This is a genomic window from Thioalkalivibrio sp. ALJ2 (genome assembly GCF_000378325.1).
Classification (GTDB): Bacteria; Pseudomonadota; Gammaproteobacteria; order Ectothiorhodospirales; family Ectothiorhodospiraceae; genus Thioalkalivibrio.
This window is the reverse complement of sequence record NZ_KB899557.1, coordinates 225575-282280: the sequence shown is the minus strand read 5'-3', so window position 1 is coordinate 282280 and position 56706 is coordinate 225575. Positions and strand designations below refer to the sequence as shown.

Annotated in this window: 51 protein-coding genes, 1 other RNA gene and 1 pseudogene (1 of these 53 running past the window's edge); 20 read left to right on the top strand and 33 right to left on the bottom strand. The window is 68.5% G+C overall.

The features are described 5' to 3' along the window. The 17 genes from ftsA to rsmI all read right to left on the bottom strand — a co-directional run. Nucleotides 1-545, bottom strand: partial view of a cell division protein FtsA gene (gene ftsA, locus F468_RS0110440; RefSeq protein ID WP_018174839.1) — the beginning only. 691 nt of this gene lie to the left of the window's left edge; only the first 545 of its 1236 coding nucleotides appear in the window; its start codon is at nt 543-545; the stop codon falls past the left edge of the window. 23 nt (nt 546-568) lie between these two features. Beyond that, nucleotides 569-1291 carry a cell division protein FtsQ/DivIB gene (locus tag F468_RS0110435; protein ID WP_018993160.1) on the bottom strand — a complete coding sequence of 241 codons (723 nt, stop codon included), beginning with the start codon at nt 1289-1291 and terminating at the stop codon, nt 569-571. Between the two features lie 59 nt (nt 1292-1350). Beyond that, nucleotides 1351-2292, bottom strand: a complete 942-nt coding sequence (locus F468_RS0110430; protein ID WP_018138010.1) for a D-alanine--D-alanine ligase — start codon at nt 2290-2292, stop codon at nt 1351-1353. After that, nucleotides 2289-3248: a UDP-N-acetylmuramate dehydrogenase gene (murB, locus tag F468_RS0110425; protein ID WP_018995103.1), complete on the bottom strand. Its 960-nt coding sequence runs from the start codon at nt 3246-3248 to the stop codon at nt 2289-2291. The genes F468_RS0110430 and murB overlap by 4 nt, the downstream gene beginning before the upstream one ends. Next, complete coding sequence (murC, locus tag F468_RS0110420; protein WP_018995102.1) at nt 3245-4681, bottom strand: UDP-N-acetylmuramate--L-alanine ligase; 1437 nt, start codon at nt 4679-4681, stop codon at nt 3245-3247. Before murC ends, murB begins: the two co-directional genes overlap by 4 nt. Continuing rightward, a complete protein-coding gene (gene murG, locus F468_RS0110415; protein ID WP_018995101.1) occupies nt 4678-5778 on the bottom strand; it encodes an undecaprenyldiphospho-muramoylpentapeptide beta-N-acetylglucosaminyltransferase in 1101 nt (366 codons plus the stop codon). Before murG ends, murC begins: the two co-directional genes overlap by 4 nt. Beyond that, nucleotides 5775-6977 (bottom strand): putative lipid II flippase FtsW, encoded by a 1203-nt coding sequence (gene ftsW, locus F468_RS0110410; RefSeq protein ID WP_018138006.1) that lies wholly within the window; start codon nt 6975-6977, stop codon nt 5775-5777. Before ftsW ends, murG begins: the two co-directional genes overlap by 4 nt. Beyond that, entirely contained in the window at nt 6974-8320 is a 1347-nt protein-coding gene (murD, locus tag F468_RS0110405) for a UDP-N-acetylmuramoyl-L-alanine--D-glutamate ligase (protein WP_018993163.1), read from the bottom strand. Before murD ends, ftsW begins: the two co-directional genes overlap by 4 nt. A gap of 4 nt (nt 8321-8324) precedes the next feature. Next, nucleotides 8325-9407: a phospho-N-acetylmuramoyl-pentapeptide-transferase gene (gene mraY / locus F468_RS0110400; protein WP_018174844.1), complete on the bottom strand. Its 1083-nt coding sequence runs from the start codon at nt 9405-9407 to the stop codon at nt 8325-8327. Next, nucleotides 9388-10761, bottom strand: coding sequence for a UDP-N-acetylmuramoyl-tripeptide--D-alanyl-D-alanine ligase (murF, locus tag F468_RS0110395; RefSeq protein ID WP_018995100.1), 1374 nt, complete (start codon nt 10759-10761; stop codon nt 9388-9390). Before murF ends, mraY begins: the two co-directional genes overlap by 20 nt. Then, nucleotides 10758-12275 (bottom strand): UDP-N-acetylmuramoyl-L-alanyl-D-glutamate--2,6-diaminopimelate ligase, encoded by a 1518-nt coding sequence (locus F468_RS0110390; protein WP_018995099.1) that lies wholly within the window; start codon nt 12273-12275, stop codon nt 10758-10760. Before F468_RS0110390 ends, murF begins: the two co-directional genes overlap by 4 nt. Continuing rightward, entirely contained in the window at nt 12272-13987 is a 1716-nt protein-coding gene (locus F468_RS0110385; RefSeq protein ID WP_018995098.1) for a penicillin-binding protein 2, read from the bottom strand. The genes F468_RS0110390 and F468_RS0110385 overlap by 4 nt, the downstream gene beginning before the upstream one ends. After that, nucleotides 13975-14259, bottom strand: a complete 285-nt coding sequence (gene ftsL / locus F468_RS0110380; protein ID WP_018138000.1) for a cell division protein FtsL — start codon at nt 14257-14259, stop codon at nt 13975-13977. The genes F468_RS0110385 and ftsL overlap by 13 nt, the downstream gene beginning before the upstream one ends. Continuing rightward, the gene (gene rsmH / locus F468_RS0110375) at nt 14259-15188 is read right to left on the bottom strand and encodes a 16S rRNA (cytosine(1402)-N(4))-methyltransferase RsmH (protein ID WP_038038537.1); all 930 of its coding nucleotides are present in this window, start codon (nt 15186-15188) and stop codon (nt 14259-14261) included. Before rsmH ends, ftsL begins: the two co-directional genes overlap by 1 nt. Before the next feature lie 2 nt (nt 15189-15190). Further along, a complete protein-coding gene (gene mraZ / locus F468_RS0110370) occupies nt 15191-15631 on the bottom strand; it encodes a division/cell wall cluster transcriptional repressor MraZ (RefSeq protein ID WP_018174848.1) in 441 nt (146 codons plus the stop codon). A gap of 292 nt (nt 15632-15923) precedes the next feature. Beyond that, an RNA gene (gene rnpB, locus F468_RS13915) (RNase P RNA component class A) lies at nt 15924-16270 on the bottom strand. A gap of 48 nt (nt 16271-16318) precedes the next feature. Beyond that, the gene (gene rsmI, locus F468_RS0110365) at nt 16319-17155 is read right to left on the bottom strand and encodes a 16S rRNA (cytidine(1402)-2'-O)-methyltransferase (protein WP_018995097.1); all 837 of its coding nucleotides are present in this window, start codon (nt 17153-17155) and stop codon (nt 16319-16321) included. A gap of 80 nt (nt 17156-17235) precedes the next feature. Here rsmI and F468_RS0110360 point away from each other — a divergent pair, with 80 nt between their 5' ends. Genes F468_RS0110360 through F468_RS0110350 form a run of 3 tightly spaced genes read left to right on the top strand, consistent with a single transcriptional unit; the run spans nt 17236 to nt 20852 of the window. After that, nucleotides 17236-19101, top strand: coding sequence for a penicillin-binding protein activator (locus F468_RS0110360; protein WP_018995096.1), 1866 nt, complete (start codon nt 17236-17238; stop codon nt 19099-19101). 3 nt (nt 19102-19104) lie between these two features. Then, nucleotides 19105-19461 carry a YraN family protein gene (locus F468_RS0110355; protein ID WP_018137995.1) on the top strand — a complete coding sequence of 119 codons (357 nt, stop codon included), beginning with the start codon at nt 19105-19107 and terminating at the stop codon, nt 19459-19461. Next, nucleotides 19458-20852: an FAD-binding oxidoreductase gene (locus tag F468_RS0110350; RefSeq protein WP_018995095.1), complete on the top strand. Its 1395-nt coding sequence runs from the start codon at nt 19458-19460 to the stop codon at nt 20850-20852. The genes F468_RS0110355 and F468_RS0110350 overlap by 4 nt, the downstream gene beginning before the upstream one ends. On the opposite strand, the gene F468_RS0110345 is transcribed toward F468_RS0110350, so the two are convergent. From F468_RS0110345 to F468_RS0110320, 6 genes are all read right to left on the bottom strand, one after another. Then, nucleotides 20845-21279 carry a ClpXP protease specificity-enhancing factor gene (locus tag F468_RS0110345; protein WP_018137993.1) on the bottom strand — a complete coding sequence of 145 codons (435 nt, stop codon included), beginning with the start codon at nt 21277-21279 and terminating at the stop codon, nt 20845-20847. The genes F468_RS0110350 and F468_RS0110345 overlap by 8 nt on opposite strands. Continuing rightward, nucleotides 21276-21902, bottom strand: a complete 627-nt coding sequence (locus F468_RS0110340) for a glutathione S-transferase N-terminal domain-containing protein (RefSeq protein ID WP_018137992.1) — start codon at nt 21900-21902, stop codon at nt 21276-21278. The genes F468_RS0110345 and F468_RS0110340 overlap by 4 nt, the downstream gene beginning before the upstream one ends. Nucleotides 21903-22007: 105 nt before the next feature. Further along, nucleotides 22008-22751 carry a cytochrome c1 gene (locus F468_RS0110335; RefSeq protein ID WP_018993169.1) on the bottom strand — a complete coding sequence of 248 codons (744 nt, stop codon included), beginning with the start codon at nt 22749-22751 and terminating at the stop codon, nt 22008-22010. Further along, nucleotides 22751-24160 carry a cytochrome b N-terminal domain-containing protein gene (locus F468_RS0110330; protein ID WP_018995094.1) on the bottom strand — a complete coding sequence of 470 codons (1410 nt, stop codon included), beginning with the start codon at nt 24158-24160 and terminating at the stop codon, nt 22751-22753. Before F468_RS0110330 ends, F468_RS0110335 begins: the two co-directional genes overlap by 1 nt. Further along, nucleotides 24160-24762: a ubiquinol-cytochrome c reductase iron-sulfur subunit gene (gene petA / locus F468_RS0110325; protein ID WP_026182186.1), complete on the bottom strand. Its 603-nt coding sequence runs from the start codon at nt 24760-24762 to the stop codon at nt 24160-24162. Before petA ends, F468_RS0110330 begins: the two co-directional genes overlap by 1 nt. Before the next feature lie 331 nt (nt 24763-25093). Then, nucleotides 25094-25843, bottom strand: coding sequence for a Nif3-like dinuclear metal center hexameric protein (locus tag F468_RS0110320; protein WP_026296527.1), 750 nt, complete (start codon nt 25841-25843; stop codon nt 25094-25096). 67 nt (nt 25844-25910) lie between these two features. Here F468_RS0110320 and F468_RS0110315 point away from each other — a divergent pair, with 67 nt between their 5' ends. After that, nucleotides 25911-27029, top strand: a complete 1119-nt coding sequence (locus F468_RS0110315; RefSeq protein ID WP_018993133.1) for a S1C family serine protease — start codon at nt 25911-25913, stop codon at nt 27027-27029. Between the two features lie 43 nt (nt 27030-27072). Here the strand turns inward: F468_RS0110315 and F468_RS0110310 are convergent, their stop codons facing one another. From F468_RS0110310 to pepN, 6 genes are all read right to left on the bottom strand, one after another. Beyond that, on the bottom strand, nt 27073-27981 hold the full coding sequence (locus tag F468_RS0110310; protein ID WP_018995092.1) for a copper resistance D family protein: 909 nt from the start codon (nt 27979-27981) through the stop codon (nt 27073-27075). A 3-nt stretch (nt 27982-27984) separates the two neighbouring features. Next, nucleotides 27985-28353 (bottom strand): copper resistance CopC family protein, encoded by a 369-nt coding sequence (locus F468_RS0110305; RefSeq protein ID WP_018995091.1) that lies wholly within the window; start codon nt 28351-28353, stop codon nt 27985-27987. Nucleotides 28354-28461: 108 nt separating this feature from the next. Then, entirely contained in the window at nt 28462-29868 is a 1407-nt protein-coding gene (locus tag F468_RS0110300) for a multicopper oxidase family protein (RefSeq protein WP_018995090.1), read from the bottom strand. Beyond that, entirely contained in the window at nt 29868-31448 is a 1581-nt protein-coding gene (locus F468_RS0110295; RefSeq protein ID WP_018995089.1) for a TolC family protein, read from the bottom strand. The genes F468_RS0110300 and F468_RS0110295 overlap by 1 nt, the downstream gene beginning before the upstream one ends. 144 nt (nt 31449-31592) lie before the next feature. Further along, entirely contained in the window at nt 31593-32033 is a 441-nt protein-coding gene (locus F468_RS0110290; RefSeq protein WP_051080575.1) for a hypothetical protein, read from the bottom strand. 263 nt (nt 32034-32296) lie between these two features. Beyond that, nucleotides 32297-34933 carry an aminopeptidase N gene (gene pepN, locus F468_RS0110285; RefSeq protein WP_018995088.1) on the bottom strand — a complete coding sequence of 879 codons (2637 nt, stop codon included), beginning with the start codon at nt 34931-34933 and terminating at the stop codon, nt 32297-32299. Between the two features lie 313 nt (nt 34934-35246). Here pepN and F468_RS0110280 point away from each other — a divergent pair, with 313 nt between their 5' ends. Together F468_RS0110280 and F468_RS0110275 are read left to right on the top strand one after the other, a co-directional pair. Beyond that, nucleotides 35247-36068 (top strand): TatD family hydrolase, encoded by an 822-nt coding sequence (locus tag F468_RS0110280; RefSeq protein ID WP_018993176.1) that lies wholly within the window; start codon nt 35247-35249, stop codon nt 36066-36068. Next, nucleotides 36061-36828, top strand: a complete 768-nt coding sequence (locus F468_RS0110275) for an SDR family oxidoreductase (RefSeq protein ID WP_018995087.1) — start codon at nt 36061-36063, stop codon at nt 36826-36828. Before F468_RS0110280 ends, F468_RS0110275 begins: the two co-directional genes overlap by 8 nt. Nucleotides 36829-36854: 26 nt before the next feature. On the opposite strand, the gene F468_RS0110270 is transcribed toward F468_RS0110275, so the two are convergent. Further along, on the bottom strand, nt 36855-39494 hold the full coding sequence (locus F468_RS0110270) for a PEP/pyruvate-binding domain-containing protein (protein ID WP_018995086.1): 2640 nt from the start codon (nt 39492-39494) through the stop codon (nt 36855-36857). A gap of 152 nt (nt 39495-39646) precedes the next feature. Here F468_RS0110270 and F468_RS0110265 point away from each other — a divergent pair, with 152 nt between their 5' ends. Then, the gene (locus tag F468_RS0110265) at nt 39647-40192 is read left to right on the top strand and encodes a glycine cleavage system protein R (protein ID WP_018138970.1); all 546 of its coding nucleotides are present in this window, start codon (nt 39647-39649) and stop codon (nt 40190-40192) included. A 186-nt stretch (nt 40193-40378) separates the two neighbouring features. On the opposite strand, the gene F468_RS0110260 is transcribed toward F468_RS0110265, so the two are convergent. The 3 genes from F468_RS0110260 to F468_RS0110250 all read right to left on the bottom strand — a co-directional run bounded on the left by F468_RS0110260 (nt 40379) and on the right by F468_RS0110250 (nt 43792). Then, nucleotides 40379-41863, bottom strand: a complete 1485-nt coding sequence (locus F468_RS0110260) for a RimK family protein (protein ID WP_018995085.1) — start codon at nt 41861-41863, stop codon at nt 40379-40381. Next, nucleotides 41856-43025, bottom strand: a complete 1170-nt coding sequence (locus F468_RS0110255) for a GNAT family N-acetyltransferase/peptidase C39 family protein (protein ID WP_018138968.1) — start codon at nt 43023-43025, stop codon at nt 41856-41858. The genes F468_RS0110260 and F468_RS0110255 overlap by 8 nt, the downstream gene beginning before the upstream one ends. A 98-nt stretch (nt 43026-43123) precedes the next feature. Continuing rightward, nucleotides 43124-43792, bottom strand: coding sequence for a haloacid dehalogenase type II (locus tag F468_RS0110250; protein WP_018138967.1), 669 nt, complete (start codon nt 43790-43792; stop codon nt 43124-43126). Nucleotides 43793-43909: 117 nt separating this feature from the next. Here F468_RS0110250 and F468_RS0110245 point away from each other — a divergent pair, with 117 nt between their 5' ends. The 13 genes and pseudogenes from F468_RS0110245 to F468_RS13760 all read left to right on the top strand — a co-directional run bounded on the left by F468_RS0110245 (nt 43910) and on the right by F468_RS13760 (nt 56649). Next, nucleotides 43910-44134 carry an addiction module protein gene (locus F468_RS0110245; protein ID WP_018995084.1) on the top strand — a complete coding sequence of 75 codons (225 nt, stop codon included), beginning with the start codon at nt 43910-43912 and terminating at the stop codon, nt 44132-44134. Next, entirely contained in the window at nt 44131-44430 is a 300-nt protein-coding gene (locus tag F468_RS0110240) for a type II toxin-antitoxin system RelE/ParE family toxin (protein ID WP_018995083.1), read from the top strand. Before F468_RS0110245 ends, F468_RS0110240 begins: the two co-directional genes overlap by 4 nt. A gap of 112 nt (nt 44431-44542) precedes the next feature. Further along, nucleotides 44543-44863, top strand: a complete 321-nt coding sequence (locus F468_RS0110235; RefSeq protein WP_017925236.1) for a BolA family transcriptional regulator — start codon at nt 44543-44545, stop codon at nt 44861-44863. A 10-nt stretch (nt 44864-44873) separates the two neighbouring features. After that, nucleotides 44874-46079: an alkaline phosphatase family protein gene (locus F468_RS0110230; protein ID WP_018995082.1), complete on the top strand. Its 1206-nt coding sequence runs from the start codon at nt 44874-44876 to the stop codon at nt 46077-46079. A 65-nt stretch (nt 46080-46144) separates the two neighbouring features. Continuing rightward, nucleotides 46145-46447: a hypothetical protein gene (locus F468_RS0110225; RefSeq protein WP_018865618.1), complete on the top strand. Its 303-nt coding sequence runs from the start codon at nt 46145-46147 to the stop codon at nt 46445-46447. 18 nt (nt 46448-46465) lie between these two features. Beyond that, nucleotides 46466-50995: a DEAD/DEAH box helicase gene (locus F468_RS0110220; RefSeq protein WP_018995081.1), complete on the top strand. Its 4530-nt coding sequence runs from the start codon at nt 46466-46468 to the stop codon at nt 50993-50995. Nucleotides 50996-51280: 285 nt separating this feature from the next. Further along, a complete protein-coding gene (aroQ, locus tag F468_RS0110215) occupies nt 51281-51724 on the top strand; it encodes a type II 3-dehydroquinate dehydratase (protein WP_018993186.1) in 444 nt (147 codons plus the stop codon). A 7-nt stretch (nt 51725-51731) separates the two neighbouring features. Next, nucleotides 51732-52184, top strand: coding sequence for an acetyl-CoA carboxylase biotin carboxyl carrier protein (gene accB, locus F468_RS0110210; RefSeq protein ID WP_018138960.1), 453 nt, complete (start codon nt 51732-51734; stop codon nt 52182-52184). Between the two features lie 34 nt (nt 52185-52218). After that, complete coding sequence (gene accC / locus F468_RS0110205; protein WP_018138959.1) at nt 52219-53565, top strand: acetyl-CoA carboxylase biotin carboxylase subunit; 1347 nt, start codon at nt 52219-52221, stop codon at nt 53563-53565. Continuing rightward, nucleotides 53565-54446, top strand: a complete 882-nt coding sequence (gene prmA / locus F468_RS0110200; RefSeq protein ID WP_018138958.1) for a 50S ribosomal protein L11 methyltransferase — start codon at nt 53565-53567, stop codon at nt 54444-54446. Before accC ends, prmA begins: the two co-directional genes overlap by 1 nt. Before the next feature lie 51 nt (nt 54447-54497). Next, complete coding sequence (locus F468_RS0110195; protein ID WP_018138957.1) at nt 54498-55235, top strand: hypothetical protein; 738 nt, start codon at nt 54498-54500, stop codon at nt 55233-55235. A gap of 60 nt (nt 55236-55295) precedes the next feature. After that, nucleotides 55296-56288 (top strand): tRNA dihydrouridine synthase DusB, encoded by a 993-nt coding sequence (gene dusB / locus F468_RS0110190; protein ID WP_018995080.1) that lies wholly within the window; start codon nt 55296-55298, stop codon nt 56286-56288. Between the two features lie 2 nt (nt 56289-56290). Then, nucleotides 56291-56649, top strand: a pseudogene (locus F468_RS13760) (helix-turn-helix domain-containing protein). Nucleotides 56650-56706: the final 57 nt, after the last annotated feature.

Below are 56706 nucleotides of genomic sequence, written 5' to 3'. Positions count from 1 at the left end.
CGCAGGCCGCAGCGTTCCACGCACTTGACGATATTCTGTGCCGCCGAGACCGCGCCGGTGACCAGGTGCACCTTGGCCTCCAGGCGTACCCCGGACATCCCGATCGGCTCGCGGATGCCCTCCTGCTCGTCGATGATGTATTCCTGCGGCAGCACATGGAGGATGCGCTGATCGGCCGGGATCGCGATCGCGCGGGCAGCATCGATCACCCGGTCGACGTCGCCGGCGACCACCTCTCCGTCCTTGATCGCGACCACGCCGGTGGAGTTGTAGCTCTTGATGTGAGAGCCGGCGATCCCGGTGTAGACCGAATGGATCTCGCAGCCGGCCATCAGCTCGGCCTCCTCGACCGCGCGCTGGATCGACTGGACGGTGGACTCGATGTTCACGACCACGCCCTTCTTCAGCCCGCGCGACGGGGAGGAGCCGATGCCAATGATCTCGATCTCGCCCTCGTCGGTCAGCTCGCCGACGATCGCCTCGATCTTCGAGGTGCCGACATCCAGGCCGACGATCAGTCCGGGTTCCGACTTCTTTGCCATCATCTTTCTGCGTCCTGTCGTTCGTGTCATCGGGCGTTGCCGCCGTTGTTGTCCGCTTCTTCGGCCCAGGCCACAGCCAGACCGTGCGGATAGCGCAGATCCACTCGCGCAATCGGGGCGTCCTCGCGCGCCCTCAGGGCCGGCGCCGCGCGTACCAGCTGGCCCAGCCGGTTCAGATTCACGTCGCGGCCCATCAGGACCTCGGCCCCGTCGGACAGGTGTATGGTCCAGTCATGCCGCTTGCCCTCGTGCACGCCCACCACCTCGAAACCGGCGTCGGCCAGGCGCGCGGAGACCTCCAGGTAGCGGTGCATCAACACCACCTGACGGCCGTCCTCGCCGGCCAGTGCCGGCAGGAAATCCCATTCGGCGAGATCCACCGGCCCGAACAGGCGCCCATGGCGGTCGACCAGGTGGTCGTCGCCCCACTGGGCCACCGGGACCGGCTCGGTCACGTGGATCTCCAGGGTGTCCGGCCAGCGCCGACGCAGTTGTACGCTGTCCACCCAGGGCATCGCCTGCAGCTCCCCGCGCAGCACCTCGAGGTCCGTACCCACGAAACCCGGTGCATGCGCCCGTACCCGCTCGAGAATCACGTCCGTGTCGGCGTGACGCGGCTCGCCGGTAATCTGGATGGAGCCGATCGGCAGATGCTGATCCGGGTCGAAGTGCAGCCACAGGCTGAAGCCCAGCACCAGAGCCCCGGCCAGTCCCATGCCGGCGAGCAGGCGTAGCCCCGGCCCCGTCATGGCCTGCAGCCGCGACGGCCCTGCCGGCCGCCGCGCGGGTCGCGTTGTACGTCGCGCGTTCAACGCAGCCCTCCGCATTCAAAGCTGGAATCGAGGATGCGCAGGCACAGCTCGTCGAAGTCGATGCCCGCCTGCGCGGCGGCCTTCGGCACCAGCGAGTGGTCGGTCATGCCGGGGATGGTGTTGACCTCGATCAGGAAGTTCTCGCCGTGTTCGTCCTGCAGGATGTCCACCCGGCCCCAACCGCAGCCCTCGAGGGCAGCAAAGGCGGCGATGGCCAGCGACTGCAGCTCCAGCTGCGCACTGCGCGACAGGTCCGGGGGCGGGCACAGGTAGCCGGTATCGTCCGCCTCGTACTTCGCGTGGTAGTCGTAGAAACCGCTCGCCGCGCGAATCTCGATCACCGGCAGGGGCTCGTTGCCGAGCACCGCAACCGTGTACTCGCGTCCGGTGATCCACTGTTCGGCGAACACCTGGCCCGGCTGCACGCGCGCCGCATCAAAGGCGGCCGGCAGGTCTTCAGCACGATCGACCCGGGTGATGCCCAGGCTGGAGCCACCGCGCGCGGGTTTGACGATCAGCGGCAGGCCGAGGGCATCCGCCACCGCCTCCGGATCGAAGCCCGGTGTCAGCAGGCGATACGGCGCACTCGGGAGGTTCGTGCCCGCCCAGAGGCGCTTGCAGGCCAGCTTGTCCATACCCAGCGCCGAACCGAGGACCCCAGTCCCGGTATACGGCATGCCGGCCATGTCCATACAGCCCTGCAACGTCCCGTCCTCGCCGCACTCGCCATGCAGTGCGATGAACACCCGGTCGTAGCCCTCCAGCGCCATGCACCGCGCCGTCTCGCGGGTAAGGTCAACGGCATGGGCATCGACGCCCTGGCGGCGCAGCGCCGCCAGTACAGCGTTGCCACTCTTGAGCGAGATGTCCCGCTCGCCGGACCAGCCGCCCATCAGGACCGCCACGCGCCCGTATTCTTCCGGTTTGCGCCTGCTCATTGCCTTCCCTCGATTGTCTCGTCCATGGGGCGCGGTCGACCCAGCAGCCGCACCTCGGGCTCCAGGCACACACCAAAGCGCCGCTCCACCTCGCTTTGGGCGTGGTGCAGCAGCCACTCGATGTCGGCGGCCTGCGCCGCGCCATCGTGGGTAATGAAATTCGCGTGCTTGGGGGAGATCTCCGCGCCACCGTGGCGCAGCCCCTTCAGTCCCGCCGCCTCGATCAGGCGCGCAGCGTGATAACCAGGCGGATTGCGGAACACCGATCCGCACGACGGCAGACCCAGCGGCTGCGTGCGCGAGCGCTCACGCAGCAGCTCCTTGATGCGCGCCGTGCCGGTGGCCGGATCGCCCGGTTCCAGCTGCAGCACGCAGCCGGTAAACCACTCTTCCGGACCCTCGACGCTGCGATAGCCGATGCGGTACTCGCCCGGCTCACGCTGGTGCTCCTGTCCGTCGGCATCCACGGTGGACACCGACTCGACCAGCGGCCAGATCTCGCCGCCCCAGGCCCCCGCGTTCATGCGCAAGGCACCGCCCAGGGTGCCCGGGATGCCGGCCAGAAATTCACCGCCCACAAGTCCCTGGCGCGCACAGAAACGGGCGGCCTGGGCGCAGGCGAGCCCTGCCCCGAGCCGCACGCGGTTGCCCTCCAGGCGCTCGCGCTCGTTGAGCACCCCGGACAGGTGGACCACCAGCCCTTCGATGCCGCCGTCGCGGATCAGCACGTTGCTGCCCAGCCCCAGGAAGGTGACCGGCATCGCGGGGGCATGACGGGCGTGATCCGCCAGCGCCGCCACCAGGTCGGCCCGGTCCACCGGCCGGAACAGCCAGTCAGCCGGACCGCCCACACGCCAGGAGGTCAGGCCCGCCAGCGGGGCATCGGGCCGTACCTCGCCCCGAGGGGCGTGGGCAAACGGGCCGTTCACCGGTTCCACCACGCGCGCCGCCATCATGTCGCACTCCCGGGGCGTTTCTTCGCCCCCAGCTGGTCCGGCAGCAGGCTCGCCAGCCGGCCAATATCGCCGGCCCCCTGGGTGATCACGACATCGTTCGGCTTCAGCATCCCGGACAGGACCTCGGCGACGTCGGCCGCATGCTCGACGAACACCGGCTCAACCTGCCCGCGCAGGCGGATCGCCCGCGCGAGGCTACGGCCATCGGCGCTGGGGATCGGCTCCTCGCCGGCGGGATAGACCTCCAGCAGGATCAGCACATCGGTCTCGGACAGGGCCTCGGCGAAGTCCTCGAACAGGTCGCGGGTACGGGTGTACCGGTGCGGCTGGAACACGGTTATGCGCCGCCGATCGGGCCAGGCGTCGCGCGCCGCGGCCTGGGTCGCCTCGATCTCGCGCGGGTGATGGCCGTAGTCGTCGACCAGGGTCAGCGGGCCCTGCGCGGTCTCGAGCTCCTGCACCTGGAAGCGCCGCCCGATCCCCTCGAAGCGCTCGAGCGCCGCCTGGATCGCCGCAGGGGCAACCTCCAGTTCGTGCGCGACGGCCGCCGCCGCCAGGGCGTTGAGCACGTTGTGCCGCCCGGGCAGGTTCAGGGTGACCGGGAACGCGGTCTGCCCCGGCAGCTTCAGGTCGAAGAACATGCGCACGCCTTCCTGGCGCACGTTCAGGGCGCGCACATCGGCTTCCGCCTCGATGCCGTAGGTCAGGCGCGGACGCTCCAGTTCGGGATAGAGATCGCGCACCTGCGGATCGTCCGCGCACAGCACGGCGATGCCGTAGAACGGCAGGTGGTGCAGGAACTCCAGGAAGGTCGCGCGCAGATTGCCGAAGTCGTTGCCATAGGTGCCGAGGTGGTCGGCATCGATATTGGTCACGATGCTGATCATCGGCTGCAGGTGCAGGAACGAGGCGTCGCTCTCGTCGGCCTCGGCCACCAGATAGTCGCCCGCCCCCAGATTCGAGTGACTGGCCGTGCTGTTCAGGCGCCCGCCGATCACGAAGGTGGGGTCCATACCGGCCTCGGCGAGCACGCTGGCCACCAGGCTGGTCGTGGTGGTCTTGCCGTGGGTACCGGCCACGGCAATGCCGTAGCGAAAGCGCATCAGCTCCGCGAGCATCTCCGCGCGGCGCACGATCGGAATCCCGCGGCGACGGGCCGCCTGCACCTCGGGGTTGGAGGGATCGATCGCGCTGGAGACGACCAGCACGTCGGCCTCGGCGACGTTCTCTTCGGTATGGGCGGGGGCCACCGGGATGCCCATGCCGGTCAGCCGCGCGACCATCGCCGACTGCCCGAGATCCGATCCGGAGACCTCGTAGCCCAGCTGATGCAGGACCTCGGCGATCCCGCTCATGCCGGAACCACCGATCCCGACACAATGAATACGACGGATGCGGCGCATCGCGTGACGTGGCAGGCGCGGGGTGTTCATGAGCTCTTCCTCCCGCGCCGGGCATGGGCCATCTCCAGGCAGGCCTCGGCCAGACGCTCGGCAGTGTCAGGGCAGGCCTGTTCGCGGGCCAGGCGGGCCCGCTCGCGCAGGGCCTCGCGCCCCAGCGGACGTACGATCTCGGCGACCCGCTCTGGCGTCAGATCGGTATCGGCCAGGCGCCAGGCCGCACCCGCCTCGACCAGAGCACGGGCATTGGCGGTCTGGTGATCATCAACCGCATGCGGATAGGGCACGAACAGGGCCGGGACACCGGCCGCCGCGACCTCGGCCACAGTCAGCGCCCCGGCCCGGCAAATCACCAGATCCGCCCAGCCATAGGCCTCGGCCATGTCTTCGATAAACGGGGTCACCTCGTATTCCAGCGCGGTCTCGGCATAGGCCGCGCGGGCCTCGTCCAACGTACGCTCCCCGGCCTGGTGGCGAATCACCATCGGCTGCGCGTCGCGGGCCTGCTCGAGCCCCGCCGGCACCATGCGGTTCAGCGAGCGCGCCCCAAGGCTGCCACCCAACACCAGCACCCGCAGCGGGCCCGAACGCTCGTCGAAGCGCTGCTCCGGCTCCGGCAACGCGGCGATCTCCGCACGGACCGGATTGCCCACCACGGTCACGGTGTGACGCTCCGGGAAGGCGTGATCGAAGCCCGCATAGACCCGGTCCGCGATACGCGCCAGCCAGCGGTTGGTCAGGCCGGCGACGGCGTTCTGCTCATGGATCGCCAGGGGGCGCCCCAACGCAGCGGCCATCAGGCCGCCGGGGCCGGCCGCAAATCCGCCAAAGCCGATCACCGCGGCCGGACGCAAGCGGGTAATCAGGGCCAGCGCCGCCCACAGCGAGATCCCGAGGCGCCAGGGCGCCAGCAGCAGTCCCGCCAACCCCTTGCCGCGCACGCCGCTGATCGGGAGGGTATGCAGCTCGATGCCCGCCGCAGGCACCAGACGCGTCTCGATCCCGCGCGCGCTGCCCAGCCAGAGGACCTCGACGCCACGGGCGCGCAGGGCGTCGGCGACCGCCAGCCCCGGGAAGACGTGTCCACCGGTACCGCCGGCCATGATCAGGATGCGCAGGGGATTGTTCATGCCCGCCCCCTCTTGCGCCGCGGCGCTGTCGACTGGCGCGGGGCCGGGATCTGCGCCTCGCGATAGACCCGCATCACCAAACCGATCGCCATCAGCGTGACGATCAATGAACTGCCGCCGTAGCTGAGAAATGGCAGCGTCATACCCTTGGTCGGCAGCAGCCCCATGTTCACCGCGAGATTGAGCGCACTCTGCAGCGCCAGCCAGATCGCGACACCAAAGGCCAGGTGCGAACCAAATGCATGCCCGGCACGCTCCGCCCAGAGCCCAATCTTCACGCAGCGCCAGACCACGACCGCAAACAGCGCGATCAGTGCGATCACACCGATAAAGCCAAACTCCTCGGCGAAGACCGCGAACAGGAAGTCGTTATGGGCCTCCGGCAGGTAGAACAGCTTCTGCACGCTGTTGCCCAGACCGGCACCGAACCAGCCGCCAGACCCGATCGCGATCAGCGACTGGGTCAGCTGGAACCCGGTCGCGAACGGGTCCTGCCAGGGGTCGAGGAATGCGGTCAGGCGCGCGACCCGGTAGGGCGCAGCCACTGCGACGAAGGCCATACCCACCGCGATGGTCGCGCCGAGCGCGGCGAACTGCCACAGCTTGGCGCCGGCCAGGAACAGCATGCCCATACCGATCGCCAGCATGATCGCCGCGCCACCAAAGTCGGGCTGCAGAAGCAGGAGTACTGTCCCGAAGCCCAGCACGACCAGCGGGCGGACAAAACCGCGCAGGTGCAACCGCAGGGTCGAGTAATGACGCACGATGTAGCCGGCCAGGTACATGACCACCAGCAGTTTCACCGGCTCGGCCACCTGGAGGTTGAACATGCCGATCGGGATCCAGCGGGTCGCGCCGTTCACGGTTCGGCCCACGCCCGGGAGCAGGACCGCAATCAACAGCACCATCACCAGGATCAGCAGCCAGGGACCGGCGCGCTCCCAGCGCTCCAGCGGGATCGCCCACATCACGGTCGCCAACGCCAGACCGATGGCGGCGAACAGGACCTGGCGCTGGAAGAAGTGCCAGGTGTTGCCATAGTAGCGCTCGCCCAGGTCCATCGAGGCCGAGGCGACCATGATCAGACCGAGCCCCAGCAGCAACGCGGCCGCGGCCAGCAGCGGCAGGTCCACGCTGTTGCGCAGTCCATCGAGCGAGTCGCGCGAGGGCAGTCCGAGGGGCAGCGATCCGGTACTCATGCCGCTCGCTCCCGCACGGCCCGCGCGAAGTCGTTGCCGCGGGCCTGATAGTTCTCGTACATGTCGAGGCTCGCGCAGCCCGGCGAGAGCAGCACGGTGTCTCCGGGCTGCGCCCAGGCCGCGGCCTGTGCCACGGCGGCGGTCATGTTGTCCACCCGCTGGACCGGCACCACCGAGGCCAGGGCCCGGGCAATCAGCGGAGCATCCTCGCCGAGCAGCACGACGCCCCGGACCTTGCCGGGCACGTAATCCGCCAGCGGCGAGAAATCCTGCCCCTTGCCCTGCCCACCGGCGATCAGCACCAGAGGCCCCGGCGTACCCCGTAGCGCGGCCAGGGTCGCGCCCACGTTGGTGCCCTTGGAGTCGTTGACGTAGTCGACCTCGGCCACCCGCGCGATCCACTGCGAACGGTGCGGCAGGCCCGCGAAGTCGGCCAGCGCAGCCAGCGCCTCGCTACGCGCCTGCGTTGATTCCAGCCACGGCCAGGCCAGCGCCAGCGCGGCCAGGGCATTGGCCCAGTTGTGCTGTCCGCGCAGACGCAGGCGCGCGGTGGACAGCAGGCGTTCCTCGCCACGCACCAGGTCCGGCTCGGCCGCGCCCGTCGTCACGCCGAAGTCGGTCGCGGCCAGCGGGGCATCCAGCCCGAACGAGACCACGCGCAGACCGGCCGGCAGGGGCAGCTCGCGCAGCCAGGGGTCATCGCGATTGAGCACACCGCGAGCGGCACGGTCGAGGATGCGGGCCTTGGCCTGGATGTACGCGGCCAGATCCGGGTAGCGATCCATATGGTCGGGCGAGATATTCAGGATCGCGGCGCCATCCGGCACCAGGTGCTCGCTGCGTTCGAGCTGGAAGCTGGACAGCTCCAGGACATAGACCTCCACCGCCGGGTCCAGGAGGTCCAGCGCCGGGGTGCCGAAGTTGCCGCCGATCGCGACCTTGCGACCTGCGGCTGTCAGGATCTCGCCCACCAGGGCGGTGACCGTGCTCTTGCCGTTGGAGCCGGTGATCGCAATGACCGGGGCCTGCGCCACTGCCGCAAACAGGTCAATGTCGCCGGTGATCGCCGCGCCAGCGACCCGGGCCTGTTCGACGGCCGGGTGTTCCAGCGGGACCCCCGGCGAGACGATCAGGCGGGCATAGCCGGAGGTATCAAGACCGTCCAGCGGTCCGGCCCAGGCCTCGGACAGCCACGCGGCGGCGGCCCCGGCCGCCAGGGCCGGTGGGTCGCGGCGCGTGTCGGTGATCGCAAAGGCCTCGCCGCGCGCACGCAGGAATCGGGCGACGGACTGCCCCGTCGCTCCGGTTCCCACGATCAGATTGTGCGGCTGTGGCTTCGACATGGCGTTAGCGGATCTTCAGGGTCGCAAGACCAATCAGGACGAATACAACGGTCAGGATCCAGAAGCGCACGATCACGCGCGGCTCCGGCCAGCCCTTGAGTTCGAAGTGGTGATGCAGCGGCGCCATGCGGAAGATGCGCCGCCCGGTGAGCTTGAACGAGGCGACCTGCAGCATCACCGACAGCGTCTCCAGCACGAAGATGCCGCCCATGATCAGGAGCACGATCTCCTGACGGGTCAGGATCGCCATCATGCCCAGCGCCGCGCCCAGGGCCAGAGCCCCGACATCGCCCATAAAAACCTGGGCGGGATAGGCGTTGAACCACAAAAAACCGAGCCCGGCCCCGACCAGCGCGGCGGCGAAGACGCCGACCTCGCCCACCCCCGGCACTGCGGGGATCTGCAGGTAATCCGCGAACACCGCGTGGCCAGCTGCATAGGCGAACACCCCGAGGGCCCCGGCCACCAGCACCGCCGGCATAATCGCCAGACCGTCCAGGCCATCAGTCAGGTTGACCGCGTTGGAGGACCCGACCACGACCAGCCAGACCAGCGGGATGAACAGCCAGCCAAGGTGCAGCTCGAAATCCTTGAAGATCGGGAGATAGAAGCTCGTCTCCACCGGGCTCTGCGCGGTGGCCATGATCACGCCGGCGGCGATCAGCGCGAACAGCGTCTGCCACAGGAGCTTGGCCTTGGCCGAGAGTCCCTTGCTGTTGCCGTAGCGCAGCTTCAGATAGTCGTCCCAGCCACCAACCGCACCAAAGGCCAGCGTGGTCAACAGCACGATCCAGACAAAGCGGTTGGTCAGGTCGCTCCACAGCAGCGTGGCGACTGCCACCGCCACCAGGATCAGCGCCCCACCCATGGTCGGCGTACCGGCCTTGCTCAGATGCGACTCCGGTCCGTCGTCACGAACCTGCTGGCCGACGTTGCCGACCGTCAGCCGACGGATCATCGCCGGGCCAATCAGCAGCGCGATCGCCAGTGCGGTGACCACGCCCAGGATCGCGCGCAGGGTCAGGTACTGAAAGACCGTGAAGCCGCTATAGAACTGCGCGAGATACTCAGTCAGCGCGTACAGCATTCGCAGCCCCCCGCGCCGATGGGGCCAGTTCCAGCCCCTCGATGATGCGTTCCATGTGCTGGCTGCGCGAGCCCTTGATCAGGACCGTGGTCTCGTCCTCCAGCAGTTCCTCCAGGCGCGTCCGCAGGGCGTCATGGTCGGCAAACCACTCGCCACCCTCGCCAAAGGCCTCGGCGCTGTCGCGCGCGGCCTCGCCCAGGGCCAGGCAGTAGTCCACACCCATCGCGCGGGCCAGCGCCCCGGTCTCCCGGTGCAGCGCCGGGGTCTCGGCACCCAGCTCGCCCATCGCACCCAGCACGAGGATGCGCCGGCCGGGCATCGCGGCCAGCACCTCGAGACCCGCGCGCAGCGAGTCGGGATTGGCGTTGTAGGTATCGTCCCAGAGGCGCGCGCCGCTGGCATGCCAGAGCTCCTGCAGACGACCCTGCACCGGCGTCCAGCGCGCCAGGCCGTTGGCGATCGCGTCGATCGCCACACCCACCGCATTCGCCGCGGCGGCCGCGGCGACCGCATTGGCGGCGACATGGCGTCCCGGGCTGGCCAGGCGCAGGTCGCGGCCGGCGCCCAGGATCGTCAGGCGCAGGCGGTCGGGGGCCTGCCACATGCCCTCGATCTCGCCACCGCCCTCCAGGGAGAAACGCTGGCAATGGTGGTGTTCGTTCAGCGACAGCCAGTAGTCGGCGAACGGGTCGTCCAGATTGATCACGGCCGTGCCGCCCTGGGAGGGCAGCCCCGAGTAGATCTCGGCCTTCGCGTGGGCCACGCCCTCGAGGCTGCCAAAGCCCTCCAGGTGGGCCCGCCCGGCATTGGTGATCATGGCGACCATCGGCTCGGTCCAGCGCGCCATGCGTCCGATCTCGCCGGCATGGTTGGCGCCCATCTCGATCACCGCGTAATCGGCGTCCTCGGGCATGGCCAGCAGGGTCAGCGGCACCCCAATCTCGTTATTCAGGTTGCCCTGGGTGGCATGCACGGAGCCCACGCCCTCGAGGATGCAGCGCAGCATCTCCTTGGTCGTGGTCTTGCCATTGGAGCCGGTCAGCGCAATCACACGCGCCCGGCTGCGGCGGCGCCAGTGCTGGGCCAGCCGACCCAGGGCCTCGCCGGTATCGGCCACCACCACCTGCGGATGCCGGACATCCAGCACGCGCTCCACCAGCAGCACGGCGGCCGGCAGATCGGCGGCGACATGCTCGTGGGCATCAAAGCGCGGGCCGCGCAGGGCCACGAACAGGCCCCCTTCGAGGGGTTGCCGGGTGTCGGTGAACACCCCCTCGAAGACCCGCTCACCGTCGCCGTTTTCCAGACGGCCGCGTACGGCGTCCGCCAGTTCCTGTCCGGTCATCCGGATCATTGGCTACCCCCCCCACTGTCTCCCGCGTTCGTCCGAGCGGCGAGCTGGCGCGCCAGCTCGCGATCACTGAACGGATAAAACTGCGCACCCACCTGCTGGGTGGTTTCGTGCCCCTTGCCCGCCAGCACGATGACGTCACCCGGGCCCGCCTCGGCCACGGCCGCGCGCACCGCCGCCTCCCGATCGCCCAGCTCGCGGCAGGCCTCGGGCCGACCGCAGCCAGCCAACACGGCGGCGCGGATCGCGGCCGGGTCTTCGGAACGCGGGTTGTCGTCGGTCACGATCACCTGATCGGCGCGCGCACTGGCGGCCCGCCCCATGGCCGGGCGCTTGGTGACATCGCGATCCCCGCCACAGCCAAAGACCACGATCAGTCGGCCGGCCGTGTGCGGGCGCAGGGCATCCAGCGCCGCCGCCAGGGCCTGTTCGGTGTGGGCATAGTCCACGACCAGCAACGCCCCGCCGGGCAGTTCGAAGCGCTCCATGCGCCCCGGGACACCGCGCAGACGCGACACCGCATCGACGGCGGCCTGCCAGGAATGACCCAGCGCCCGCAGGGCGGCGAGCGTCGCCAGCAGGTTGCCGACCTGGAACAGCCCGAACAGACCCGCCTGCACCGGCCAGGCCTCGCCCGCAGCCTCCAGCGTGAAGCGAATGCCGTCGGAGCCTGCCTCGACCTCCCGCGCGACCAGATCGGCGGGCGCCCCGACGGCGCTGTAGGTGAGGGTGCGCCCAGCCGTGGTTTCGCGGATCAGGCGCTGCCCGAGGGCGTCGTCGGCATTGAGCACCGCGGTCTCCAGCCCCGGCCAGGTGAACAGCCGCGCCTTGGCGTCGGCATATGCCTGCTGGCTGCCATGAAAATCCAGATGATCCGAGCCCAGCCGAGTCAGCACGGCGACACGCACGGGCAGCCCGGCCATGCGGTCCTGCTCGAGCCCGTGGGACGAGGCCTCGATCGAGAGCGCCCGGCAGCCGTCGGCGGCCAGCTGCGCCAGGTGCCGGCGCAGGTCAATCACACCCGGAGTGGTATGACCACAGTCTTCCAGTGCTCCGAGGCGTCCCACACCGAGCGTCCCGACGACCCCCGTGGGGACACCGATCTGCTCCAGGGCACCAGCCAGCAGCTGGCTGACCGAGGTCTTGCCATCGGTGCCCGTCACCGCGACGACGGGATATTCGGCCGGCCAGGCGCCCCAAAGGGCATCGCAGATCGCGGGCAGCGCGGTGCGCAGACCGCGGAGGTGCAGCACCGGAACATCGAGGGCCGGGGCCGCCTCGGCTTCATCCCACAGAATGGCCACCGCTCCCTGCTCGGCCGCGGTCTGCGCATAGGCAAGGCCGTGGCCTTGCGTCCCGCGCAGCGCCACGAAGACAGCCCCCGGGGTCACCCGGCGGCTGTCCTGGACGAGATCGGTGACACGCTGCCCAGCGACCTCGCGCGCCAGCGCCGGCGCCCCGGCGGGCCACAGGCTGCCCAGTGTCGTGACGGTCTGGACCGTATTCGCCGCCATCATGTCGAGCCCTCGCGTTCGGCGGCGAACTGCATGGGGATCTCCGGCATCGCGTCTGGGCGCACGTTGAACATCCGCAGCGCCGAGCCGATCACGTTGCGGAATACCGGCGCCGCCACGGCGCCGCCGAAGTAGGTGCCGGCATTGGGTTCGTCGATCACCACGGCCATCACGAAACGCGGATCCGAGGCCGGCGCCAGGCCCACGAAGCTGGAGATATAGCGGTCCTCGGTGTAGCCCCCGGGGCCACTCTTGCGGCTGGTACCGGTCTTGCCCGCGATGCGGTAGCCGTCGATCGCGGCCTGACGCGCGGTACCCTCGGAACCGATCGTGTGCTCCATCATCGCGAGCACGCGCTGGGCGGTTTCCGGGGACATCACGCCCGCCGGCTCGCGCAGGTCGTCGGCAGTCTGCACCAGCCGCACCGGGATGCGCTGGCCATCGTTGGCGAAAGCGGTATAGGCCGCAGCCATCTGCAGCGGGGTAATGGAGAGGCCGTAGCCATACCCCATCGTGGCCTGCTCGACCTCGCGCCAGGTCGGGAAGTCGCGCAGGCGGCCGCTCACCTCGCCCGGGAAGTGGGTCCCGGTCGACTGGCCGAAGCCGGCCTGGTGCAGGACCTGCCAGAACCGGTCCGGCGGCATGTCCAGGGCCAGTTTGGTCGCGCCGACATTACTGGAACGCGCGATCAGGGTGGTCAGGTCGATCACGCCATAGTCACGAAAGTCGCGCACGGTCAGGCGCCCGACACGCATGGTCCCGGGACGGGTGTCCAGGGTCACATTGGGGTCGATGATGCCCGCATCCAGGGCCGCCGCAACGGTGAAGGGCTTGATGACGGACCCCGGCTCCATGCTGTCGGTCAACGACCGGTTGCGCGCGAGTTCCGAGCGGATCGAACCGCGATTGTTCGGGTTGAAGCTGGGCTGATTGACCATGGCCAGGACATCACCCGTACGGGCATCCAGCAGCACGGCCGACCCGCCTTGGGCATCGTGCTCCGCCACCGCGGCCTTCAGTTCGCGGTAGGCCAGATACTGCAGGCGCTGATCGATGGTCAGGCGCAGCGTGCGGCCGTCGCGTGCGGGGCGGATACTGGCCACATCGCGGATCGTGCGTCCGTGGCGGTCGCGCAGCACACGCTTGGCACCCGGCGCGCCCGACAGCCAGTCGTTGAACGCAAGTTCGACGCCCTCCTGCCCGCGATCGTCAATATCGGTGTAGCCAAGGATGTGCGAGGTCGTCTCGCCATGCGGGTAGTAGCGCCGGAACTCACGCGTCAGGCCAAGCCCCTGAACACGCAGGGCGGTCACCTGCTCCGCCTGGGCCGGCAGCATATGCCGACGCAGGTACATGAACTCCCGGCTGGCACGCGCCTCGATGCGCTCGGCCAGCCAGTCGGCGTCGACCTGCAGCGCCTCGGCCAGCTCGGGCCAGCGATCGCGTTGCTCGAGCAAGTCCTTGGGATTGGCCCAGGCGGTCTGCACCGGAGCGGAGATCGCCAGCGGCTCGCCATTGCGATCCGTGACCATGCCGCGATAGGCCGATTCGGTCAGCGTACGCACCTGACGCTGCTCGCCCTGCTGCGTCAGGAAGTCGCGGCTGAGCACCTGCAGATCGATTGCACGCAGCACCAGGGCCACCAGCACCAGCGCGGAGACGACCAGCAGCACCTTCAGGCGGCCATGGCTGACCTGGCGCTTCAGCGCTCCCATGTGCGCCCCCCGATCACCACGATGCGATCCGGCTCGGGCTTGATCATGCCCAGTTCCTCAAGCGCCTGCTGTTCGATGCGGCCCTGCGTCGCCCAGGTCGACTGCTCGATCTGCAGCTGCGTCCACTCCAGGTTCAGCGCGTCGCGCTCCGAAAGCTCCGACTGATGCGTGATAAAGGCCTGACGTGCCTCGTGCTTGGCCGCCACCACCCCAACGGCGGAGGCAAAGACCCCGGTCGCCAGGATGATCAGGATGAAGCCGCGAAAGACCATCAGGTGCGCTCCCCCACGCGCAGTACCGCCGAGCGTGCACGCGGGTTGCGGCGCTGCTCTTCGGCGTCGGCACGCACGGGCTTGCCGATCGGGCGCCACGTGCGCTCGGGCGTTTCGGGCATCACCGGCAGCCCGCGCGGCAGGCGCGCGTCCGGGCGCGGGCCACGCAGCGCCTGCTTGACCATGCGGTCCTCAAGCGAATGAAAGCTGATCACCACCATCCGCGCGCCCGGGTGCAGGACCTCCGGGATCGTCTCGAGCCACTGCTCCAGCTCCTTTAGCTCCCGGTTCACATGGATGCGCAGGGCCTGGAAGGTACGCGTCGCAGGATGCTTGCCTGGCTCGCGCCCAGGAACCGCGCGGCGCACGATCTCGGCCAGCTGCGCGGTGCGCGTGATCGGGGCCTCGGCGCGCGCCGCAACGATCGCACGGGCGACGCGACGGGAATGACGTTCCTCGCCATAGTGGTAGATCACATCCGCAATCTCGTCCTGCTCCGCGCGGGCCAGCCAGTCCGCCGCGCTCTCGCCCTGCGCAGGGTCCATGCGCATGTCCAGCGGCCCGTCGTGCTGGAAACTGAAACCGCGCTCCGGGGTATCCAGCTGCGGGGAGGAGACCCCCAGATCCAGAAACACACCATCCGGCGCACGACCGGGGAAGCGCCGGCGCAGGGTATCGGTCATCGCCGAGAAAGGGCCTGGCTCGAAGGAGAAGCGTGGATCGTCCGCAAACGAAGAGGCGGCCGCAGCCGCCTCGGGGTCCCGGTCCATCGCCAGCAGGCTTCCGCCGGCGCCGAGGCGATCGAGAATCGCGCGGCTGTGCCCGCCGCGCCCGAAGGTCCCATCTACATAGAACCCGTCAGCGCGCACGGCCAGCCCCTCCAGCACCGCGTCGCGCAGCACCGGGATATGAGTGGCGTTTTCCGTCATGGTCACAACGCAATGGACTCGAGCGCGTCGTCATCCACGTCACCCCCCAGCGCCTGCTCGCAACGGGCCTCCCAGGAATCGGCATCCCAGATCTCGAACTTGTTGCCCTGCCCCAGCAGCACCGCCCGCTTGTCGAGGCTGGCGTACTGGCGCAGCGGCGTCGGCAGCAGGAGACGGCCGCTACCGTCCAGCTCGCACTCGGTCGCATGGCCGACCAGGAGGCGCTGCAGGTTACGGACCTTCGGATTCATGTTGGGGCGGGACATCAGACTTTGCTCGATGCGCTCCCACTCGGGGAACGGGTACAGGAGCAGGCATCGGTCGGGGTCTACGGTAATCACCAGCTGGCCGCCACAGGATGCCGCCAGCGTATCGCGATAGCGCGCAGGCATGGCCAAGCGGCCCTTGGCATCCAGATTGAGTTGGCTTACGCCTCGAAACATGGCCGGTACCGGTTGCGGTGGTCACCCACCTTTCCCCACCTTTTCCCACTTTTCGACACTATAGGTACGGCTATCTCCAGGAGTCAAGAAAATTGACCCGAAAAAACCAAAAATAAGCGTTGAATCACAGAGACTTAGCGAACACCTGCCCAGCGACGGCGCAGCCAGAAAATAAGACCCCAAAAGCCGCGCCTTGAGGGCCACACTTAAGAAACTACTTCACTATTTTTCGGCAAGAACCGCCGACACGGAGAGACACAGGCCCACGGATGGGGCCGCAAAGGTGGGAAAAAGTGGGAGCCGGCCGTAAGCCGGGTTCTGTCGTGGACAGTCATTCATCTGGGACGTCCGTCACCGGACGCCTCGAGCAGCCTACCCGGGTGCGATGCGGGCCACACCATGCACCCCTATTTGGCCTTGCTCCGGACGGGGTTTACCCTGCCACGGACTGTTACCAGCCGTGCGGTGCGCTCTTACCGCACCTTTTCACCCTTACCTGTACCCGAAGGCCATCGGCGGTGTATTTTCTGCGGCACTTTCCGTCGGCTCGCGCCGCCCAGGCGTTACCTGGCGTCCTGCCCTGTGGAGCCCGGACTTTCCTCCGCATCCAGTGGATACAGCGACTGCCAGGCCAGCTCCCGCGCTCCTTTTACGCCGGCACCTGCAACAACGCAAGGAAAAACCCCATCAACCCTCGTCCTTCAGCCGCAGGGCCCGGGCATAGACACGGTTGCGCGGCAGTCCGGCGGCATCGGCAAGGACCCGCACCGCGCGTTTCAAGGGGAGCTCCCCCAGCAAGGCCCCCAGCAGGCGCTCATATTCGTCAGCCAGCGGGGCATCCTCGGACTCCGGGTCGGCCGCCTGCGGTGCCGGCGCGAGGATCAGGACGAACTCACCCCGCAGACGATTGGCATCGGCATCGAGCCAGGTCGGGAGCTCGCCAGCGGCTCCTCTATAGTGTTCCTCGAACTGCTTGGTCAGTTCGCGCCCCAGGAACACCAGCCGCTCCGGCTCCAGTGCGGCCAGGTCGTCGGCAGCGGCGCGTACGCGATGCGAGGACTCGAACAGGATTGTGGTCACCGGCTGGGCCAGCAAGGTCTCCAGGCGGCGACGGCGGGCCCCACCAGCATGCGGCAGGAAACCCTCGAAGCAGAAGCGATCGGACGGCAGGCCGGCGACGGCCAGCGCGGCGAGGGGAGCGCTGGCACCAGGCACGGCGCGCACGGGCAGCCCCGCCTCCGTGGCCGCTCGTACCAGCCGATAGCCGGGATCGGATACCAGCGGCGTACCGGCGTCCGAGATCAACGCAAGATCGTCGCCCGCCTCCAGCGCAGACAATAAAGAGGGGATCCGGTCGCGCTCGTTATGCTCATGGAGGCTGACCAGCGGGGTCTGCACCCCCAGGTGCGCCAGCAGCCCGCCGCTGTGTCGCGTATCCTCCGCAGCGATACGCGAAACGCGCGCCAGCACGTCACGGGCACGGGGGCTGAGATCGGCCAGATTGCCGATCGGGGTGGCAACCACCCATAACGTGCCGCAATTCGTTGACACAACTTGATGCGCTTTCAATACTGACTCCCCAATACGCTGAGCATCCCGCTATCGTGAACCTATACCTCTCTCCAGCCGCCGGGGGGCGCCACCGGGGCCGCCTGGCCCTGAGCCTGCTCGCCGGTGCAATCCTCGCCGGCTGCGCGACCCCGCGCCCGGACCCAACCCCCGCCCCGGACCCGGAGGAGGAACGACCCGAGGTCGTTGACCTGCCGGCCGAGCAGCAGGCGCCGATCCTGATCAGCGAGGCCTGGGCGGACCCGCAGCCGGACAACGTGCGCGCGGCGATCGACGCGGTCCTGAGCCTGGACGACCCCGACGGCGACCTGGTCGACCGCGCGGACGCGCTGTGGCGCGACCTGGATGCCCAGCACCGGGAACCGCTGGCCGACCGCGTGCGCGGCGCCCGCCTGGCGGCCACCCGCAGGGAGTGGGAAGCCGCGCGCGAGCGACTCGGCGCCGATGACCCGGACGACGAGACCCGTACGCCCGAGGTTTACCGCGAGGGTCTGGCCCTGCATGCACGCCTGCTGGAGCATGAGCGTGAATGGTATCAGGCGCTGGACGCCCGTTTGCGCCTGGATGGGCTGCTCCTGCTGGAGCCCGATGACCAGACCGTTAACCAGGAACGCATCTGGGGCCTGCTCTCGGCGCTTCGACCCGCACAGCGTGACCGCCTGGCGGCGGGCGAACACCCGGATGCCGAGCCCTGGGTGCGGCTGTTCAGCGGACTGCGCAGTGTCAATTCGGAAGAAGACGCCCGCCGCGTGGCTGGCCAGTGGCGCGAGCGCTATCCGTCGCACCCGGCCAACAGCCTGCTCCCGGAACTGGTCGCAAGTCACCCGCTCCAGCCCGAGGCGCCGGAAACGATCCTGGTCCTCCTGCCGCTGTCCGGTGATCTCGCCCAGCTCGGCAATGCAATCCTCGACGGCATCACGCGCGCCTACTACGCGGAGACCGGGGGCCACGGCCGCCTGGTGGTGCGCGACACACGCGGCGACCCTGACACGGCAGCAGACCTCTACAGGCGCGGCGTCGAAGACGGCGTAAACCGCATCATCGGGCCGCTCAACCGCGATGCGGTACGCGCAGTGGCTGCGAGCGAAGAGACTCGCCCGACGCTGCTGCTCAACCGCACACAGCTCGACGGCAACGGGGCCTTCGGCACGCTGGCGCTGAACCCGGAAGAGGACGCCTACGCCGTGGTGGATCGCGCGGTACGTACGGGCTGGCGCAACCCGCTGGTCATCCTGCCCGAGGGCGAGTTCGGCGGCCGCATTGCCGAGGCCTACCAGGATGCGCTCGCCGACCACGGCCTGCGGCCGCGCGATATCGTTCGCCTGCGGCCGGACGCCGAGGACATCAATGCCCGCGTGGGCAATGCGCTCGGGATTGAGCAGAGCGAGGCGCGCATTCGCGACGTCGCCCGCCGTACCGGGCTAAACTTGGAAGGCGACCCCCAGGTTCGGGGTGATGCCGATCACCTGTTCGTGACCGGAACCTCGCGCCAGATGCGCCAGCTCGTGCCCTACCTGCACTTCCACGGCGCGCGTCAACTCCCGATCATGGCAACGCCTCATATCTACGCCGGACAGCCGGATGCCAATCGCGACCGCGATCTCAACGGCATCGTCTTCCCGGACGCGCCCTACCTGTTTACGACCATCGAGCCGCTGAACGGCGAAATGGCCGAAGGGGGGACTGACGAGCTCCCGCGCTTCGTCGCGCTGGGCATGGATGCGATGCGGCTGAGCCTGCATGATCGCGCGGTACGCGAGGCCAGCCACCATCAAATCGTCGGCGGGGCCGGCACCTGGTCACTGAACCCGATCAGCGGGGACTGGGTGCGCGAGCCGGTCTGGGCGCGCTTCGAGAGCGGCGCACCACGCCAGCTGGGGTCCACCAGCGAAGGCAGCTGACCGATGTTCCGCCCGGGCGTGACCGGCCAGGCCGCCGAGGACCGTGCGGCGCACTACCTGACCGGGCAAGGCCTCACCCTGGTGGCGCGCAACGTGCGCCGCCCCTGGGGCGAGCTGGACCTCGTGGCACGCGAGGGCGACACGCTGGTACTCGTCGAGGTGCGCAAGCGTAGCCACCGCGGCTTTGGCGGCAGCGCCGAGAGTATCGATTCCGGCAAGCGCAAACGCCTGCTGCGGGCGGCCGAGGGCTACCTGCAGGAGAGCCGCTGGCAAGGCCCCGTGCGCTTCGATGTCGTGCTGCTGGACGGCGACGACACGATCGAATGGCTGCCCGACGCCATTCAGGGGGACCCGTCATGACACCGCTGGCACGCGAGATCGAGCAACTCCTTCCCGCCGAAGACCGCCTGCTGGACCCGGCCGATTGCTGGTCCTACGGCGCGGACAACTCCAAGCTGCACGCGCCGCCGGATGCCGTCGCCTTCGCCCGCGACGCCGAGACCGTCGCCGAACTCATTCGACTTTGTCGGCGCCTCGGGGCGCCTGTGACCTGCCGCGGACGCGGCACCGGCACCACAGGAGCGGCGGTCCCTGATCACGGCGGACTGGTCCTGTCGTTCGAGCGCATGAACCGGATTCTGGAGGTCGACCCTGCGAACCGCTGGCTGATCGCGGAACCCGGAGTGACCAACGGCGAGGTGCAGGAAGCGGCAGGCGCGCTCGGGTTTTTCTGGCCCCCGGACCCCACGAGCAGCGCCTACTGCACGCTCGGCGGCAACCTGGCCTACAACTCGGCAGGCCCCCATGCGGTGAAGTACGGCACGCCGCGGGACAACACCCTCGGGCTTGCGGCGGTCGCGGGCACCGGCGAGGCCTTCCGTACGGGCGTGCACACGACCAAGGGCGTCGTCGGGTATGACCTCACCCGGCTGCTCATCGGGTCCGAAGGCACCCTCGCCGTGATCACCGAAGCCACGCTGCGCCTCACACCGAAACCCGAGGCGACACGCCTGATTCAGGCCATTTATCGGACCGTGGGCGACGCGGCCGCCGCCGTATCGCGGCTGATGGGCCGCGCGGAGGTCCCGTCGGCCCTGGAGTTCATGGACCATTCGGCGATCGCAATGATTCGTGACTATGCCCCCGACTGCCCACTGCCCCGCGACGCCGGGGCTATCCTGATGATCGAGACGGACGGCACCGCGGCCGGGATCGACGCGACGACGCGCGGCGTCCGCGGCGCCGCCGATGGCGAGGGTTGCCTGCAGACCATCAGCGCGGACACCCCTGAACAGGCTCAGGCCTTGTGGGCCGTGCGCAAGGCGCTCTCGCCGGCACTGCGCACCGTCGCGCCGAAGAAGATCAACGAGGATGTGGTCGTACCCGTCTCGCGCATCCCCGACCTGATCTCGGGGCTCGACCGGCTCGCCCAGGCGCACGCGATCAAGATCGTGAACTTTGGTCACGCCGGCAACGGCAACATCCACGTGAATCTGCTGGTAAACCCGGACGATCCGCAGGAACTCGCCGCCGCCGAACGGTGCCTGGACGCGGTCTTCACGCTGGTGCTGGGCCTCGGTGGCACCTTGTCCGGCGAACACGGGATCGGGCTGGTGAAACGGGCCTTTGTGGGCCGAGAGATCGATCCCGTGGCGCTGAAGCTGATGGCCGGGATCAAACAGAGCTTTGATCCCGACAACATCCTGAACCCCGGCAAGGCGCCGGGGCCGGACATCACTGGGCTTACTTGACGACCTTCAGGGCGGGACCCTTGCGCTTGGCGGCCGGCTTGTCCCCGTCCTGATCCGAACCCGCGGGACCCGAGTCGTCTGGTCCGTCGCCGCCCGGGCCATCTTCCGGCCCTGGTCCCGGCTCGCTGCCGAACATCATCCCCTGCCCGTTCTCGCGCGCATAGACGGCGAGCACCGCCTGCGTGGGCACGTAGACGTCCATCGGGCTGCCGGCAAAACGCGCGGAAAAGGCGACCGCCTCGTCCCCGATGTTCAGCGCCTGCACCGCAGACGGGCCAATGTTGAGCGTGATCTTGCCCTGCTCGACAAAGGCATCGGGCACTAGCGCACCCTCCACCGTGGCGTCGACCAGGATGTGCGGCGTAAAGCCGTTATCCGTGATCCACTCCCACAAAGCCCGGAGCAGATAGGGACGCGAAGAGGTCACAGCCTCAGCTCGCGCTCGGCCTCGGTGAGACTGATCTGGAAGGATTCCCGCTTGCAGACGCGATCCGCGTATTCCTGAATCGCAGTCGGCAGAGAATCGAGATCGATCCCCAGTGACGGCAGACGCCACATGACCGGAGCGATCGCGCAATCCACGATGCTGAACTCGTCACTCAGGAAGTACGGCTTCAGCTCGAAGATCTCGGCCGAGTTCATCAGGCTCTCGCGCAGGATCTTGCGCGCCTTGGTCAGCCCGCCCCCGGACGCCTTCTTCACCGCATCCAACCCCTCGTACCAGTCGCGCTCGACGCGATAAAGCGCCAGCCGCGCGGCCGCACGGGAGACCGGGTCCACCGGCATCAGCGGCGGATGCGGGAAACGCTCGTCCAGGTACTCGGTGATCACATGAGTCCCGTACAGCGCCAGGTCCCGATCCACCAGGGTCGGCACCTCGTTGTAGGGGTTGAGATCGGAGAGATCCTCGGGAAGCTCGTCCGGCCCGAGGTTGACGACATCCACCGCGATGTCCTTCTCGGCGAGGATGATACGCACGCGATGGCAGCGCACGCAGTCGTGAGCAGAAAACAGAGTCATTACGGAACGACGATTGGCGACCAGCGCCATAACTTTCTCCCTACCCCGGTCGTGCGGCACGCCGCGCCGGGCAGACGGTCAATAACACCGGCGGGCGCTCATCCGTGAGCGCCCGCCAGCGACGGTTCAGGCCGCCTAGTGTACGTCTTTCCAGTACTCCTTTTTCAAGAAGTAGGCCAGCACGGTAAACACGGCCAGGAAGATCAGGACGTACAGGCCAATGCGCTGACGGTCGAGCTGCATCGGTTCGCCCATGTACGAAAGGTAGGTGACCAGGTCACGCACTGCGCGATCGTACTCGCTCTGGCTCATCGAGCCATTGCGTACAAGCTCCAGCCGCTCGTTTCCGTCATCGTCCTCGACCAGCTCCTGCCAGCCCTGCAGCTCCCACAGCACATGCGGCATGCCGACGTTGCTGAACACCGTGTTGTTGGCACCCAGCGGGCGGTCCTCGTCGATGTAGAAGCTCTTGAGGAAGGTGTACACCCAGTCTTCGCCATGAATGCGGGTCGCCAGGGTCAGATCCGGCGGCGTCACACCAAAGGCCTCGTCGGCATAGGAGTCGGACATCGCGTTCTTCATCAGCGAGCCCGGGTTCACCAGGTCGCCATCCTCATCGGTGATGAAGATGAAGTTCTCGGTGACCTGCTCTTCGGTCAGACCGATGTCGCGACCCACACGGTTGTAACGCATGTACTGGGTGGAATGACAGGCCATGCAGTAGTTCATGTACAGCCGGGCGCCGCGTTGCAGCGACGCCTGGTTGGTCACGTCCACATTGGCTTTTTGCAGATCACCGCTGGCGCTTGCAGCCGAGGCCGCCGGCACGGTGAACAGGGCCGCCAGGGCCATAACAGTCGTTGCGATAAACGTTTTCATTACGAAGTCACCCTTTCCGGAACGGCACGATCACGACCCAGACCCCGGGCAAACACCGGGACCACCATGCAGACAAACAGATGCACGGTCGGGATCAGCCAGGACCACATAATCAGGCTCGCGTCACTCGGATCGAAGCGCGTGATGTCGTAGAGGGTGTAGATACCCACGACCACCGCGAACAGAATCAGACTGGCCGCCGCGGAGCGCTCCCGACTGAGGAACCACAGCAGGAAGAAGAACGCGAAGTACACAAGCGACCAGCGGAAGCTCATTTCGCTGATCATCGTGGTCGCCTGCTGCAGACCCAGCCAGCCCAGGATCACGAAGGCCACCACGAACGCCGCCAGGTTGAACTTGGCTGCGAACGAGCGATAGCGCATCGACAGAACCGGGTTGCGGTCCAGCCAGGGGATAAAGAACAGCATCATCACCGCGGCACCCATGGCCACCACGCCGAGGAACGGATCCGGCACGGAACGCAGCACCGAGTACATCGAGGTGAAGTACCAGACCGGCGGAATCAGCTCGGGTGTAACCAGCGGGTCGGCCGGGATCATGTTGTCCGGCTTCAGGAACAGACCGCCGCCCATCGGGAAGAAGAACATGATGACCGCGAACACCATCAGGAAGACGCCGACGCCGACGATGTCCTTCACGGTGTAGTACGGGTGGAACGGGATGCCATCCTTCGGGATGCCGTTCTCGTCCTTGTTCTTCTTGATCTCGATGCCATCGGGGTTGTTCGAACCCACTTCGTGCAGCGCGATGATGTGCGCGGCCACCAGCAGGATCAGCACCAGCGGCAGGGCAATCACATGCAGCGCGAAGAAGCGCGTCAGCGTGGCATCGGACAGCAGGAAGTCACCACGAATCCAGGTCACCAGATCCGGCCCGATGTACGGGATGGTCTGGAACAGGTTCACGATCACCTGCGCGCCCCAGTAGGACATCTGGCCCCACGGCAGCAGGTAGCCGGCGAAGGCTTCGGCCATCAGCACCAGATAGATCAGCACACCGAAGATCCAGATCAGCTCGCGCGGCTTCTTGTAGGAGCCGTACATGAGCGCCCGGAACATGTGCAGATAGACCACCACGAAGAACATCGAGGCGCCTGTGGAGTGCATGTAGCGGATCAGCCAGCCCCATTCCACGTCGCGCATGATGTACTCGACCGACGCAAAGGCCAGCTCGGCATCAGGCTTGTAGAACATGGTCAGGAAGATGCCGGAGACGATCTGAATGACCAGCACCAGCAGGGCGAGGGAGCCGAAGAAATACCAGAAGTTGAAGTTCTTCGGCGTGTAATACTGAGCCAGATGTTCGTTCCACATCTGGGACAGGGGGAAGCGGGCGTCAACCCAGCCCAGCAGCCCACCCTGCCACTTTTCCGCGGGATTACCGGCCATCAGACAGCTCCTCCGTCTTCATCTTCACCCACGAGCAGCAGGTTGTCCGTGATGTAGTGGTGCGGCGGCACCTCGAGGTTGTCGACCGCCGGCATGTTGCGATAGACGCGACCGGCCATGTCGAAGCGGGAACCGTGGCAACCGCACAGCCAGCCGCCCTGCCAGTCGGAGCCCATGCCGGGATCGCCGATCTCCGGACGGAACGACGGCGAGCACCCGAGGTGAGTGCAGATCCCGATCAGCACCAGGATTTCCGGCTTGATCGAGCGATGCTCGTTCTGCGCGTATTCCGGCTGCTGGGCCTCGTTCTCGGAATCCGGATCGCGCAGGCGATCGGTCACCTGGGACAAACCATCCAGCATTTCGTCGGTACGCCGCACGATCCAGATCGGCTGTCCACGCCACTCGATGCTGACGCGCTGGCCGGCCTCGACCTCGGTCACGTCGAACTCGACCGGAGCCCCTGCTGCCTGAGCGCGAGCGCTGGGCTGCAAGGACGCCAGGAACGGGGTCGCGACCGCTGCGACACCGGCACCGCCGACGACTGTCGTCGCGGCGACGAGGAACCGGCGACGGCCTCGATTTACGCCTTGGTTTGCCATGTTTGTCTCTCCAAACAACGTGTTGAAATCGTGTCTCGGCAGCCACTCGATACGCGGACGAGGGTGCGGAGATGCCCGCAGACTGCCCCGTGAGCGCGCCGCCCTGGGCGCGCTCACGGGCGAACGGGCAGGCCACCGCGGGGCGGCCAGTAAAATCCGATAGAATTCCCGAACACGCTAATAAGGTCAAGTAGGTGAACGCCTTAAGACCGGGCGGACGGCGTCGCCAGACGCGCCCAATCGATCATAAGTTATTCATGATAAAGGCGGGATTTCAGCGCCCCCGGCAAGAGCAGATTGCCCCGCGAATGTGCGCTCGCCGGGGCGCCGGTCAGGCAGGGTTGTCGATGTCGATGAACCGGTGCTCCAGATCGAAACGTTCGGCGCACCATTCCCCCAGGGCAGGCGCCCCGTAGCGCTCGGTCGCATGATGCCCCGCGGCGAAGTAGTGCACCCCGCTCTCGCGCGCCTCGTGAGTGGTCTGCTCGGAAATCTCGCCACTGATATAGGCATCTACACCCTGCGCCGCCGCCTCCATCAGTAATGACTGCGCCCCGCCAGTGCACCAGGCAACGCGCCGAATCGGCCGCTCGCCGCCCGGCACCCACAGACACTCGCGCCCCAGCACGGCGGAGATGTGGTCGCGCAGGTCCGCCCCCGACACCTCGGCGGCAGAACGACCGTACTGGCCCACACCGTCCTCGCGCAGCACTCCCTCGATCGCAAAGCCGAGGCGATTGGCCAGTTGGGTGTTGTTGCCCAGCTCCGGATGCGCATCCAGCGGCAGGTGGTAGGCCACCAGATTGATCTCGTGCTCCAGCAGCCGGCGCAGGCGTTCACGCTTCATGCCAGTGACCACCTCTGGCTCGCCCTTCCAGAAATAGCCGTGATGCACCAGGATCGTGTCGGCCCCGTCCTCGATCGCGGCCTCGACCAGCGCCAGCGATGCCGTCACCCCGCTGACGATGCGGCACACCTCGGCCCGCCCCTCTACCTGCAACCCGTTCGGACAATAGTCGCGAAAGCGCTCCGGCTGGAGCTCCTCGTTCAGGGCCTGCATTAATACGTCACGTTCGATCACGATCGGTTCTCCGGCTGGACCGGGATCGGCGGCTGTGCAGCCCATCCCATTTCGGTATATTCACTATATGGTGAATTTCTCGCGTTTCCTGCTGCAAGCGGCCCTGACCGGCGTGGCGATCGCCGTGGTCGTCGCCGTGTTCTTTCCGCATGTGCTTGACCGCGACCGGGGCGAGCAGGCGGAGCTGCAAGTCGCCGCCCCGCTCTCCACGACCAGCAGTGCCGCGCTCAGCTACGCCGACGGGGTCGAGCGGGCCGCGCCGGCCGTGGTCAACATCATGACCTCGCGCGTGCTCGACACCCCCGGCATCCTCGACCTGCACGAGTTCTTTGGCCAGCCCGTGCCCCCGGGCGACACCGAGCAGGCCAGCCTGGGTTCCGGCGTAATCATGACCGATCGGGGCCATATCCTGACCAACCACCACGTGATCGAGGAGGCCGACGCGATCGCTGTGGTCCTGCCCAATGGCGACGCCCATCCGGCCGAGATTATCGGCATCGACCCCGATACCGACCTCGCCGTCCTGCGCATCCGCACCGACGACGTGGCCGTGGCCACGGTTGGCCACTCCCGCGAGCTGCGGGTCGGTGACGTCGTGCTCGCGATCGGCAACCCCTTCGGTGTCGGGCAGACCGTGACCCAGGGGATCGTCTCCGCCACCGGGCGCAACCAGCTCGGGATCAACACCTTCGAGGACTTCATTCAGACCGACGCGGCGATCAACCCCGGCAACTCCGGTGGCGCACTGATCAATGCCAAGGGCGAGGTAATCGGCATCAATACCGCGATCTTCTCGCGCTCCGGGGGGTCCCATGGCATTGGCTTCGCGATCCCGGTGGACCTCGCCCGCGACGTAATGACCGAGATCATCGAACAAGGCTATGTCTCCCGCGGCTGGCTGGGGATCGAAGTCCAGGCGATGAACCGCGAACTGGCCGACTCCTTCGGGCTGGATGCCCCACGCGGGGTCCTGGTCGCCGGCATCCTGCGTGACGGCCCCGCCCAGGAGGCCGGCATCGAGATCGGCGACGTAATCACCCACCTCAATGACGACGCGGTCAACAGCCCGCGCGAGGCCCTGAATGTCATTGCACGGACCGATCCGGGCGCCGAACTGACGATCAAACTCCTGCGCGACGGCGAGGAAGTCGAGCTCGAGGCCACTGTCGCCCAGCGCCCGATCTGATACCCAATGGCACCTCCCGGATATCCGGGAGGTGCCCCTTTCTCTACCCGTTGGCAGGGGAACTGACCGTGGTCAGTATGGCCGTGACCAGCAACACCAGCCCCACCAGTCCGATCTCCATCGCGATACTGCGCCGGAGGCGCTGCGGGGCCCGGGGCTCGCCCCGCTCGAAGGCGGGCACCAGGCGCCACTTGTTGGAGGCCGCCAGCAGCAGGAGCAGGGCCACAATCAGCACCTTGCCGATCAGGAACTGCCCGTAGCCGGTAGTGAGCAGTGGCGTGACCCCGCCGAGCAGAAGCGCAGCCAGAACAACGCCCGCGAGCACCAGCAGGCCAACCCCGAACGCCGCCACCCGACCGAAGCGATCCAGGATGCGTACGGCATCCGCTCCGCCAGCTGGGTGTCCTGCCAGGCGATACAGGGGCCATAACGAACCAATCCAGAATGCAGCCGCCAGCAGGTGCAGCACCAGCAGCCCGCCGAGCAACCAGCGGGGTTCGTCGACCGTGTGCCCGACCTGGACGAAGGCGAGCATGACCAGCAACACGCCTCCGAGACTCAAGCCATGCCCGAGCCCCGGCAGGCGCCGGGCATCCAGCAAGATCGCCTGCACCAGCAGCAAGCCACTCACGGCGAGGATTAGCTGAGTCCCCTGCGCGCCCTCGAATACCATTCCGAGCAGCATGGGGTCGGCTGCGGCGGCACCATTGCCACCCCCGAGATACCCGGCCTGCAGCGGCCACTCGATCACGGCCAGCACGATCGCGGCCCAGGCCGCGATCGCCCCCGTGCGGCTGGCCGCCCGACGTTCCGGATCGGGCAGATCCGGAAACGCCAGGCGAAACAGCACCGCCCCGGCCGCCAGCAAGGCACCGGCATAGAAGCCGGCCGCCACCAGGATCATGGCGACCGTCCAGGCATCCACACCGGCAAGCGCAGACAGCCAGGCCACGGCTCAGTCCTCCACCGTAAAGCGGAAGTTCCCGGACATCATGTGGCCGTCACGAGCCAGGCCGCGCCAGCGCACCTCGTAACGACCCGGTTCCAGGTCGCCGGCCGGGCGCACATGGTATTCCTCGGTCGGGTCATTGCCGGGCTGGTCTTCCAGGGAGACCCGGCCACGCGGGCCGATCACGTCGAACTGGGTAATGCGCATCGCGCCATCGAAGTGAATCCCGATCTCCTCCGGGGTCCCCTGCACCGTGGAGCCGTCCTCGGGCACATGCCCCATCTCGCCCTCGTGAGCCAGCAGGGGCGCGGCGACAGCCAGCAGCAGGGCCGCAAGGGCGGAACGCAGGGTATTACGGGTACGAATCGTCATCATGATTGAGTGTCCTCTTTGTTAAGTGCAGTCGTGTCGACTTAGAGTCCGCCGGCCGCAGGCCACCGGGGGCCGCCTTGCGGCGGTCCCGGTGCCCGCACCGGTGGAAACTCAGTGGTTATGGCCTCCGTGGCCGTTGTGTCCTCCATGCCCGCCATGGGCATCGCGACTGGGGGTCGGGAGCCCGTCGGAATCCGCACCCGCGACCTTGCCGCGGCGCACCGGACTACCGAAGTCGGGGTCGCTGCTCACACGGCGGGCGACCTCCCCGTCCGGGTGCCAGTACCAGCCCGGATCACGGAAATCCCCGGGCTCCAGGTCGTCGCGCACCTTGATCAGGGTGAACATGCCGCCCATGCCGATGTTGCCGAACGGTCCCTGGCCCATGCCCATCGCCAGGGTGTTCTCCGGCCCGCGCATATGGCCGCCATCGATGTGGTCCTGGTGATCCGCCATGCCGTGCTCGCCCATGGCCATGTAGCCCGGCAGCAACGTGCGGATCTCCTCCTCGAGACCGGACTGGTCCACGCCCAGGGTGTTGGCGATGCCATGCCCCATCGGATTCATGGTGTGATGCGTCATGTGGCAGTGGAAGGCCCAGTCCCCCGGCGGTGCCGTGAACTCGATATCGCGGGTCTGGCCGACCGCCACGATCTCGGTGGTCTCCTTGCGCCACTGCTCGCGCGGCCAGCGCCCGCCATCGGAGCCGGTCACCTCGAACGACACCCCGTGCACATGCATCGGGTGGTTCCACATCGACAGGTTGCCCATGCGGATGCGCACGCGCTCGCCGGTCTTCGCCACCAGCGAGTCGATAGCCGGGAAGACCTTGGAGTTCATCGACCACAGATCGAAGTCCACCATGATCGACGGATCGGGCGTGCGGGTACCGGGATGCAGGCCCCAGTTGTGCAGCAGGATCGCGTAGTCACGATCCACCGGTTCGATCTCGCCGTCCTTCGGGTGGATAATGAACATCCCCATCATCCCCATCGCCATCTGCACCATTTCGTCGGCATGCGGGTGGTACATGTGCGTGCCGTGCTGGTTCAGCTCGAACTCGTAGACGAAGGTCTCCCCCGGATGGATCGGCGGCTGGGTCACGCCCTTCACCCCGTCCATGCCCGAGGGCAGATGGATGCCGTGCCAGTGCACCGAGGTGTATTCCGGCAGGCGGTTGGTCACGTAGATGCGGACCTTGTCGCCCTCCACCGCCTCGATGGTCGGCCCCGGGGTGGTGCCGTTGTAGCCCCAGCACTTGGCCACCGAACCGGGTGCGAACTCGTGCTCGATCTCCTCGGCGACCAGATGGAACTCCTTCACGCCGTTGTTCATTTCGTACGGCAGGGTCCAGCCGTTCGGCGTATGCACCGGCATGTAGCCCTGTTCGGTGCGTTCGCCGGGCGTGGCATCGCCCTCGTTGTGGTGCTCGTGACCCGTTTCGGCCATCACCCGGGTCAGGGTGGTTGCCGGCAGCATTGCCGCGCCGGCGGCCAGCAGGAAGTTACGCCGTTTCATCAGTGATGCCCTCCGTGACCGTCGTCGCCGTGGTCACCGTGATCGCCATGGTCATGATCTCCGTGATCTCCGTGATCTCCGTGATCTCCGTGATCTCCGTGATCTCCGTGATCCCCGTGGTCACCGTGGTCACCGTGGTCACCGTGGTCACCGTGGTCACCGTGGTCACCGTGGTCACCGTGGTCACCGTGGTCACCGTGGTCATGATGGTCGTGATCCATCTCGGACGGGTCATGCTCGAGCGCGTCGGTTTCGAGATAGCCCTCGTCACCCGGCGCCCCGCCCGGCAGCTCGCCGGCCACCGTAAAGGCCAGATCCACCCGGGCCCGCCAGTATTCGCCCAGTGCGGCCACCGCGCGCTGCCAGTCGGCCAGCTCTTCCTGCTTGGTCACCAGCAGGTCGAAGACATCGTCGAACATGAAGTTCACGCGCTCCTGCACGCGCTCCAGCTCGATCTCCCGGGCCGGCAGCAGTTCGTAGCGCTTGGTGCCGAACTTGTCGCGGTGATGGGCCAGGCGGACAAAGTGCTGGTGCACATCGGCGGTGACCGCCTGCTCCAGCCGGACCCGGCGGGCCTCGCCGTCCGAAAGCCGCGCCTCGGCCCGGGCGATGCCGGCCTGGTTCTGGTTGAAGATCGGCAGGGTGAAGGAGATGCCACCGCCCCACAGGCGGGTGCCGTCGCTCTCGCGCTCGAACTCGATACCGGGCTCGATGTCGCCCAGCCAGCGATAGCGCCGCACCAGGGCCACCCCCTCGGTGAGCCCCTCCAGGGCATGGTCCAGGGCCCGCAGGTCCAGACGCTGCTCCAGCGCCTGCTCGACTAGGGCATCGCGATCCTCCACACCGGCCAGCGGCAGTGGCAGCTTGCCGGGGACCTCCCAGCCATCCACCTGGCCGGGCAGCCCCATCAGGTGGGCCAGGCGCAGACGGGTCTCGCGCTCGCGCTGCCGCGCATCCTCGAGCTTCAGCCGGGCCTCGGCCGCACGGATGCGCAGCTGTGCCCGCTTCAGGTCGGGGATATTGCCGGCGTCATAGAAGCGCTCGCCCAGCAGCGAGCCGAGATCCGCGGCACGGGTCTCCAGCGCCTGTACCTGAGCCCGCTGGCGCGCGGCCACCGCGTCATACCAGGCACGCTCGGTGTCCGAGGCCAGGGCCACCATGCCTTCGGCCAGCTGCAGACGGGTGGACTCCCAGTGGGATTCGGCAATGTCCTGACGGGCACTGCGCATCAGCAGGCCGGAAATACCCCAGGCCAGGCCAACCCCCGTCTCGTTGCCGCCACCGCCCTCGGGGCGCATCACCGACAGCGACAGGGTGGGATTGGAAAACTGGGCGGCCTCGACCACGTCGGCGGCCGTCAGATCCAGCTTGGCGTAGGCCTGCTGCATGCGCGGGTTGCGCCACAGGGCCTGATGAATGGCCTCCTCGAGCGTCAGCTCGCCGGAGGGGCGGGGCATCTCCGACTCGGGCAGGTCGATCCCCTGCACCGAGATGTCCTCCGCCAGTTCGGAGCGGTCCAGCTCGGGCGCGGTGACCGCGCAACCGGCGAGGAACAGCACCGAAACGACGGGGAGCAGCAATCGGGTTGCTCGCATCGTGAAAATCTCCTTGATCAGACTTCGATTCCGCATCCCGCGCGAACGCGCGACACGGCCTTGCCGTCCGCCAGCACCGGGTGGAACCCGGACGTGCGGACAGCCCCGGCGCTCGGGCCGGAAGTCAGATCAGGAGAGGATGGGGGGTCGGTACAACGCGGCCGCAGGCGGACCGCTCTGGAAGGAATACAGGCTCATGGCCTGCGTGACCGGGGTCAGCAGGTGCATCCCGGTGATGGACGGCATGCCCTGGCAGTGGCTGCAGGCCGAGCAACTCGCCAGACAGGCCGCGTCCACGCAATCCACGTGCTGGATCACCCCGCTGGCGTCAGAGGAATCGGATGCTTCATGGGCGTGGTCACCGCCATGCCGGGTATCGGCATGACCGTCCTGCGCATGGTGATCATGGTCGTCGCCGTGCGAGTGATCATGTGAGTGCTCATGGGCCGCGTGATCCGCAGGCTGGTCACCCTTCGACTGGGCCCCGTGCATCGCATGCCCGGCGTGACCGTCGCCCTCGCTCGCGACGGCCGCAAGTGCCGGCAGGCCGGCAATCGCCAGCACCAGCATCCAGCACAGCAGTCGATGGAAGACCCGTTTCACGTCAGCCAAATCTCGTTTGGGGGCATCTCGGCCCAGCAATCGGCCGGCAACATACCACAACCCACACCCTTGGGCGCCATCCCTGTAGGAGGCCAGCCCCCTGGCCGATTGGGACCAGACCAGCGCCCCATCGGCGAGAGGCTCGCCTCCTACAAATCCGGGGCTGGCCCTGTTGGTGCCCTGGGCGGCCGGGGCCATTCCTGCACCCCATCGGCCAGGGGGCTGGCCTCCTACGCGAGCGCGCGTTCGATCACGTCACGCAGGTCGCGCGACAGTTCGAGCGCGGCGAGGCGCTCGAGTTCCGCGCGCATCTGTTCGCCGCGGGCGCTGTCCACCTTCTGCCAGCGGGTCAGCGGCTGGGCCAGGCGCGCGGCGGTCTGCGGGTTCATCGCATCCAGCTTCTCGACGAAGCCGCCCATGCGGCGGTAGCCCGCGCCGTCCTCCTGGTGGAAGTGGCGTTCGTTGCGCGCCATGAAAGGCCCCAATACCGCGCGCACCCGGTTCGGGTTGGTCCAGCGGAACCCCGGGTGCTCCAGCAGCGCGTCCAGGCGCTCGAAGCCGCCCGGGACCTGACTGCCGGCCTGCAGCCCGAAGTACTTGTCCAGCACCAGCGGGTCGTCGCGGTAGCGCTGCTCGAAGTCCGTCAGCAGCACCTGGCGGGCCTCGTGATCGAGCTCGTTCACCGCATTCAGCGCGCCCATGCGCATGGTCATGCTGCGCGCCTTCTGGTACTGCGCCAGGGCCTCGGGCACCGCAGCCTGGTCGCCGGCCGCCACGCGCAGCGCCAGCAGGCGGTTGCGCAGCTGGCGCCGGCCCATCGCCTCGGCGGTGAAGGCGCCGTTGTCCACATCGTCCAGCTTCGGCTGGATCTGCTGCATCGCACCCGCCAGCGGGGCATAGAGGCGCTTCTCCAGGTCGTCGCGCTCCATGCGCAGGCGCACCGGGTCGACGCGCTCGAACAGCTCGGCCAGCTCGCGCGTGGGCGGCAGCTGCAGGATGGTCGCCAGCAGCACCGGCTCGATCGCCGGGGCCTCGATCAGGGCATGCAGGGCGTGCTCGATGGCGGCCTCCAGCGCGGAGTCGGCGGCGTCATCCTCGATGCGCGCACGGATTGCGCGGCGGAACAGGGTCTGCGCCGCCTCCCAGCGGGCGAAGGCGTCGTCGTCGTGCGCCAGCAGGTGAGCCAGTTCGTCCACGCCCTGGTTGGCGTTCAGGATCACCGGGGCGGAGAAGCCGCGCAGCCAGGAGATCGCGCCCGGCTCGGCGGACAGATTCTCGAAGCAGAAGGTGTGCTCGGCGGCATCCAGCTCGAGCACCCATTCGTCGCGCTCGGCCTCGTCGCCTTCCCGGCGCGCGCGGATGCGCTGGCCGTCGGCATCGAGAAAGGCCATGCGCACCGGGATCACCACCGGCTCCTTGTGCGCCTGCCCCGGGGTCGGCGGGGTCTCCTGCGCGAGTGTGATACGGGCCGGTCCGCCGGGGCCGTCGAACGCGGTGCTTGCGGTCACGTGCGGCGTGCCGGCCTGGGTGTACCAGCGCTTGAAGCGGGAGAGATCGCGCCCGCTGGCCTCGGCCATCACCGCGACAAAGTTGTCTGTCGTCACTGCCTGGCCGTCGAAGCGCTGGAAGTAGAGATCCAGCCCCCGGCGGAAGGTCTCGCGCCCGATCAGGGTACGCAGCATGCGGATCAGCTCCGCGCCCTTCTCGTACACCGTCAGGGTGTAGAAGTTGTTGATCTCGGCGTAGTGGTCCGGGCGCACGGGGTGCGCCAGCGGCCCGGCGTCCTCGGGGAACTGATGGGCGCGCAGCAGCGAGACATCGTCGATGCGCTTGACCCCGAACAGGGTGCAGTCGGTGGTGAACTCCTGGTCGCGGAAGACCGTGAGCCCCTCCTTCAGCGACAGCTGGAACCAGTCGCGGCAGGTCACGCGGTTACCGGACCAGTTGTGGAAGTACTCGTGGGCGATCACCGACTCGATGGCGACAAAGTCGCTGTCGGTGGCGGTGTCGGGGCTGGCGAGCACGTACTTGGCGTTGAACAGGTTCAGCCCCTTGTTCTCCATCGCCCCCATGTTGAAGTCGTCCACCGCGACGATCATGTACACGTCCAGATCGTATTCGCGGCCGAAGGCCTCCTCGTCATAGCGCATCGCCCGCTTCAGCGAGGCCAGCGCGTGATCGCAGCGATCGGCGTTGTGCTCCTCCACATAAAGCTCCAGCGCCACCTCGCGCCCGGACATGGTGGTGAAGGTGTCGCGCTGGCAGGCCAGATCCCCGGCGACCAGTGCGAACAGGTACGACGGCTTGGGGAACGGATCCTCCCACACCGCGTAGTGGCGCCCGCCGTCCAGCTCGCCGGCCTCCACGCGGTTGCCGTTGGCCAGCAGCACCGGGTACTGCGCCCGGTCCGCCTCCAGGCGCACGCGGTAGGTGGTCAGCACATCCGGGCGGTCGGGGAAGAAGGTGATGCGGCGAAAGCCCTCCGGCTCGCACTGCGTGCACAGCATGCCGCTGGAGGCGTACAGGCCTTCCAGCGCGGTGTTCTGCTCCGGGTGACAGCGGCTGACGATCTCCAGCCGCGCACGCTCCGGCAGGCCGTGCAGCAGCAGGCCCTCGGCATCCTGCTCCAGCAGGTCCTCGCCCGGCTCCGCGCCATCCACGGTCAGTGACACCAGCTCGACGCCATCGCCGTAGAGCCGCAGCGCCCCGTTCGGCTCCACCGCCTGCGGGTTGCGCCGCACCGCCATGCGCGTGGTCACCTCGGTGGTCGCCGCCGCCAGGTCGAAGTCCAGCTCCAGGCTCTCCACCACAAACGCCGGCGGCTGGTAATCGCTCAGATAAACCGCCTGGGGACTCGCATCACGCATTCCAAACTCCAGTCATCAATCGCTTTCCACACGTATCACGCCCGGCAAGCACGAACGCTAAACCCCGACAAAGGCAACGTCATTGCGAGGCGCCGCGGCAACCTCCATCCATCACCCCCCACGTTTCTCGGCCCAACCACCGGGGTTCCTCACAGAGATCGCCACGTCGCTGCGCTCCTCGCGATGACACCGTCTCTTCCCGTCATTGCGAGGAGCCGAAGGCGACGCGGCAATCTCTCGACCGAACCCCGACTTGTACCCCGACCAGCGCCGGAAACTGGCACCACAACAACAATCCGTTAGCATACCGCGCATGGAATGGATCGATATCTGCTTCAACCTCACCCACGAATCCTTCAACAAGGAACGCGACGAGGTCCTCGAACGCGCCCGAGAGGCCGGCGTGTCCTGGATGCTGATCACCGGCGCCGACGCCCACCAGAGCGAGAAATGCCTGGAGATCGCCGACCAGTACCCGGACTGCTGCCGCGCCACGCTGGGCGTGCATCCGCACCTGGCAAAGCAGTGGACCGACGCGATCGCCGCGCGGTTCAGTGACCTCGCACGCGCGGACGCCAACGTCGTCGCCATGGGCGAGATGGGGCTGGACTACAACCGCGACCACTCGCCGCGCCCGCAGCAGCGCATCGCCTTCGAGGCCCAGCTGGAGCTGGCCGCCGACCTCGGCCTGCCGGTATTCCTGCACGAGCGCGACGCCCACCACGACTTCGCCCAGATCCTGCGGCGCTGGCGCGACAAGCTGCCGGCCGCTGTGGTGCACTGCTTTACCGGCGAGGCCGATGCCCTGGCGGAATACCTCGACCTCGACTGCCACATCGGCATCACCGGCTGGGTCTGCGACGAACGCCGCGGCACCCACCTGCACCCGCTGGTGCCGCGCATCCCGCGCGGCCGCCTGATGATCGAGACCGACGCGCCCTACCTCCTGCCACGCACCCTGCCGAAGGGCAGCGGCAAGAAGATCGGCAACGGCCGGCGCAACGAACCCGCCTTCCTCCCCCACATCGGCGAATACGTGGCCCACCTGCGCGACGAGACTCCGGAAGACCTCGCCGCCCACACGACCGCCACCGCCACCGCCTTCTACAACCTGCCCGAAACCGCCGGTGCCTGAACCCCCGGACAGCGGGTCGCAACGCGTCGCGCTGGTCACCGGCGCGGCGCTCGGGATCGGCCTCGGCATTACCAAGCGCCTGGTGCAGGATGGCTGGCAGGTCGTGCTGGCCGATATCGACGGCCCCGAATGCGAACGGGCCGCCACGCGGCTGGGCCCCACCGCCCGGACCATCACGCTGGATGTCCGCGACGAGGAACAGGTCCGCGAGGCGGTGCGACGCACGGAAGAATGGCACGGCGGCCTGGATGCCCTGGTGAACAACGCCGGCATCAGCGACCCGCACTCCGGACCACTGGAAGAGCTGGAACTCGCCGACTGGAAGCGCTGGCTGGACACCAACCTCACCGGCGCCTTCCTGCTCGCCAAGCATGCTCTGCCGCTGCTGCACCGCCGCCGGGGCGCCATCGTCAACATCAGCTCCACCCGCGCCCTGCAGTCAGAACCGGACACCGAGGCCTACGCCGCGAGCAAGGGCGGACTGGACGCCTTCACCCACGCCCTGGCGATCAGCGCCGGCCCGGGGGTCCGCGTCAACGCCATCCGCCCCGGCTGGATCGACACCCGCAGTCCCGAGCAGCAACAGGCCGAGCCGCTGTCCGCACAGGACCACACCCAGCATCCGGCCGGGCGCGTCGGCCAGCCCGGCGACATCGCGGCCCTCACCGCCTTTCTGCTCGGCCCCGACGCCGGCTTCGTCACCGGCCAGATATGGACCGCCGACGGCGGCATGACCCGCCGCATGATCTACGCCGACTGACTCGTTCCGGCGACGGAACAGATCCGTCACCCCGTACCCGTCAAAGTCGAGCCGGCCCGGAAGCAGACGAGGCGCTGCTGCACCACGTCGGCGACCACCCGCAGGGCGGCGTCGCGGGTGTCATGGACCTGCACCGTTGCGAGTACCGCGGGGTCCACAGGGTCCCCGATGTTGACCTCGGGCGTGTGCGCGGGGTGCCGGTCGAGCCAGGCGGGGTGGTACTCGCAGTCCGCCTCGGCGGGGAACAGCGCAGCGTAGGCGATCCGCGCCTCCACCAGGTCCTGGAAGAAGTGGCTGCCGAACGAGAGGTCGGGGACGATGCCGGCATCGGGGTCGGCCACCTCCACCAGTATGCGCACGCGGTCAATATCGGCGAAGCGCACGGGCACGCCCAGTTCGGGGGTGCTGGTGCCCCAGCGGCCGGGGCCGATCAGGAGCGTGGTGCAGTCACCAGGGGTGGCATACTGGCGGTTGAGGGCGCCCACCAGGCGGGCGACGGCGTATTTCTGCGGGCGGGGCAGCTCGGCGTAGCGTGCGCCGTCCACGCGGATGACGCGGTCGATGGCAAGGTCCAGATTGCCGCCCATAAAGCGGCCCTGGCTGGCGAACAGCAGCCGCTGCGGGTCGACCTTCCCGGGCAGTTCCACCGGCCGGTCGCTGCCCAGGGTGGCGAGCGGCCGGCACTGCACCAGGTTCACGCCGGCGTTGCCTTCGGCGTCGAGGTGCACAGTGAACTCGACGTCCACCGGGTGGGCGTAGGCGGCCTCCAGGGTCTTGAGCAGGTCGCGCATCAGCGGGGCGAAGCCGGTGCGCTGCAGCAGCGGGGTGAAGGTCACCCGCCACAAGCGCTCCTCGCGCCCCTGTTCGCGGGCGCGGCGGCGGGCCTCACGGTCGACCTCGCCGAGCAGGTTCAGGGGCAGGTCCGGCGCGGCCTCGGCCAGTTCCTGGATGGGGACGACGGCCTCGCGGTTGGCCTGGATGTCGAGGACGTCGGCGGCGTGCTGCGAATAGCGGTACGCCTCCTCCGGGCTGCGAAACGGCCGCCGTTCGGGCTGGTCCAGCGCCACCACGCAGGCATGGTCGCGCGCGACCCGGTCCACCGCGCGGGTGCCCAGACCCAGCACCAGGCGCAGCATCCCGGCGGACGGATCCAGCGCGCCGTCCCAGACGAAGGTGTTCCACGAGACCCCGACCCCGGCGGCGTCCGGAAGGTAGTAGTGCCCGTGGTAGCGGCCGTTGACCCGCTGCAGCAGCAGCGCCATGGGTTCTTCCTGATCCATCAGGCCACGCTGCTGGCGGTAGCTCAACGCGTCGTCGCTCATGGTCGAGGCATAGACCCGGCGGATGGCGTCCTCCAGCTGCGCCAGACGCTCGCCGGGACTGCCCTGGTTTACGCAGAACACGCTCTCGTACTTGCCGGCAAAGGCGTTGCCGAAGCCGTCTTCCAGGAGGCTGCTGGAACGCACCAGGATCGGGTACTGCCCGTAGTGGTCGAGCACCCGCTCCAGCTCGCGGCGCACCTCCGGCGGGATCTCGCCGTGCAGCATGTCCCGGCGCAGGCTGCGCGCCTCGTCGAAGTAACCCTCCGCGGTGCGCTGGCGCATCAGCCGCGGCCACCAGCCGTTGTGCACCAGATAGGCGTAGTACACGTCCGCCCCGATGAAGTGCGAGTCGTGGGGCTCCAGCGCCCGCCTCCAGCGCTGCGGGTCCTGCGCGAGCAGCATGCGCCGCGCCAGCAGCATGCCCGCAGCCTTGCCGCCGATGTAGCCGCTGCCGACCATGTGGCTGCGGACCGCCAGCAGTTCCTCCAGCCCGAGGTGACGCCGCGCCAGTTCCAGCAGGCGCTCGTCGCGGCCGATCAGCACCCGCAGGATCTCGTCCTGCACCCGGGCACGGTCGGCCGCCGGCGCCCCCTTCGCCAGCGCATCGGAGGCGGCGAGGAACAGGCGGTCCCAGTAGTCCAGTAGCTGCCGGCCGTGCGGCTGCCCGGGGCGCTGCTCCTCCAGCAACGCCTGCAGCCGCGTGGCCTCGCTGCTGTCCACCACCGGCACGAACTGCGTACCGTGCTGACGGTGCGGCAGGAACATCGTCGGCGAGCTGCGCTGCCACACCTTCACCGGCTGCACATGCACCGCCTCGCCGGCGCGGCGCACGTCGATCAGCACCTGCGTGGTCTCGCGGATGCGCGACAGCGTGGTGTGCGAATGGCTGTGCGGATGCAGCGCGAACCAGGCCACCGTATCCATCTCGTACAGATAGGGGCAGATGGCGCGGAAGAAGTTTCCCACCATGTGGTCGGTGGCCCAGGCCTCCAGCAGGTCGGAGAGGCAGTCGCACAGATAAAAGGCGCCGCGACCATGCTCGGTGATCAGGCGGAACACATGGCGGGTAAACGGCTCGAAGCCGCGTAACGCGTCGATGGCGACCACTTCGATGCCCGGGCCCGGCTCCACCAGCGGCGCATGCGCGCCAAAGCGCAGATAGATGATGGAACGGTCCTGGGCGCGGGCGGCGGCCACGAACGGCCGGACAAAGCGGCGGTAGTCCGCGATGTCATCGACCCGCCAGACCACGTTGTCGCCGATCCGCAGTCCGTCGAGCACCCGATCCAGGCCGTCCAGCCCGGTGGAGACTGCCTCGTGCTGAGGTTGGCGATCGGTGGCCATCAAGCGCCCGTGCGGTCTGGGCGCCCCACAGTACCCCCTGCCCCGCAGGTGCTCAACGCTCGGCACACCCACCCGGCACCGCGAGTACACCCAACAGGCGTCACTTGGCTTACCATGGACTATCCTGCCCCAGCGGCAACAGGAGATCGACCATGAAGACATCTTTGATTCTGACGCTCATCGGACCGGACCACCCGGGACTGGTCAGCGCGGTAGCGGCCCGGGCACGTGCGGCGGGCGGCAACTGGCTGGAGAGTCGGATGGCACATCTGGCCGGGCAGTTTGCCGGGGTGGTACTGCTGGAGGTGGATACCGAGAACGCCGACGCGCTGGAGGCCGCGCTGCGCGGGCTCGAAGGCGACGGGCTGCAGGTGCATATCCAGCGGGGCAGCGAACTGCCGCCGGCGGCGCGGCATCCGGTGGTGCTGGACCTGATCGGGCACGACCGACCGGGAATCGTGCAGGACATTACCGCCGTGCTCTCGCACCACGGCGTAAGTGTCGAGACGCTGGAGACCGCCTGCGAGCCGGGCTCGATGACCGGCGAGCCGATGTTCCGCGCGATGGCCCGCCTGGGCGTTCCCGAGGACCTGGACCTGCACACACTGCAGGATGACCTGGAGGCCCTGGCCAACGAGCTGATGGTCGACCTCGAACTCCACGACCCGCTGCAGGAACCGCCCGAGGCCGTAGCCTGAACACCTCCCGACGCGGGTAGGCAACATCCTGCACCCACAGGCTGCCGTTGAGCGCAGCGAAACGCACCACTTCCCCGCTCGGTGCATCCCCCGATGCGATTCGCTTCGCTCATCACATCCTACGACGCTTCTTCATCCGGTCTGTACGCCAATGGCGTAAAGCGTAACGCCGTTCAACGCGCCACGTCAGGGCGCGGCGCGGTGGCGGCGGGCGGCGTCGAGGCGGCGGACAAAGTCCTGCATCAGGGTGGTGTAGAGCGTTTCGCCGAGGACCTTGTCCTCGATGCCGGCGTCGAGGTTGGGGTTGTCGTTGACCTCGATGACCATCACGCCGCGCGGGGTCTGCTTGAGATCGACGCCGTAGAGGCCATTGCCGATCAGGTTGGCGGCCTTGACGGCCGTCTTGACCACGGCGGCGGGAACGTCCGCCAGTGCCAGCGTGCGAAAGCCGCCCTCGCGCGGGCCGCCCTTGGCGTCGTGATTGACGATCTGCCAGTGCTTGCGCGACATCAGGTACTGTGAGGCGTACAGCGGCTGCCGATTGAGCACCCCGATGCGCCAGTCGAACTCGGTGTAGACGAATTCCTGGGCGAGGATCAGATCGCTCTCCTTCAGCAGGCGCCGGGCAATGGATTCCAGCTCGGCGCGGTCGTTCGCCTTGAATACCCCGCGCGAGAAGCTGCCGTCCGGGATCTTGAGCACCACGGGATAACCGATCTGTTCCTCCGCGCGCAGGATGGTCTCGCGGTTGAGGATCACGGTCTTTGGCGTCGGCACGCGATGGGCGGCCAGGCGCTCGGCCAGATAGACCTTGTTGGTGCAGCGCAGGATGGAGTCGGCGTCGTCGATCACCACCATGCCCTCGGCCTCGGCCTTGCGCGCGAAGCGATAGGTGTAGTGGTCGATGGCCGTGGTCTCGCGGATAAACAGGGCGTCGAACTCCGCCAGCCGTGGCAGATCGCGTGCCTGGATCAGCTCGACATCCATCCCCTGCTCCTGCCCGGCGCGGGCGAAGCGCTTGAGCGTGGCCGGCGTGGACGGGGCCATGGCCTCGTCCGGGTTGTGCAGGATGGCCAGCTCGTAGCGCGCGCTGCGTGCCCCGCGGCGGCGGCGCCAGGGTTTGGAGAGGTAGCGCTCCAGCGCGGCGAAGAAGGCTGGCTCCTGCTCGGGTTCCAGCGCGTTCAGCGCGAACGGGCGAAGGGCGTGGATCTGCCAGCGTCCCTGCAGCCGGAACTCCACCCGGAACATCGACGCGGGGAACAGGGCGAACAGCTGCGCGGCGATCTCCTGCAGTGCCGGCTCGTCGCACTGGCCGAACAGCACGGTCAGCTCCAGGCGCTCGGGCTGCGCGCCCTGGCGGCTGCGGCCCAGAACGCGCGCCACGCGCTCGTCCAGCTCCTCGGTATCCAGGCTGTAGATCGACTTGCGCGACAGGTCCTGCAGGGTGCGCACGCTGGGGATCACCCGGTGCCCGCGCGCCTCCGCCAGCAGCGAGCCGTAGTACCCGGCGGACAGGTAACGCTGGCTGCGGCACAGGTTGATCACACGCAGGGTGGCCGGGTCGTCGGCGGCCGGGCCGCGCAGGTAGTCGTCGATGGCCATGACCGGAAGGTCGGGGAAGTGCGGCTTCCAGTCCGCCCGGCGCTCGACCAGGATGCGGTGCTCAGGCATGCGCGCCCTCCGCCGCCCGGCGCGGGCCGACGATCACCGCTGCCTGCAGGCCCGCGCGGCCGTAGCGCGCCATGCGCTCGAAGTCCGCACGCGCGATCGGCATGTTCACCGAGTCCACCGCGCGCTCCCCTTGCTCCACGTCCACGAACGGGTCATGCACGTAGACAAAGCGCTCGTCGAAACCCGTCACCGTGACCCAGTGCGGGAAGCGCTCGGCATACAGCCGCACGCTGCTGATCAGAACCACTGGCACCCCGCCTTCGCCAAAGCGCGCCTCCAGCTGGGACACGTTCACCGGGCCGTGCACCACCGGCACCCCGAGCTGTTCCAGCTCCTCGACCATGTCCTCCTGCACCAGCTGCATCACCTCCTTCTTCTCCGCGCTGCGCACGGAATCCCCGAACGCCACCCCGCGATCGCGCACCAGCAGTTCCACCTCGAACCCACGATGGGCGGCCGCCAGCGCGAGCCCGTACGGCCCGCAGCCGCCGTGGCCCGAGGTCATAAAAATCGTGGTGGCGTCGCGCCAAAGGCGCAGCTCCAGGCGCCGGTCCAGCTTCAGCGCCGGGTCCACCGCGCGCATCGCCATCATCAGCGCAGCCGGGCCACAGGTGAACTCCAGCGTCTGCGCGTAGTACGGGGCGCGTACCAGCGCCGGATCGGGGCCGGTCGCCAGCGACTTCTGCAGCCGCAGCGCATCCATGTGGTCCTCGTAGTAGTCGTCGATGGTGCCGAAGTCGCGATACCCGAGCCCGCGGAACAGGGCCAGGCTGGCCGCATTGTCGCGCCGCACCTCCAGACGCAGATCGGTCCGCCCGTGCTGGCGCGCCGCGTCTTCCGCCGCCTCCACCAGGCGCCGGCCCAGCCCCTGGCCGCGCGCCCGCGCGCTGACCGCAATCGAGTACAGCCGCGCCAGCGACGTCCCGCGGCTGAACAGCAGCATCACGTAGCCGAGCAGGCCCTCCCCGCCGGGTCCCTCCGCCACCAGCGTGGCCGCATGCCCGCGCGTCAGCAGGTAGCGAAATTGCCGCCGCGAGATGCGATCGATCTCGAACGCCGCATCCTCCAGCGCCACCAGCGCCTCCAGATCCTCCAGCGTGGCCGGACGGATCAAGGGCGATTCCGCGGCGGGCGCGACCCGTTGCTTGACCTGCTGGCTCACGCTCCTCTCCCGGCGGCGGCCCGATCTCCATCGTAGCGCAACCACCGGGCGCCAATAGGCCGCTCCAGCAGGAATATTTGCCGACGGCAAGACCCCGGCTAACGTAGTGCCCCGGACAGTTCGTCCAGGCCGCCGATGGTGGCCGTGGGCTCCTTACCCCAGGGGTCGAACAGGCCCTGCCGCGCCCGGTCAAGCCAGACCGTGCGCATGCCCGCAGCCTGCGCACCGATCACGTCGAAGGGGTTGCCTGAAACCAGCCATGCCTGCCGGGGCAGCGCATTCGCCCGCTGCAGGAAATGCCGGTACACGCGCGGGTCCGGTTTGAAGCAGCCAATCTCGTCCACGCTGACGAGATCCTCGAAGCGATCCGTCAGCCCGCCGTTCCGCAGCAGCCCGATAACCGTCTCGGCCGTCCCGTTGGAGAACGCGAATAGACGGTGTCCCTCCGCCCGCAGCTCGTCCAGGGCCGGCCCTGCATCGGCGAAGGCCGGGAGCTCTCGATAGCGCCGCAACAGCTCCGCCTCCTGCTCCGCTTCGAGCGCGATACCCAGTGCCTCGCAGCAGTACCGCAACGCCTGCTCGGTGCAGGTGTCGAAATCCGCGTACGCCCCCATCAGCCCGCGCCGGAAGGTGTACTCCAGCTGCTTCTCGCGCCAGGCCCGCGCCAGCACCGGCGCCCGGTCGCCCATCCACCCCTCGAGCGTCGCCGCAATCCCCTGCGTATCGATCAGCGTCCCGTACACATCAAACGCCAGCGTCTGCCGCATAGCCCCTCCCGGATGTAACCACCAAACCGCCATCTCGCACTACCGGCCACAAGATGCCAGTATGAGAATTACGCTTGCGCCGGTCATTGCCCCCAGCGATACCAGGAAGATGGTGACATGAAGATCAAAGACCTTATTGACGAAGCCGAGTCCCTGCCCGTGGAAGAGCGCGCTCTGGTGGTCGATTCCCTCCTGCGCAGCCTGACCCCCCCCGATGCGGGCGTGGACCGCAAATGGGCGGAGGTCTCGCGGAAGCGCCTGGAAGAGATCCGCTCGGGCACAGTCGAAGCGATTCCTGGCGAACAGGTCTTCGAGAGGATATGGAGCCGGTTTGAACGATGAGTTTTCGCTTTCACCCGGAAGCGGAGCAAGAACTCACCGAGGCCGTTCAGTACTACGAAGAAATCGAGCCCCGCCTCGGGAACGATTTTGCAGTTGAAGTGTTTGCAGCGGTGCAACGCGCCATCGCCTACCCGCGTGCCTGGACCGTTCTGGAGGGCGAAGTGCGGCGCTCATTCGTGAAGCGGTTTCCGTATGGGGTTCTCTACGCAGAAGAGGACGGGGGCATCCTGATTCTCGCGGTCATGCACCTGCACCGCCACCCGGATTACTGGAAGGAACGCACACGGGAAGGCTGATGACTGCCCCCCAGACAGCGGCAGCCATGCGGCTGGCCAAGGATCTGGACATGCGGGTACGACACGGCACACTGAGTGCGATGTCCCGTCAATCGAAGCACTGGAGTCGTCGATGAGCATGCAGGAGACCATTACCCGGAAGCTGGAGGAGCGCTTTGCGCCCGAGCATCTGGAGGTGGTGAACGAGAGCCACATGCACAACGTGCCGCCGGGTTCGGAGTCGCATTTCAAGGTAACGGTGGTATCCGAGGCCTTTCGCGACCAGAAGCTGATCGCGCGGCACCGGCTGGTGAACCAGGCCCTGGCCGACGAGCTGGCCGGGGGCATCCACGCCCTGGCGCTGCACACGCTGGACCCGGACCAGTGGTTCGAGCGTGCCGGCAAGGTCGCCGACTCCCCGCCCTGCATGGGTGGCGACGGCGGCAAGGCCTGATCGCTTGTCGATGACGGCTAACGCCGCGGCCGACTCGGTCGTGGATGACATCCTGCGCGCCCGGCTGGAGGCGCCCGGGCTGATGGACCTGCTCGGCCAGATCGAGGCCAGCCTGAACCCGGCGGCCAGCCACCCGCCGCTGCCGGGTGTATCCGAGCACCTGGGGCCGGACCGCCACATCGTGCTGTGGCTGATCGACGGCTTTGCCACCCGCTACCGCCGCCACTTGCCGCTACTGGGCACGGACTACGTGACCGACCTCGAGACCGTGTTCCCCAGCACCACGGCGACCGCGATCAGCAGCATCCTGACCGGGCGCACGCCCGCGCAGCACGGCCTGCTCGGCTGGCACACCCGCCTGCCGTCCGCCGAGCGCACGCTGACGGTACTGATGGGCCAGGAGCGCGACGCCGAAGACCGCCCGGCCACACTCGGTTACCGCGAGCTGACCGGCCGCGTACAGCCAGACCGCCTGGTCGACCGGCTCGGCTGCCACACCACCATGATCGGACCGGACTGGATTGGCGGCACCCCGTACAACCGCATGATGAACGGCTCGGCCGCGTTCATCGGCTTCGAGGACCTGTCCGAGCTGCCGGCACGGGTGGCGGCGCACGTGAACGCGACGCCGGGACCGCATTTCACCTATGTGTACTGGTCGGAGCTCGACCACCTGGGCCACACCTATGGCCCGGAGAGCCCGGAGGTGGAACGCCACCTGAAGCAGCTGGACCTGGCCTACACCGCGACCTGCGCGCAGATCCAGCGCCCGGAAAGCGTGTTCCTGACTACCGCCGACCACGGCATGCGCAGCATGGAGCGCCGCCTGGACCTGCGCGAGCACCCGGCGGTGCAGGCCTGCCTGCTTCACCGCCTGACCGGCGAGCCACGCGCGGCCATCGCCCATGTGCGCGAAGGACGCGACACGGACTTCCTGACGGCCCTGGACGCCGCCTTCGGCGCGGACGTAGCCGCAGTCCCCGCCGCTGACTGGCTGGGGCCTGGCACGCTGGGCCTGCCCCCAGGGCATCACCGTGAGCACCCCGAGCTGCGGGCACGCGCCGGCGACTACCTGCTGCTGCCCGCGGAGGACGCCTACCTGGTGGACCCGCCGGACGACGACGAGGGGCCGTTCTTCGTCGGCGCCCACGGCGGCCTGTCGCCGGAAGAGCGGCATATTCCCCTGTTTCTTCGGAATATCGGCCAGTCGCGGTAAACTGCCGGGTTCTGTGCCGGTCAAACGGGCTGGCGCTGGCTGAAACAAGACTGTCCCGAGATCCCATGAACGACACCGCCGACCAGACCTACAACAATGCCGCCCAGCACCTGATCGAGCTGGCGAACCGGCTTGCCGATGACGGCCAGGCCGCTGAAACCGGCGATGTCGCCGACGGCCTGCTGGCCGGTGCCGTGCACTTCTGGCTGTACAGCCGCCAGCCCTGCGGCGATCCGTTGTGCGAGGACTGCGCCCCGTTCTCGGACGCCGAGAGCCGCCTGGCCATGCTGCACGAGCTGATCGACGAGCTGGCGCGCGACAGCGACTACTTCCACGCCACCACCGACACCACCGTCGGCCACGCCTGACCCGCTACGCCCGAACCGATGCCGGTCACGCCCTTTCGCCCCGGGACCGATACCTGGTTCGGCGAGGCCTTCGGGCAGGCGACCGCGATCCAGTCGCGCGGCTGGCCCGCGATCCGGGCCGGCCACCACTGCCTGCTGATCGCCCCCACCGGCAGCGGCAAGACCCTCGCCGCTTTCCTCAGCGCCATTGACCGCCTGACCGGCGAGCCAGCACCGGATGCCCGTCACGGCTACTCGGTGCTGTACATCTCGCCGCTGAAGGCGCTGGCCACCGACATCGAACGCAACCTGCGCGCCCCGCTGACCGGGATCGCGCAGACCGCCGCGCGCCTTAGCGAAACCCCAGGCGAGCCGGTAGTACACGTCCGCACCGGCGACACCCCGCAGGCCGAGCGCCGCGCGCAGGCGCGCGAACCCGGCGACATCCTGGTGACCACGCCGGAATCGCTGTACCTGCTGTTGGGCTCGAAGGCCGCCGAAAACCTCGAGTCCATCCACACGGTGATCATCGACGAGGTGCATGCGCTGGCCGGCAACAAGCGCGGAGCGCACCTCGCCCTGTCACTGGAACGGCTGGCCGAACGCTGTGGCGAGGACCCGCAGCGCATCGGGTTGTCCGCCACCGTGCACCCGGTGGAGGTGGCGCGCGGCTTCCTCGGCGGCGACCGCGAGGTGGAGGTGATCGACGCCGCCGAGCCACCGCGCCTGGACCTCGAGATCCTTGCCCCCGAGGAGCCACCCGCCGAGCACGCACCCGCCACCGTCGAGGGCCCGGATACGACGAGCCCCTCAGCCGGCCCGATCCCGTCCGGCTCCATCCTCGGCGCGGTCTACGGCCAGGGCACCGGGCAGCTCCCCACCGCTGGCGGCGACCGCGCCGCACGCCTGGAGCCGCGCCTGCTGGCCGCGATCCTGGAGCACAGCTCCACCATCGTGTTCGTGAACAGCCGCGGGCTGTGCGAGCGTCTGGTCCAGCGCATCAACGAGGCCTGGCGCGAGCAGCAGCCGGAGGATGCCGAACCGGTGGAGGATCTGGTCGCCGCTCACCACGGCAGCGTGTCCCACGAGCGCCGCGCCGAGATCGAGGGCCGGCTGAAGACCGGGCGCCTGCGCGGCATCGTCGCGACCAGCTCGCTGGAACTGGGCATCGACATGGGCGCGGTGGACCTGGTGATCATGGTCGAATCCCCCGGCGCGGTCGCCCGTGGGCTGCAGCGCGCCGGGCGTGCCGGGCACGGCGTGGGCCAGGTCTCGCGCTCGCTGCTGCTGCCGCGCTTTCGCGGCGACCTGCTCGAATGCGCGGTGATCGGCGAGCGCATGCAGGCCGGCGCGCTGGAACCGATCCACGCCCCGCACAACCCGCTGGACGTGCTGGCCCAGCAACTCGTCGCGATGGTCTGCGAACGCCCGCGCACGGTGGACGAGCTGCACGCGCTGGTCCGCCGCGCCGCACCCTGGCGCGAGCTGTCGCGGGCGCTGCTCGAGGCCACGCTGGACATGCTCTCCGGCCATTACCCGAGCACCGACTTTGCCGACCTGCGCCCCTGGCTCGCCTGGGACCGCGCCCGCGACGAGCTGACCCCGCGCCGAGGAGCGGCACTGGCCGCGCGCCTGAACGCCGGGACCATCCCCGACCGCGGGCTGTACGGCGTGCATGTCGGCGAGGGCGGGCCGCGCATCGGCGAACTGGACGAGGAGATGGTGTTCGAGCTGAAGACCGGCGAGAACGTGACCCTGGGTGCCAGCACCTGGCACGTGGAGGCGATTACCCGCGACCGCGTGCTCGTCTCCCCCGCCCCCGGCGAGGTCGGCAAGCTGCCGTTCTGGCATGGCGACGGCCCCGGCCGCCCGATCCAGCTCGGCCAGGCCATCGGCGCCGCGACCGAGCGGCTGGCCCGCATGAACCGCGCCGAACGCACGACCTGGCTCAGGGAACACGCGCCACTGTCGGAGGCGGCGGTCGAGACCCTGTGCGACTACATCGACGAGCAGCGCGAGGCCACCAGACAGCTGCCCTCCGACCAGCGCATCGTGGTCGAGCGCTTCCGCGACGAGGTCGGCGACTGGCGCGTCTGCATCCTGACCCCGTTTGGCGCGCGCGTGCACGCCCCCTGGGCGCTGGCCCTGCAGGGCGCGCTGACCAGCCGCTCCGGCTTCGAGGTGCAGGTGATGTACACCGACGACGGCATCGTGCTGCGCCTGGCCGACAGCGAGGACCTGCCCGATCTGGACAGCCTGTTCCCCGACCCGGAGGAGCTGGAGGAGGCGGTCACCCGCGAGCTGGGCAACTCCACGCTGTTCGCCAGCGCCTTTCGCGAGAACGCGGCACGCGCCCTGCTGCTGGTACGCAACCGCCCCGGCCAGCGCACCCCGCTGTGGGCGCAGCGCCTGAAGTCGCAGCAGCTGCTGGCCTCGGTGCGCGAGTACGCGAGCTTCCCGGTGGTGCTGGAGACCTACCGCCAGGTGCTGGCCGACGTGTTCGACCTGGACGCCCTGCGCCAGATCCTGCGCGGCGTGCAGGAACGCCGCATCCGCGTGCACGAGGTGGAGACGCCGCAGGCCTCCCCGTTCGCCCGCAGCCTGGTGTTCGCCTATGTCGCGGCCTACATCTACGAGCAGGACGCGCCGATGGCCGAGCGCAAGGCCCAGGCGCTCACGCTCGACCGCGGCATGCTGGCCGAACTGCTGGGCCAGGCCGAGCTGCGCGAACTGATCGACCCCGAGGCCCTGGCCGAGCTGGAGGCCGAGCTGGCGCACGCCACCGAGGCGACCCGGGTGCCGGACGCCGACGCCCTGCACGACCTGCTGCGCCGGCGCGGGGACCTGAGCCCGGACGAAGTGGCGGCCGCCTGTGCCGAGGCACCGGGGCCGTGGCTGGAACAGCTCGCCCGGTCCCTGCGCGCGGTGGAGGTGCGCATCGCCGGCGAGTCGCGCTGGATCGCGGCCGAGGACGCCGCGCTCTACCGCGATGCCCTCGGCGTGGTGCCCCCGCCCGGCCTGCCCGCCGCCTTCCTGGAACCGCCGCAGCGCCCGCTGGAACAGCTGCTGCGCCGCTACGCCCGTACCCACGGACCTTTCCGCAACGAGGACCTGGGCGCTCGCTACGGCCTCGCGCCGGGCGCACTGCTGCCGGCGCTCGAGAGCCTGGAGCGCGCCGGCGTACTGCTGCGCGGCGAGATCCGCCCGCAGGGCACCGGCGAGGACTGGTGCGAACTGGACATCCTGCGGCGGCTGAAGCGCCGCACCCTAGCGCGGCTGCGCGACGAGGCGGCGGCGGTGGACGCCCGCGCACTGGGCCGCTTCCTGCCGGCCTGGCAGGGTCTGACCGAACCCGGACGCGGGGCCGGCGCCCTGCGCGACACGCTGACGCAACTGGAGGGCATCGCCCTGCCCTGGTCCGCCTGGACCGCCCACGTACTGCCGATGCGGGTGCGCGACTTCTCGCTGGATGCGCTCGACCGCATCACCGCCTCCGGGGAGTTCGTCTGGGTGGGCAGTGGTGCGCTGGGCCAGCGCGACGGGCGCCTCCGCTTCCTGCGCCGCGAACAGGCGATGGTGCTGCTGGAACCGGAGGCCGGTGCCGCGGATACCCCCGCCAGCGACGACCCGCTGGCGCAGGCGATCCTGGAGGCCCTGGACCGGCGCGGCGCCTGCTTCTACCTGGAGCTGGAACGCGCAGCCCGGACGGCGCAGCCGGACGCCCGCCAGGACGCGATCGAAACCGCGATCTGGGACCTGGTCTGGGCCGGGCAGATCACCAACGACACCTTCGCGCCGCTGCGCAGCCTCGGTCAGCGCCGGACCTCCGCGCGCGGCCGGCGACGCCCGGGACAGGGTCTGGCGGGCGGGCGCTGGTCACGGGTCGCCGAGCTGATCGACCCCGGCGTGTCGCTGACCGAACGCGCCCGCGAACAGGCCGAGAACCTGCTGGCCCGGTACGGCGTGGTCAGCCGCGAGATGGCCCGCGCCGAGGGCCTGCCGGGCGGCTTCGGGCGCGTGTATCCCGTCTACCGCGCGATGGAGGACGCCGGCAAGCTGCGCCGTGGCCACTTCGTCGAGGGCCTGACCGGCGCTCAGTTCGCCCGCGCCGGCGCAGTGGACCGCCTGCGCGCCCTGGAACGCGCGGCCGACGACACCCCCGAGCCGCAGTGGCTGGCGAGCGTCGACCCGGCCAGCCCCTGGGGCCAGCTCCTGCCCTGGCCGCAGCCGCCGGAAGCGGCCGAGGGCCGCCTGCGCCGCGTGGCCGGGGCGCTGGTCGCGCTGGCCGGCGGCCAGCCGCTGCTGTACCTGGCCGCCTCCGGTCGCCAGCTGTTCGTCTGGGAGACCATCCCCGGCATCGACACCGCGGAGGAGCACGCCGCCCTCGTCACCGAGGCCATCCGCCAGCTCGCCGGGAGCCGCTGGCTGCCGAAGCGCCGCGGCGTCACCATCGAGAGCATCAACGGCGAACCGGCGCGCCAGTCCCCGTTCGCCGCCGCCCTGCGTGCCGGCGGCGCCCTGGGCGAGGTCCGCGGCCTGCGCCTGGAGCCACCCGCCGGCCGCCGTTGATGCGATTCGCTGCGCTCATCGGCATCCTACCGTGACATCGGCGCGGCCTAGGGTGCGTTGAGCCCTGCGAAACGCACCGTTCGCCCGGAATCTCTCGAAGCTCGAACGGCTGCCCCAACCCATCGGCATATCGCAGTCGCCCATCACACGAGCCCGGGCAAAAAACGCCTGTCTGGCTGGACACTCGCACCACCGGTACGGCAGAATCCCGTTCATTCGATGCACCTTCCATTTTTGGTGCAATCGCGTCCATTCACGACAGGATCGCTGCCGATTCCGCCCATCATGCCTTCTATCCTGCTACTCAACGGCCCCAACCTGAACCTGCTGGGACAGCGGGAGCCGGAGCGGTACGGGCACCATACGCTGGCGGACATCGAGGCCGACCTGACTGCGCACGCCCAGGCCGCCGGGGAGACCCTGGCCTGCTTTCAGAGCAACCACGAGGGCGAGCTGATCGACCGCATCCATGCGGCACGCAACGAGGGCGTACGCCGCATCCTGATCAACCCGGGCGGCCTGACGCACACCAGCGTAAGCCTGCGCGACGCCCTGCTGGGCGTCGACATCCCGTTTTACGAGATTCACATCAGCAACATCCACGCGCGCGAGGCGTTTCGTCATACTTCGCGCCTGGCCGATGTCGCCGCCGGCACCCTGAGCGGGTTCGGCGTCATCGGCTACCGGATGGCACTGGACGCGGCAATCGCGGCCCTCAAGGAGTCATAGACACCCCATGGATATTCGCAAGGTCAAGAAACTGATCGATCTGCTCGACGAGAGCGGCATCCACGAGATCGAGATCCACGAAGGCGAGGAATCGGTGCGCATCACCCGTTCGCCGAGCGGCTCCGCCGTGGCCGCCGCCCCGGCAGCGATGCCCGCCCCGGCACCGGCCGCCGCCCCGGCCGCCCCGGCGGGCGAGGCCGCGGCACCGGCGGCGCCGGAAGTGGACGGCCACCCGGTCACCGCGCCGATGGTCGGCACCTTCTACCGTGCCCCGAGTCCCGGCGCGAAGCCCTTTGTCGAGGTCGGCCAGACGGTAGAGGTCGGCGAGACGCTGTGCATCATCGAGGCGATGAAGATGCTCAACCCCATCGAGGCGGACCAGGCCGGCACCATCCGCGACATCCTGGTCGAGAACGGCAACCCGGTGGAATACGGCCAGCCCCTGTTCATCATCGGCTGACGCCCCCCCGACTTCGCTGCCTACAGGTCCGAGCATGTTTGAAAAGATTCTGATCGCCAACCGCGGCGAGATCGCCCTGCGGGTCCTGCGCACCTGCCGCGAGATGGGCATTGCGACGGTCGCGGTGCACTCCAGCGCCGACCGCGACCTGAAGCACGTGCGCCTGGCCGACGAGTCGGTCTGCATCGGGCCGGCCGCCTCCGGCGAGAGCTACCTGAACATCCCCGCGCTGATCGCCGCGGCCGAGGTCACCGATGCCGGCGCGATCCACCCCGGCTACGGTTTCCTGTCGGAGAACGCGGACTTCGCCGAGCGCGTGGAGTCCTCGGGCTTTGCCTTTATCGGCCCGCGCGCCGAGACGATTCGCCTGATGGGCGACAAGGTCTCAGCCAAGCAGGCGATGCAGGATGCCGGCGTCCCCTGTGTGCCCGGCTCCGGCGGCGCGCTGACCGACGACGCCGACACCAACATGGCGCTGGCCCGCGAGATTGGCTACCCGGTGATCATCAAGGCCGCCGCGGGCGGCGGTGGCCGCGGCATGCGCGTGGTGCACACCGAGGGCGCGCTGCTGCATTCGATCTCGCTGACCCGCAGCGAGGCCCAGCAGGGGTTCGGCAACGACACCCTGTACATGGAGAAGTACCTCGAGCACCCGCGCCACGTGGAGTTCCAGATCCTCTCCGACAGCCACGGCAACGCCATCTGCCTGGGCGAGCGCGACTGCTCGATGCAGCGCCGCCACCAGAAGGTGATCGAGGAGGCCCCGGCACCGGGCATCACCGACGAACAGCGTCAGGCCATGAGCGAGCGGCTGGTGCGGGCCTGCCAGGAGATCGGCTACCGCGGCGCCGGGACCTTCGAGTTCCTGTACGAGAACGGCGAGTTCTACTTCATCGAGATGAACACCCGGCTGCAGGTCGAGCACACGGTGACCGAGCAGGTCACCGGTATCGACCTGGTGCGCGAACAGATTCTCATCGCGGCGGGCGAACCGCTGTCCCTGACCCAGGATCAGGTGGAGATCCGCGGGCACGCGATCGAGTGCCGCATCAACGCCGAGAACCCGGCCACGTTCATCCCCAGCCCGGGCACCATCCAGCAGTATCACGCCCCGGGCGGGCTCGGCATCCGCATGGACACCCACATCTACAACGGCTACGCGGTGCCGCCCTACTACGACTCGATGATCGGCAAGCTGATCGCCCACGGGTTTGACCGCAAGATCGCAATCGCCCGCATGCGCGGCGCGCTCGGCGAGATCGTGATCGACGGGATCGAGACCAACATCGCCCTGCACAGCGAGCTGATGAATGATGCGAACTTCCAGAACGGTGGGACCGATATCCACTACCTGGAGAAGAAGCTGAAGTCGCTGACCTGATGAGCCTCGCCGAGCTGCAGTGCCAGATTGCCCCGGAGCAGGCCGAGCCCCTGGAGGATGCCCTGTTCGAGCTTGGCGCCGTCAGCGTGGAGCTCCACGACGGCGCCGACGAGCCGCTGTTCGAGCCCCCGCTGGGTACCCATCCGCTTTGGTCCAGCGTGTGCCTGAAGGCCGTGTTCGCCGACGCCACCCAGGCCGAGCTGGCCGCCGCCTCGCTGGAGCGACTCCAGCCGGCGCCGGAATCCATCTCCGTGGTCGCGATCGAGGATCAGGACTGGGTGCGCGCAGGGCTCGATGGCCTGGGCGCCATCCACTGCGGGGGCCCGCTGTGGATCGTGCCCTCCTGGGAGACCCCGCCCGACGTCGAGGATGGCGTGTTCGTGCATCTCGACCCGGGCCTGGCCTTTGGCACCGGCAATCACCCGACCACCGCGATGTGCCTGAAATCACTGGCGGCGAACCCGCCACGCGACCAGCAGGTGCTCGACTACGGCTGCGGCTCCGGCATCCTCGCGATCGCGGCGCTGAAGCTGGGGGCACGACATGCAGTGGGCACCGACATCGACCGCCAGGCCGTCCAGGCCACCTACAGCAATGCGGCGGAAAACGACATCTCCGAGGACCGGATCGAGGTCGGACTGACCGATCACCCGGTACCCAATGCCGGCTTTGATCTGGTTATTGCCAACATCCTGGCCAAGCCCCTGATCGACCTCGCCCCGGAACTGGCCCGCGCGGCCCGCCCGGGGGCACGCCTGCTGCTGGCCGGCCTGCTGGAGCGCCAGGCCGACGAGGTCATGGCGGCCTACGCGGACGCCTTCGACATCGGGATCGAGGACACCCGCGAGGGCTGGGCCCTGCTCAGCGGGCGCCGGCGCTAGCGTATGCGCCCGCGACCGGTCTTCTGGCACGGCTGACCGGAGCCCCTCGCGATGCTCGCCCGCTGTCCCCATTGTGGGGTTGCCCACACCCTGACCCGCGGCGAAGAGCTACGACTGGACCGGGCACATTGTGATGCCTGCGGTGCGGACTTTGCGCTGTTCGTGGCACTCGAGATCGGCGGCGCCGGCGAACGGGCAACCGGCCCCGGCATCTCGGCGGTGCGCCACACTGCCTCCCTGGATATCGAGCGCAGCCCCCGGCGCCAGACACTGGAACTCGATATCGATACCCGCCCCGGGCAGACCACGGCATTTCCGGGACGACGCCCGGGGCGGGCCTTCGCTGCCTTTCTGGCCCTCCTGCTGCTCGCCCTCCTCGCCCTGCAACTCCTGCTGGCGCCGCCGGTGCCCCCGGGGGCCTGGAGCGGACTGGACGACGCCCGGGCGAGTCTCTGTGCCACCCCGCGGGTCGAGGATCTCTGCCCGCCATGGGAACCTGGGCGCGAACCGGCACGCATCCGCGTCTCCTCCCCCGACCTGCACCTCGCCAACGCGGGAGACCTGTCCATGCGCTTTGAGCTGGAAAGCCCACTGCAACAGGGATGGCCGGTCATAGACGTTTGGCTGTCGGACCGACTGGGGACACCCCGCGGCCATTGGCGACTCCATCCGGCGGACGGCCATGCCAACCTTCAGGCACCGATGGCGGCGGGTCACCGCTATGCGATCGAGATCGAATTACCTGATACCGGGCCGCACATCACCGGGGCCCACATCACGCTGCACTGACCCCGCCCCGCTCAACGCTGCTAGACTCTCGGGTTTTACCCTGCTGGTTCGAAATCCCGCATGCAGCTCGGCCCCCACCATTTCCCCGGCCCACCCGTGTTCCTGGCCCCGATGGCCGGGGTCAGTGACCGGCCGTTGCGCCTGATCGCGCGGCGCCTGGGCGCGAGCGCGGCTGTCTCGGAGATGGTCACCTCGGACACGCGCCTGTGGGGCAGCGACAAGAGCCGGCACCGGCTGGACCACCGCCAGGAACCCCGCCCGCGCATCGTGCAACTGCTGGGCAACGAACCCGAACCGCTGGCCGAGGCCGCGCGCGAGAACGTGCGCCGCGGGGCGGACGTGATCGACCTGAACCTCGGCTGCCCCGCCAAGAAGGTCTGCAGCAAGGCCGCAGGCTCGGCCCTGCTGGGGGAACCGGAGCGGGTACGCGAGCTGCTGACCGCACTGGTGGAAAGCGTCGAGGTCCCGGTCACGCTGAAGATGCGCCTGGGGCTGGATCGCGAGCGGATCAACGCCGAGACCATCGCGGGCATCGCGCAGGATTGCGGCATCGCGATGCTGACCGTGCACGGGCGCACCCGCGCCGACGCCTATCGGGGCACGGCCGACTACGAGGCCATCGCGCGTGTGGTACGCGCCGTTTCCATCCCGGTGCTGGCCAACGGCGATGTAGTCGACATCGACAGTGCGCGCCGGGCGCTCGCAACCACCGGCGCGACCGGACTGATGATCGGGCGCGGGGCACAGGGGCGCCCCTGGCTGCCCGGCCAGATCCGCGCCGCCCTGGCCGGCGAACCGGTGCCAGCCGACCCGGCATGGGATACGCTTCTTGCGCTGATCGAGGAGCATTTGCAGGCATTGCATGCGCAATACGGCGAAATGCAGGGCGTGCGTATCGCGCGCAAGCACCTGGGCTGGTATCTTCAGCACATGGGTCTCGGGGAGGACCCAACCCGGGCGGCACGGGCTTCCCTTCTCGCCGCCACTACCGCTAGTGAACAGCTTGGGCGCCTGCGCGCCATTCTGTCAGGAATCACAAGCGAGGCCGCATGAGGATGGACGTACCCTCTTTAGAACAAGAACAAAGCGGGGAACCGGTATCAAAAGCGGGGAACCGGTATCATCCGGCAACCTCGCGTCGGGCTGCGTACTCGCCGAGTCGGTGCGCAATGCGCTGGACCAGTATTTCGAGACGCTGGACGGGCAGAGTAGTCACGACCTCTATGCGCTCGTAATGAACGAGGTCGAGCGCCCGCTACTGGCCTGCGTGCTGGAGCGCTGCAACGGCAACCAGAGCCGGGCGGCGGCGCTTCTGGGGCTCAACCGCGCCACGCTGCGCAAGAAGCTGCGTGCCCATGGCCTGATCAGCGAGAACGGCCACGGGAACGGAAACGGGAACGGCGCCCAGCGCTAACTCACCCCGCCGGACCCGGCACACGCCCGCCACCTGCACGGGCGTGTGCGCAATCAT

Excerpts from the sequence above, each read along its gene's own strand:
- F468_RS0110435 (WP_018993160.1), bottom strand. The coding sequence starts at position 1,291 with ATGACGGGGCCGGGGCTACGCCTGCTCGCCGGCATGGGACTGGCCGGG.
- F468_RS0110430 (WP_018138010.1), bottom strand. The coding sequence starts at position 2,292 with ATGAGCAGGCGCAAACCGGAAGAATACGGGCGCGTGGCGGTCCTGATG.
- murB (WP_018995103.1), bottom strand. The coding sequence starts at position 3,248 with ATGATGGCGGCGCGCGTGGTGGAACCGGTGAACGGCCCGTTTGCCCAC.
- murC (WP_018995102.1), bottom strand. The coding sequence starts at position 4,681 with ATGAACACCCCGCGCCTGCCACGTCACGCGATGCGCCGCATCCGTCGT.
- murG (WP_018995101.1), bottom strand. The coding sequence starts at position 5,778 with ATGAACAATCCCCTGCGCATCCTGATCATGGCCGGCGGTACCGGTGGA.
- ftsW (WP_018138006.1), bottom strand. The coding sequence starts at position 6,977 with ATGAGTACCGGATCGCTGCCCCTCGGACTGCCCTCGCGCGACTCGCTC.
- murD (WP_018993163.1), bottom strand. The coding sequence starts at position 8,320 with ATGTCGAAGCCACAGCCGCACAATCTGATCGTGGGAACCGGAGCGACG.
- mraY (WP_018174844.1), bottom strand. The coding sequence starts at position 9,407 with ATGCTGTACGCGCTGACTGAGTATCTCGCGCAGTTCTATAGCGGCTTC.
- murF (WP_018995100.1), bottom strand. The coding sequence starts at position 10,761 with ATGATCCGGATGACCGGACAGGAACTGGCGGACGCCGTACGCGGCCGT.
- F468_RS0110390 (WP_018995099.1), bottom strand. The coding sequence starts at position 12,275 with ATGATGGCGGCGAATACGGTCCAGACCGTCACGACACTGGGCAGCCTG.
- F468_RS0110385 (WP_018995098.1), bottom strand. The coding sequence starts at position 13,987 with ATGGGAGCGCTGAAGCGCCAGGTCAGCCATGGCCGCCTGAAGGTGCTG.
- ftsL (WP_018138000.1), bottom strand. The coding sequence starts at position 14,259 with ATGGTCTTTCGCGGCTTCATCCTGATCATCCTGGCGACCGGGGTCTTT.
- rsmH (WP_038038537.1), bottom strand. The coding sequence starts at position 15,188 with ATGACGGAAAACGCCACTCATATCCCGGTGCTGCGCGACGCGGTGCTG.
- mraZ (WP_018174848.1), bottom strand. The coding sequence starts at position 15,631 with ATGTTTCGAGGCGTAAGCCAACTCAATCTGGATGCCAAGGGCCGCTTG.
- F468_RS0110355 (WP_018137995.1), top strand. The coding sequence starts at position 19,105 with ATGTTCCGCCCGGGCGTGACCGGCCAGGCCGCCGAGGACCGTGCGGCG.
- F468_RS0110350 (WP_018995095.1), top strand. The coding sequence starts at position 19,458 with ATGACACCGCTGGCACGCGAGATCGAGCAACTCCTTCCCGCCGAAGAC.
- F468_RS0110340 (WP_018137992.1), bottom strand. The coding sequence starts at position 21,902 with ATGGCGCTGGTCGCCAATCGTCGTTCCGTAATGACTCTGTTTTCTGCT.
- F468_RS0110335 (WP_018993169.1), bottom strand. The coding sequence starts at position 22,751 with ATGAAAACGTTTATCGCAACGACTGTTATGGCCCTGGCGGCCCTGTTC.
- F468_RS0110330 (WP_018995094.1), bottom strand. The coding sequence starts at position 24,160 with ATGGCCGGTAATCCCGCGGAAAAGTGGCAGGGTGGGCTGCTGGGCTGG.
- petA (WP_026182186.1), bottom strand. The coding sequence starts at position 24,762 with ATGGCAAACCAAGGCGTAAATCGAGGCCGTCGCCGGTTCCTCGTCGCC.
- F468_RS0110315 (WP_018993133.1), top strand. The coding sequence starts at position 25,911 with ATGGTGAATTTCTCGCGTTTCCTGCTGCAAGCGGCCCTGACCGGCGTG.
- F468_RS0110305 (WP_018995091.1), bottom strand. The coding sequence starts at position 28,353 with ATGATGACGATTCGTACCCGTAATACCCTGCGTTCCGCCCTTGCGGCC.
- F468_RS0110300 (WP_018995090.1), bottom strand. The coding sequence starts at position 29,868 with ATGAAACGGCGTAACTTCCTGCTGGCCGCCGGCGCGGCAATGCTGCCG.
- F468_RS0110290 (WP_051080575.1), bottom strand. The coding sequence starts at position 32,033 with ATGCTGGTGCTGGCGATTGCCGGCCTGCCGGCACTTGCGGCCGTCGCG.
- pepN (WP_018995088.1), bottom strand. The coding sequence starts at position 34,933 with ATGCGTGATGCGAGTCCCCAGGCGGTTTATCTGAGCGATTACCAGCCG.
- F468_RS0110280 (WP_018993176.1), top strand. The coding sequence starts at position 35,247 with ATGGAATGGATCGATATCTGCTTCAACCTCACCCACGAATCCTTCAAC.
- F468_RS0110270 (WP_018995086.1), bottom strand. The coding sequence starts at position 39,494 with ATGGCCACCGATCGCCAACCTCAGCACGAGGCAGTCTCCACCGGGCTG.
- F468_RS0110265 (WP_018138970.1), top strand. The coding sequence starts at position 39,647 with ATGAAGACATCTTTGATTCTGACGCTCATCGGACCGGACCACCCGGGA.
- F468_RS0110260 (WP_018995085.1), bottom strand. The coding sequence starts at position 41,863 with ATGCCTGAGCACCGCATCCTGGTCGAGCGCCGGGCGGACTGGAAGCCG.
- F468_RS0110250 (WP_018138967.1), bottom strand. The coding sequence starts at position 43,792 with ATGCGGCAGACGCTGGCGTTTGATGTGTACGGGACGCTGATCGATACG.
- F468_RS0110245 (WP_018995084.1), top strand. The coding sequence starts at position 43,910 with ATGAAGATCAAAGACCTTATTGACGAAGCCGAGTCCCTGCCCGTGGAA.
- F468_RS0110240 (WP_018995083.1), top strand. The coding sequence starts at position 44,131 with ATGAGTTTTCGCTTTCACCCGGAAGCGGAGCAAGAACTCACCGAGGCC.
- F468_RS0110235 (WP_017925236.1), top strand. The coding sequence starts at position 44,543 with ATGAGCATGCAGGAGACCATTACCCGGAAGCTGGAGGAGCGCTTTGCG.
- F468_RS0110230 (WP_018995082.1), top strand. The coding sequence starts at position 44,874 with ATGACGGCTAACGCCGCGGCCGACTCGGTCGTGGATGACATCCTGCGC.
- F468_RS0110225 (WP_018865618.1), top strand. The coding sequence starts at position 46,145 with ATGAACGACACCGCCGACCAGACCTACAACAATGCCGCCCAGCACCTG.
- F468_RS0110220 (WP_018995081.1), top strand. The coding sequence starts at position 46,466 with ATGCCGGTCACGCCCTTTCGCCCCGGGACCGATACCTGGTTCGGCGAG.
- aroQ (WP_018993186.1), top strand. The coding sequence starts at position 51,281 with ATGCCTTCTATCCTGCTACTCAACGGCCCCAACCTGAACCTGCTGGGA.
- accB (WP_018138960.1), top strand. The coding sequence starts at position 51,732 with ATGGATATTCGCAAGGTCAAGAAACTGATCGATCTGCTCGACGAGAGC.
- accC (WP_018138959.1), top strand. The coding sequence starts at position 52,219 with ATGTTTGAAAAGATTCTGATCGCCAACCGCGGCGAGATCGCCCTGCGG.
- prmA (WP_018138958.1), top strand. The coding sequence starts at position 53,565 with ATGAGCCTCGCCGAGCTGCAGTGCCAGATTGCCCCGGAGCAGGCCGAG.
- F468_RS0110195 (WP_018138957.1), top strand. The coding sequence starts at position 54,498 with ATGCTCGCCCGCTGTCCCCATTGTGGGGTTGCCCACACCCTGACCCGC.
- dusB (WP_018995080.1), top strand. The coding sequence starts at position 55,296 with ATGCAGCTCGGCCCCCACCATTTCCCCGGCCCACCCGTGTTCCTGGCC.